The organism is Bifidobacterium pseudolongum subsp. pseudolongum DSM 20099, from assembly GCF_000771225.1.
Taxonomy (GTDB): Bacteria; Actinomycetota; Actinomycetes; order Actinomycetales; family Bifidobacteriaceae; genus Bifidobacterium; species Bifidobacterium pseudolongum.
This window is the reverse complement of sequence record NZ_JDTZ01000004.1, coordinates 1-57,671: the sequence shown is the minus strand read 5'-3', so window position 1 is coordinate 57,671 and position 57,671 is coordinate 1. Positions and strand designations below refer to the sequence as shown.

At 65.1% G+C, this 57,671-nt stretch carries 48 protein-coding genes, 2 tRNA genes and 2 pseudogenes (1 of these 52 running past the window's edge); 25 read left to right on the top strand and 27 right to left on the bottom strand.

Translation table 11 applies throughout. The annotated features are described in order from the left end of the window. The 5 genes from OU02_RS04540 to OU02_RS04520 all read right to left on the bottom strand — a co-directional run. On the bottom strand, positions 1 to 317 hold the beginning of the coding sequence (locus OU02_RS04540) for a mechanosensitive ion channel family protein (protein WP_051918376.1). 511 nt of this gene lie to the left of the window's left edge; only the first 317 of its 828 coding nucleotides appear in the window; the start codon lies at positions 315 to 317; its stop codon lies beyond the left edge, outside the window. Between the two features lie 97 nt (positions 318 to 414). Next, positions 415 to 1,095, bottom strand: coding sequence for a TetR/AcrR family transcriptional regulator (locus tag OU02_RS04535; protein ID WP_051918360.1), 681 nt, complete (start codon positions 1,093 to 1,095; stop codon positions 415 to 417). Between the two features lie 140 nt (positions 1,096 to 1,235). Next, positions 1,236 to 2,456, bottom strand: a complete 1,221-nt coding sequence (locus tag OU02_RS04530; protein WP_238552136.1) for a DUF2974 domain-containing protein — start codon at positions 2,454 to 2,456, stop codon at positions 1,236 to 1,238. Between the two features lie 87 nt (positions 2,457 to 2,543). Beyond that, on the bottom strand, positions 2,544 to 3,734 hold the full coding sequence (locus OU02_RS04525) for a pyridoxal phosphate-dependent aminotransferase (RefSeq protein WP_033489028.1): 1,191 nt from the start codon (positions 3,732 to 3,734) through the stop codon (positions 2,544 to 2,546). Positions 3,735 to 3,810: 76 nt separating this feature from the next. Next, complete coding sequence (locus tag OU02_RS04520) at positions 3,811 to 4,644, bottom strand: putative ABC transporter permease (RefSeq protein ID WP_033489026.1); 834 nt, start codon at positions 4,642 to 4,644, stop codon at positions 3,811 to 3,813. A gap of 775 nt (positions 4,645 to 5,419) precedes the next feature. On the opposite strand from OU02_RS04520, the gene OU02_RS04510 reads away from it, so the two are divergent. Then, on the top strand, positions 5,420 to 7,354 hold the full coding sequence (locus OU02_RS04510) for a tetratricopeptide repeat protein (RefSeq protein ID WP_152593140.1): 1,935 nt from the start codon (positions 5,420 to 5,422) through the stop codon (positions 7,352 to 7,354). On the opposite strand, the gene OU02_RS04505 is transcribed toward OU02_RS04510, so the two are convergent. Continuing rightward, a complete protein-coding gene (locus OU02_RS04505; RefSeq protein ID WP_033489022.1) occupies positions 7,355 to 8,407 on the bottom strand; it encodes a PfkB family carbohydrate kinase in 1,053 nt (350 codons plus the stop codon). A gap of 297 nt (positions 8,408 to 8,704) precedes the next feature. On the opposite strand from OU02_RS04505, the gene rpmB reads away from it, so the two are divergent. The 3 genes from rpmB (at position 8,705) to OU02_RS09170 (ending at position 13,363) form a co-directional block, all read left to right on the top strand. Beyond that, the gene (rpmB, locus tag OU02_RS04500; RefSeq protein WP_022858854.1) at positions 8,705 to 8,902 is read left to right on the top strand and encodes a 50S ribosomal protein L28; all 198 of its coding nucleotides are present in this window, start codon (positions 8,705 to 8,707) and stop codon (positions 8,900 to 8,902) included. Between the two features lie 56 nt (positions 8,903 to 8,958). Beyond that, positions 8,959 to 11,361, top strand: coding sequence for an ATP-dependent DNA helicase RecG (locus tag OU02_RS04495; RefSeq protein ID WP_033489021.1), 2,403 nt, complete (start codon positions 8,959 to 8,961; stop codon positions 11,359 to 11,361). A gap of 379 nt (positions 11,362 to 11,740) precedes the next feature. Then, positions 11,741 to 13,363, top strand: a complete 1,623-nt coding sequence (locus tag OU02_RS09170; protein WP_051918362.1) for a vWA domain-containing protein — start codon at positions 11,741 to 11,743, stop codon at positions 13,361 to 13,363. A 16-nt stretch (positions 13,364 to 13,379) separates the two neighbouring features. Here OU02_RS09170 and OU02_RS08530 read toward each other — a convergent pair. Next, positions 13,380 to 14,226: pseudogene (locus OU02_RS08530) on the bottom strand (IS30 family transposase). Between the two features lie 309 nt (positions 14,227 to 14,535). Here OU02_RS08530 and rsmD point away from each other — a divergent pair. Beyond that, positions 14,536 to 15,147, top strand: coding sequence for a 16S rRNA (guanine(966)-N(2))-methyltransferase RsmD (gene rsmD / locus OU02_RS04475; protein WP_033489020.1), 612 nt, complete (start codon positions 14,536 to 14,538; stop codon positions 15,145 to 15,147). A gap of 5 nt (positions 15,148 to 15,152) precedes the next feature. On the opposite strand, the gene trmD is transcribed toward rsmD, so the two are convergent. From trmD to rpsP, 4 genes are all read right to left on the bottom strand, one after another. Then, positions 15,153 to 15,971 carry a tRNA (guanosine(37)-N1)-methyltransferase TrmD gene (gene trmD / locus OU02_RS04470; RefSeq protein WP_033489018.1) on the bottom strand — a complete coding sequence of 273 codons (819 nt, stop codon included), beginning with the start codon at positions 15,969 to 15,971 and terminating at the stop codon, positions 15,153 to 15,155. A 133-nt stretch (positions 15,972 to 16,104) separates the two neighbouring features. After that, positions 16,105 to 16,650, bottom strand: coding sequence for a ribosome maturation factor RimM (rimM, locus tag OU02_RS04465; protein ID WP_033489016.1), 546 nt, complete (start codon positions 16,648 to 16,650; stop codon positions 16,105 to 16,107). Next, positions 16,647 to 16,880: an RNA-binding protein gene (locus OU02_RS04460; protein WP_022858313.1), complete on the bottom strand. Its 234-nt coding sequence runs from the start codon at positions 16,878 to 16,880 to the stop codon at positions 16,647 to 16,649. Before OU02_RS04460 ends, rimM begins: the two co-directional genes overlap by 4 nt. Before the next feature lie 7 nt (positions 16,881 to 16,887). After that, a complete protein-coding gene (rpsP, locus tag OU02_RS04455; RefSeq protein ID WP_033489014.1) occupies positions 16,888 to 17,367 on the bottom strand; it encodes a 30S ribosomal protein S16 in 480 nt (159 codons plus the stop codon). A gap of 206 nt (positions 17,368 to 17,573) precedes the next feature. Here rpsP and OU02_RS04450 point away from each other — a divergent pair, with 206 nt between their 5' ends. After that, the gene (locus OU02_RS04450) at positions 17,574 to 20,999 is read left to right on the top strand and encodes a glycoside hydrolase family 2 TIM barrel-domain containing protein (RefSeq protein ID WP_422574473.1); all 3,426 of its coding nucleotides are present in this window, start codon (positions 17,574 to 17,576) and stop codon (positions 20,997 to 20,999) included. A gap of 6 nt (positions 21,000 to 21,005) precedes the next feature. Here OU02_RS04450 and OU02_RS04445 read toward each other — a convergent pair whose 3' ends face one another. Beyond that, positions 21,006 to 22,166 carry an endonuclease/exonuclease/phosphatase family protein gene (locus OU02_RS04445; protein ID WP_033489012.1) on the bottom strand — a complete coding sequence of 387 codons (1,161 nt, stop codon included), beginning with the start codon at positions 22,164 to 22,166 and terminating at the stop codon, positions 21,006 to 21,008. Positions 22,167 to 22,405: 239 nt separating this feature from the next. Then, complete coding sequence (gene ffh / locus OU02_RS04440; protein WP_033489011.1) at positions 22,406 to 24,034, bottom strand: signal recognition particle protein; 1,629 nt, start codon at positions 24,032 to 24,034, stop codon at positions 22,406 to 22,408. A 136-nt stretch (positions 24,035 to 24,170) separates the two neighbouring features. On the opposite strand from ffh, the gene OU02_RS04435 reads away from it, so the two are divergent. Next, positions 24,171 to 25,076, top strand: a complete 906-nt coding sequence (locus OU02_RS04435) for a cation transporter (protein ID WP_033489010.1) — start codon at positions 24,171 to 24,173, stop codon at positions 25,074 to 25,076. A gap of 37 nt (positions 25,077 to 25,113) precedes the next feature. Beyond that, positions 25,114 to 25,746: a hypothetical protein gene (locus OU02_RS04430; RefSeq protein ID WP_051918363.1), complete on the top strand. Its 633-nt coding sequence runs from the start codon at positions 25,114 to 25,116 to the stop codon at positions 25,744 to 25,746. A 5-nt stretch (positions 25,747 to 25,751) separates the two neighbouring features. Here the strand turns inward: OU02_RS04430 and cysS are convergent, their stop codons facing one another. The 10 genes from cysS to coaD all read right to left on the bottom strand — a co-directional run bounded on the left by cysS (position 25,752) and on the right by coaD (position 36,413). Then, positions 25,752 to 27,332, bottom strand: coding sequence for a cysteine--tRNA ligase (cysS, locus tag OU02_RS04425; protein WP_051918378.1), 1,581 nt, complete (start codon positions 27,330 to 27,332; stop codon positions 25,752 to 25,754). 135 nt (positions 27,333 to 27,467) lie between these two features. Next, positions 27,468 to 29,633, bottom strand: coding sequence for an ABC-F family ATP-binding cassette domain-containing protein (locus OU02_RS04420; RefSeq protein ID WP_033489008.1), 2,166 nt, complete (start codon positions 29,631 to 29,633; stop codon positions 27,468 to 27,470). A gap of 64 nt (positions 29,634 to 29,697) precedes the next feature. Further along, positions 29,698 to 30,426: a type 1 glutamine amidotransferase gene (locus OU02_RS04415; RefSeq protein ID WP_033489007.1), complete on the bottom strand. Its 729-nt coding sequence runs from the start codon at positions 30,424 to 30,426 to the stop codon at positions 29,698 to 29,700. A 267-nt stretch (positions 30,427 to 30,693) separates the two neighbouring features. Further along, entirely contained in the window at positions 30,694 to 31,248 is a 555-nt protein-coding gene (gene ilvN / locus OU02_RS04410; RefSeq protein ID WP_033489006.1) for an acetolactate synthase small subunit, read from the bottom strand. Between the two features lie 14 nt (positions 31,249 to 31,262). Next, positions 31,263 to 33,158 carry an acetolactate synthase large subunit gene (locus OU02_RS04405; RefSeq protein WP_225531675.1) on the bottom strand — a complete coding sequence of 632 codons (1,896 nt, stop codon included), beginning with the start codon at positions 33,156 to 33,158 and terminating at the stop codon, positions 31,263 to 31,265. Between the two features lie 115 nt (positions 33,159 to 33,273). Continuing rightward, complete coding sequence (gene rnc, locus OU02_RS04400) at positions 33,274 to 34,029, bottom strand: ribonuclease III (protein ID WP_033489005.1); 756 nt, start codon at positions 34,027 to 34,029, stop codon at positions 33,274 to 33,276. 111 nt (positions 34,030 to 34,140) lie between these two features. After that, a complete protein-coding gene (rpmF, locus tag OU02_RS04395; protein ID WP_022858328.1) occupies positions 34,141 to 34,335 on the bottom strand; it encodes a 50S ribosomal protein L32 in 195 nt (64 codons plus the stop codon). A gap of 72 nt (positions 34,336 to 34,407) precedes the next feature. Further along, positions 34,408 to 35,025 carry a YceD family protein gene (locus OU02_RS04390; protein WP_033489004.1) on the bottom strand — a complete coding sequence of 206 codons (618 nt, stop codon included), beginning with the start codon at positions 35,023 to 35,025 and terminating at the stop codon, positions 34,408 to 34,410. A 131-nt stretch (positions 35,026 to 35,156) separates the two neighbouring features. Then, positions 35,157 to 35,852, bottom strand: a complete 696-nt coding sequence (locus tag OU02_RS04385) for an ATP synthase subunit B family protein (RefSeq protein ID WP_033489070.1) — start codon at positions 35,850 to 35,852, stop codon at positions 35,157 to 35,159. A gap of 51 nt (positions 35,853 to 35,903) precedes the next feature. Beyond that, positions 35,904 to 36,413, bottom strand: a complete 510-nt coding sequence (coaD, locus tag OU02_RS04380) for a pantetheine-phosphate adenylyltransferase (RefSeq protein ID WP_033489003.1) — start codon at positions 36,411 to 36,413, stop codon at positions 35,904 to 35,906. Between the two features lie 185 nt (positions 36,414 to 36,598). Here coaD and OU02_RS04375 point away from each other — a divergent pair, with 185 nt between their 5' ends. Beyond that, entirely contained in the window at positions 36,599 to 36,904 is a 306-nt protein-coding gene (locus tag OU02_RS04375; protein ID WP_033489002.1) for a DUF3039 domain-containing protein, read from the top strand. A gap of 80 nt (positions 36,905 to 36,984) precedes the next feature. On the opposite strand, the gene OU02_RS04370 is transcribed toward OU02_RS04375, so the two are convergent. Together OU02_RS04370 and OU02_RS04365 are read right to left on the bottom strand one after the other, a co-directional pair. Next, on the bottom strand, positions 36,985 to 37,995 hold the full coding sequence (locus OU02_RS04370) for an aldo/keto reductase (protein WP_033489001.1): 1,011 nt from the start codon (positions 37,993 to 37,995) through the stop codon (positions 36,985 to 36,987). A 134-nt stretch (positions 37,996 to 38,129) separates the two neighbouring features. Further along, the gene (locus tag OU02_RS04365; protein ID WP_051918365.1) at positions 38,130 to 39,503 is read right to left on the bottom strand and encodes a nicotinate phosphoribosyltransferase; all 1,374 of its coding nucleotides are present in this window, start codon (positions 39,501 to 39,503) and stop codon (positions 38,130 to 38,132) included. A 182-nt stretch (positions 39,504 to 39,685) separates the two neighbouring features. On the opposite strand from OU02_RS04365, the gene OU02_RS04360 reads away from it, so the two are divergent. The 5 genes from OU02_RS04360 (at position 39,686) to OU02_RS04340 (ending at position 44,612) form a co-directional block, all read left to right on the top strand. Next, positions 39,686 to 40,312 (top strand): Pr6Pr family membrane protein, encoded by a 627-nt coding sequence (locus OU02_RS04360; RefSeq protein ID WP_033489000.1) that lies wholly within the window; start codon positions 39,686 to 39,688, stop codon positions 40,310 to 40,312. A gap of 106 nt (positions 40,313 to 40,418) precedes the next feature. Further along, the gene (rph, locus tag OU02_RS04355; protein ID WP_033489066.1) at positions 40,419 to 41,174 is read left to right on the top strand and encodes a ribonuclease PH; all 756 of its coding nucleotides are present in this window, start codon (positions 40,419 to 40,421) and stop codon (positions 41,172 to 41,174) included. A gap of 54 nt (positions 41,175 to 41,228) precedes the next feature. Continuing rightward, a complete protein-coding gene (locus tag OU02_RS04350; protein ID WP_033488999.1) occupies positions 41,229 to 41,894 on the top strand; it encodes a non-canonical purine NTP pyrophosphatase in 666 nt (221 codons plus the stop codon). A gap of 59 nt (positions 41,895 to 41,953) precedes the next feature. Continuing rightward, a complete protein-coding gene (locus tag OU02_RS04345) occupies positions 41,954 to 43,225 on the top strand; it encodes an aminoacyltransferase (RefSeq protein ID WP_033488998.1) in 1,272 nt (423 codons plus the stop codon). Between the two features lie 106 nt (positions 43,226 to 43,331). Next, the gene (locus tag OU02_RS04340; protein WP_033488997.1) at positions 43,332 to 44,612 is read left to right on the top strand and encodes an aminoacyltransferase; all 1,281 of its coding nucleotides are present in this window, start codon (positions 43,332 to 43,334) and stop codon (positions 44,610 to 44,612) included. Positions 44,613 to 44,630: 18 nt separating this feature from the next. Here OU02_RS04340 and OU02_RS04335 read toward each other — a convergent pair whose 3' ends face one another. Next, positions 44,631 to 45,641 carry an AEC family transporter gene (locus OU02_RS04335; RefSeq protein ID WP_033488996.1) on the bottom strand — a complete coding sequence of 337 codons (1,011 nt, stop codon included), beginning with the start codon at positions 45,639 to 45,641 and terminating at the stop codon, positions 44,631 to 44,633. A 229-nt stretch (positions 45,642 to 45,870) separates the two neighbouring features. Between OU02_RS04335 and OU02_RS04330 the strand changes: the two genes are divergently transcribed. The 9 genes from OU02_RS04330 (at position 45,871) to OU02_RS04290 (ending at position 54,605) form a co-directional block, all read left to right on the top strand. Next, positions 45,871 to 45,946 (top strand) — tRNA-Thr (locus tag OU02_RS04330). A gap of 44 nt (positions 45,947 to 45,990) precedes the next feature. Next, a tRNA-Leu gene (locus tag OU02_RS04325) sits at positions 45,991 to 46,072 on the top strand. 196 nt (positions 46,073 to 46,268) lie between these two features. Continuing rightward, positions 46,269 to 47,480: a mannose-1-phosphate guanylyltransferase gene (locus OU02_RS04320; RefSeq protein WP_033488995.1), complete on the top strand. Its 1,212-nt coding sequence runs from the start codon at positions 46,269 to 46,271 to the stop codon at positions 47,478 to 47,480. Between the two features lie 212 nt (positions 47,481 to 47,692). After that, positions 47,693 to 49,390, top strand: coding sequence for a glucose-6-phosphate isomerase (gene pgi / locus OU02_RS04315; protein ID WP_033488994.1), 1,698 nt, complete (start codon positions 47,693 to 47,695; stop codon positions 49,388 to 49,390). Positions 49,391 to 49,907: 517 nt separating this feature from the next. Next, positions 49,908 to 50,273 (top strand): 50S ribosomal protein L19, encoded by a 366-nt coding sequence (gene rplS / locus OU02_RS04310; RefSeq protein ID WP_022858343.1) that lies wholly within the window; start codon positions 49,908 to 49,910, stop codon positions 50,271 to 50,273. A gap of 186 nt (positions 50,274 to 50,459) precedes the next feature. Further along, on the top strand, positions 50,460 to 51,275 hold the full coding sequence (gene lepB, locus OU02_RS04305) for a signal peptidase I (protein WP_080720564.1): 816 nt from the start codon (positions 50,460 to 50,462) through the stop codon (positions 51,273 to 51,275). 74 nt (positions 51,276 to 51,349) lie between these two features. After that, positions 51,350 to 52,174 (top strand): ribonuclease HII, encoded by an 825-nt coding sequence (locus OU02_RS04300; protein ID WP_033488993.1) that lies wholly within the window; start codon positions 51,350 to 51,352, stop codon positions 52,172 to 52,174. Positions 52,175 to 52,329: 155 nt separating this feature from the next. Continuing rightward, positions 52,330 to 53,139, top strand: coding sequence for an ABC transporter ATP-binding protein (locus tag OU02_RS04295; protein WP_080720565.1), 810 nt, complete (start codon positions 52,330 to 52,332; stop codon positions 53,137 to 53,139). Continuing rightward, the gene (locus OU02_RS04290) at positions 53,136 to 54,605 is read left to right on the top strand and encodes an FtsX-like permease family protein (RefSeq protein ID WP_033488992.1); all 1,470 of its coding nucleotides are present in this window, start codon (positions 53,136 to 53,138) and stop codon (positions 54,603 to 54,605) included. Before OU02_RS04295 ends, OU02_RS04290 begins: the two co-directional genes overlap by 4 nt. Here the strand turns inward: OU02_RS04290 and OU02_RS04285 are convergent. Further along, a complete protein-coding gene (locus tag OU02_RS04285) occupies positions 54,602 to 55,546 on the bottom strand; it encodes an AEC family transporter (protein WP_033488991.1) in 945 nt (314 codons plus the stop codon). The genes OU02_RS04290 and OU02_RS04285 overlap by 4 nt on opposite strands. 192 nt (positions 55,547 to 55,738) lie before the next feature. On the opposite strand from OU02_RS04285, the gene dapE reads away from it, so the two are divergent. Both dapE and OU02_RS04275 read left to right on the top strand, forming a co-directional pair. Further along, complete coding sequence (dapE, locus tag OU02_RS04280) at positions 55,739 to 56,896, top strand: succinyl-diaminopimelate desuccinylase (protein WP_051918380.1); 1,158 nt, start codon at positions 55,739 to 55,741, stop codon at positions 56,894 to 56,896. A gap of 315 nt (positions 56,897 to 57,211) precedes the next feature. Further along, positions 57,212 to 57,671: pseudogene (locus OU02_RS04275) on the top strand (hypothetical protein); the annotation flags it as partial.

Sequence of the window (57,671 nt, the reverse complement as noted above, 5' to 3'; positions counted from 1 at the left end):
TGGAACCCGCCAATCGTGTTGGCGATCGAATCCTTGAGGCCGAGCGAGACGGCGAAACCGCCGATGCCGAGCGCCGTGAACAGCGTCATCGGGTTGACGCCGAACACCGGTTTGAGCACAATCGTGACGGCGATGACCCAGATCAGCACGCGCGCCAGATTGACGAAGATCGAAGCGTCGGGAATCTGCGATTTCTCGAGCGCCTTGCGCAGCGCGCGAGAGACGAGGCGGGCCGTCACATATGCGGCCACACAGACGATGGCCAGAAAGATGATGCGAGACGAATGGACCTTGAGCCAGTCCACGACCTGTTCCATGTTCGGCTGTTCCATGCCACTCCTGATGATGTGTGCGGGGGCCGCGGGGCGCGGCAGCTCCATCATAGGGGGTGTGGGGAACCGGGCAGGGCGTGGGCTAGATGCGGTATGCCTCGAGGCCGGCGGTGGTGGACTCCTTGCCGCCGTAGCGCGTGGAGTCGAGGTACAGACGCTCCCAGAAGCCGTTGGTGTCTTGGCGGGACATGGAGACATACAGGCCCATGGCCAGCACGGCCACGTCACGGTTCTGCACTTCGCGCAGCGTCACCGTGTGGCGCGTCTCCGGCCAATGCGCCAGGAGCGAGAGGATGCCGCCGACGGCGAAGTCGAGCAGCACGCGCTTCGTGTTGGTGATCGAGTTCGGCGTCTCGTCCAGCAGGCTCAACAGCGTTAGACGCAGGAAGTCACGCAGCGAGTCCACGAGTTCGCGTGTGCTGTGTTCGCTCGTCAGCAACGCCAAGTGGTCGATGTGCCGGATGTTCTCGGGCGTGGAGACCATCGACGAGCAGAACGTGTGCCATATCATGAGCGGGTCGTCGTGGGAATCGGGCACCGGCGGCACCGGCAGCCGGTTGAGCTCATACATGATCGCGGAGTCGGCGAGTTCGGGCAGGCCGGAGAAATGGTAGTAGAACGAGTTGCGGTTCACGCGCGCCTCGTGCACCACGTCGGTCACGGTGATTTTTTTGAAGGGACGATCGGCGAGGAGCGTCCAGAAGGCGTTCTCCAATCGCTCCTTGGCGGGGAGAATCTCTGAATCGCGACGTGGCCTCGGCATAACGTACTCCTTCGCGAAGGTACGGTGGTGTGACCGCCCTTCTTATGCTGACACAATGTGTCCGTGTACGTAAGTTTATAGTCGTCGGGCCGGTTCTTGTGCAACCATGGCTGCGGGCGAAATGCCGCACAATTTCACCGTTAATGATGCAATGTGGCACCGGCGAGCATCCACAGTGCCTGGTTGATGTATTTGCGTTCCTCGCCACTCAGACCCACATAGCTGCCGAGCATGTCGGGGATGATGCGCGGGCCGGCCGTCATCAGCTCGGTGATTGTGCCATGGCCGGAGGACGCCAGCACGCGGAACAGCGCCTCCACGCCGTGTTCGCGCTGGCGTTGCGTCATGCCGCCGAGCCACGAGTTCATCGCCTCGGCGAAGGACCGCGAGGTGGATGTCACGTCAGGCTCCTGCACAAATTGGTCGCCGTGCATGAGCCACGTGTAGCACGAATGCTGCATGAGCCCGTCAGCGCTCGATTTGACGACGATGCGGTGCGCGTGCGGCGAATGCGTGAGCAGCATGCCGATGATCGACCCATCGGGGATCACACGCGTGATGCGGTGCACCACGGTGCTGTATTCGTAGCTGTGGATCACCTCGGGGCTGAACCCGGGCCCATCGAGCGTGTAGATGCGCGTGATGCGGTCCTTGATGGCGTCGGGCGCGTTCATGGCCGCGTAGATCGCCAGATTGCCGCCCTTGGAATGCCCGGTGAGCACAATGTCGCCACTCCACAGCGCGCCCACATGCTCCAGGTAATCCGCGGCCTGCTTCTGGGCGGGCACCGGGTAGGTGAACGCCATGTTGAAGTCCTCTTTCCACCCGACGAGCGAGTCGTCGGTGCCGCGGAACGCCACTACAAGCGTGCCGGTGGGCAGCAGGAACGTCATGGCCGCGAACTGCGTCTGCTGGTCCAAGTCGAAGCGTTCGTCGGCGGCGTTGACACGCGTGACGGCGAAGCGCGGGTTGTGCGCGATCGAACGGTAGAACCGGCGCGGTGTGCCCGCCGGCACGAACCCGGCGTGCTCCTCGAGGTACGGGTGGTGCTCTTCGTACAGCGTCAGCTCCTGCTCCACCTGCCGCATCGTAGGGCCGTCGAACGGCACGCGCACAAGCGCCTGCGCCGAAGCCACCGGGTGCCGCCAGTCAAAGGACCGCACGCGCCGCGACAGTGAGCCATAGCGTGCCACAAGTGACTTGAGGCGCGGCACCGACTGCGGGATCCGGTCGTAGCTGAGCAGCGCGAACACGAGCGCGTCGGCCGTCTGGAACGGGTACTCGGTGAAGTCCCGTGTCTGCGTGCGCGCGTAATCGAGAATCGTGCCTGTGCGTTGCTCCTCCACATATGCTCCCGTCACTCAAGCGGACGCCGGATGGCGCGCCGCGCCCGTCTCAATTCTAGGGGACCGCGGACGTGCGCGCAGGCTTTCAGCTGCAGGGCGTGCTCAGCGGCCGTGGCGTTCGTGCATGAACTGTTCGAGCCGCTCGATCGCGCGCTCGAGATGGTCCGTCTCCATGCAGTACGACAAGCGCAGGTGCCCCGGCACGCCGAACGAATCGGACGGCACCATGAACAGGTCGTATTCCATCGCCTGCTCGCAGAACTCCATTGCGTCGGGGATGGGCGACTGCGGGAAGATGTAGAACGTGCCGCCCGGCTTTTCCACCGTGAACCCGAGCCGCACAAGCGCGCTGTACAGCAGCTCCATGTTGCGTTCGTACACACCCAGGTCGCTCGTCTCGTCGATCACGCGCGCCACGGCGAGCTGCATGCTCGACGACGGGCAGTTGTGCCCGATCGTGCGGCTGATCTGCGCGAACATCGGCACGAGCAGCTCGGCCTGTTCGGCGCGCGGATTGACCGCGATGTACCCGATGCGCTCGCCGGGCAGCGAAAGCGCCTTCGAGAACGAATAGCAGGTGAGCGTGTTGTCGTAGAAGCGCGCGGGGTAAGGCTGCTCGGCGCCCCCGAACACGATCTCGCGGTACGGTTCGTCGCTGATCAGGAAGATGCTGTGCCCCCATGCGCGCTCGCGGTCCTCGAGGATCTGCGCAAGGCGGCGCAGGGTCTGCTCGGAATAGACGGCGCCCGAAGGGTTGTTCGGCGTGTTGATCAGCACGGCCGCCACGCGCGGGTTGAGCGCGCGTTCAAACGCGTCGAAATCAATCTGGAAATGCGCGGTGTCGGCGGGCACCACGGTCAGCGTGGCGCCCGTACCTCCCACATACGGCTGGTATTCGGGGAAATACGGGGCGAATGTGACGATCTCGCTGCCCGGCTCCGTGACCGCGCGGAACGCGTGCGCAAGCGCTGCGGTGGCACCGGCGGTGGGGAAGATGTGCGCGGGCGTGTACCCCATGCCGAAGCGTCGGTTGAGCGAGTCGGCGATCGCGCCGCGCACCGACTCGATCCCGACGGACGGGCTGTACCCGTGCAGCGCGTACGGCGCCTGCGTCTCGTAGAGGTCGATCATGGCGCGCGTGAACTCCGGCGCGCACGGCACGCTCGGATTACCGAGCGAGAAGTCGAAGACCTCGCTCGCGCCGATCTGCGCGCGGCGTGCGCTCGCGCGTTCGCCGATCATGCGGATCACGGATTTTGCGTTGAGCATGGACTGGTATGTTTCGTTGATCATGGGTCTTCTCCTGTTCGCCCGGGACTGCGCCACTGCCACTACCGTAGCGCATGCGCGCGCCGGTGTGGCGCGGCGTTCACTTGGTGTTGGTGTGCGAATTGCGCGCGCGGTCGAATTGCTCGCGCACTTCGGCAAGCAGGCCTTCGCCGTGCTCGGTGCGCATGGCGGGGTAGGCGCGGATCAGACGGCGCTGCTGCCAATCGAACAGGTGCGCCACATGCGCGGCGAGCGCCTCGCCGTCCGTGTGCGCGCGCTCGGTGAGCTGCGCGCACACGGTGGTGATGCGCGTTTCGGTCGACTCGATGCGCTTGTCGGCGGCGGTGATGCCGACGTCGATGTGCGCGATGCCGCGCGCTTTGAGCGCCTTGATGTCTTGTTCGGCGTGCCCGAGGCAACTGTTGAGGCTCGTCAGGCCGGCGAGCGTGACAGCGGCGTCGGCGAGCAGCGCCACGAGCAGCGCCACGGCGAGGACCGTGATCGTGCGCGGGTCGATTGCGTCGAGCAGGTCCATGACGTGCGGCTGCACCCACAGTTTGACCACGGTGCAGCCGGCGGCGAAGAAGAGGAAGCCGTTGAGGTAGACGCGCCCGTTGATGTTGAACGGTTTGCCCGAATAGTCCCACAGCCGCATGTGGAAGAGCTTTTCGATGGCCCACGACGTGAAGTATTCGAGCGTGCAGCACAGCACGCCGCTGCTGAGGAAGATTGCGACGACCGAATGCTCGCCGGGCAGCGCGTAGATCGCCAGCAGCGCACCGAAGCCGTAGATGGGGCAGATGGGTCCGTTGAGGATGCCGCGGTCCACGAACCGCTTTTTCATGACGATGTTGAGTACGGTCTCCCACAGCCAGCCCACAAAGCTGTACAGCAGGAACCACAGGAAGGTCTGTTCGAGTGCGAGCCAAGTCATGCCGCCAACGCTACAGCACGCCCATGGCGAGGCGGGGTGTGCATGATTGTTGCAATCGTGGTCATTGGGGTGACTGCACGGTGGAACGGGGCTCGACGGCACCGCATGACGCGTGTTACAGTGCAACAACATGCCGCTTTGCCGAGTGGGAGCCCACCCGTGCAGCGCGCCGTGCAATGAGGAACGGTGGAAGTGTGCTTGCACACGCTTGCGGCCGGATGGAATGGAACGGACCCAGGAGAGAGATTTATGGAACAGAACATCTACAGGTTGCCGCTGCTCTCGCATGCCACGGCGCTCGGCACGCTGCCGGGCCAGCCGGTCGACGCCACATACAGCCTTGTCAAGGACCTGGACCAGCCCAAAGGCGGACTCGGGTATGTGGCGCAGGTCGTGGGGCGCCGCAAGGTGCGGGTGCTGGCATGGATCAGCGAAGACATGAAGGTGTTCCCCGCAACCCAGACGCTCGACCAGACGCCGGGAGAGCCTGGCGAGCTGCATTTCGACCCGTGGACCGACACCCCGAACTCGGGCGCCGTGCGCGTGCAGAGCTCAGACGGCTTCGACCGCACCGTCACGATCGGCGAATACGCGGTGGACGGCGGCACGGCGTGGCTCACCGCCTGCACGGAGGACCTCGGCGCGTACCGCGAAGGCAAGCACCCGCTCGCCGTGCTGCTCGCCGTGCTGCTGGATCGGCGCATGCCTTGTGCCGCGCCTTGCGGGAAAGACGGTGGGCTCGGGCTCGGGGCGCATCAGCGAACTGTTCCGCAACATGATGAACAAGCCGCTGCCCGACGGGCTCGACGAGATCATCTGGCGCGGCACCACGAACAACGGCCATGCCTCGGTCTTCGAACGCTTCGCCGCCCGCCAGCTTGTGGAGGCGGGCGCCGGGCAGATCCGCCAGATCGAAGGCGAGCACCCGCTCAACGTGATTCGGTTGGAATCGACCGACATGTTCTGGATGCGCTTCGATGACGATGAGATCGAAGGCCTGCAGCGCGACTTGGTGCTCGGTGTGGAAGCCGCGCTCAATCGCCTGTCGTTCGTGGACATCGAGGCCCGAGGCCACGACAACGGTATGGGACTTGTCTCCACGCTCACCGAGGAGGAGTGCTTCCGCGCAGCCACGCGCTCGATGCACATGTGGGCCGCACACGCGAGGTTCGTGCAGCAGGAGGCCACGGTGGAGAACCCGGAGCAGACCGTGCGCGGCGCCAAGGCGGCCCGCGGCGGCGCGTGGGATGTGATGACGCGATTCATCGCGATCTGCGAGCGCCTCAAGCTGCCGTTCCGCCTCGAGTACCTGTGCGACGTGGATCCGAAGAGCGGGCAGATGGCGGTCACGTTCAGCGTGCCCACCGCACTGATGATGCCGGGGTCCGATTTTGTGGGCGGCCAGTGGATCGATGCGCGCGCCGAACGCGCGGGCCGTGCCGCGTCGTACGCGCTGCGCCTCGCGGGCCTGCTCGCACAGGCCGCGTTCACGACCGGCGTGCGCGTCACGTCGGTCGACGTCACCGGGCGCCTCGGCTCGCTGCGCGGTCAGCCGGTGCTGTCGCTCGGCTTTGACCGCAGCCCGTTCCAGATGGGCGTGCAGCCGGCGTATGTGAGCGGCCGGTTCGACGACACCGCGCAAGACAACGACCCGGCGGCGATCGTGCAGATGCTCCAGCCGGCGCGCCACGCGCTGAGCTTCGGCGCGGACCGCGGCCTGATGCCGGTCGAGCCGCTGCCGCTGCCGAAGGCGCTCGTGCGCCAGCATGTGCCGCTGTGGAAAGACAAGCGAGAACTGCCCGACGACATCAAGACGCTTGTGCGCGCCGACTTCGCGTACGAACTCGACGTGATGCACGACGACTGCGTGGTCAAGGGCCCGGAGATCTGGGACATTGTGAACCAGAACGAGGATTCGCCGGTGACCGCCATGTTCGAGGTGGAATCCGCGCTCATGCAGATCGAAAGCGCCGAAAAGGACCATGGCGACCGCAAACCGTTGTATTGCGAACACCCGCTCATGCGCCTGCTCATGGTGAACGTGGAAGGCAAGGCGACCGACCGCTACTGGAAGCTGCCCGACGCCGTGTACAACGCGCATGGCGCGCTCAGCCGCCTGAACCGCGAACTGGGCGAGCGAGACAAGGCGGTGGCCCATTCCGAGGAGATGATGCGTCTGGCGCCGACGACCGCGCGCGGCGCCATCGAGCTTTCGCTTGACTACACGGATGTGGGTGAGGACTACGCGGGGTCGGCGGATGCGCTGATCCGCGGACTCAAGACCGCGCTGATGCCGATTGACGTGGGCTTCATGTATTACCGCCTGGCCTTCGCGTTGTGGAGGACCAACAACCACAAGGCCGCCCTGGCGTGCTACGCGATGGTGCTTTCGATGCCCGAAGGGCCGTTCCACGACAAGAGCCGTGACGAGTCGAACCAGCTGCGCGCCAAGATGGGCGAAGAGGAGCTGCCGGACCGCGACCGCGCCGAGCAGACCCTGCGCGCGGCCGGCATTCCGGTGGCGCCGCCGCTCACGTTGCTCGAACAGCTCGCCAAAGTGGCGATCATGCTCGTGGACGCAGGCTTCCCGCTCGCAGCCGACGAGGCGGTGTGGATGCTCGGCATCATGCAGCCGGCCGACGTGCTGCCGGCGCTGCGCCGCTGCCTGCGGTGGGGAGCCGCCGGCATCACCCCGGACAGCGACGAGTGATCAGTCCTTCTTCGGTGTGGTGAGGGTGTCCGACACCAGTTTGGCGGCCTCATCGTACGTGGGGCAGAACGGGATGCCCGCGTGGTTGTGTGTGATCGCGAGCGATGCGGCGGCGTTCGCGATCTGCACCGCGCTCTCCAGATCCCACCCTTCGGCGAGCAGCGCGCACAACGCACCGGTGTGCGCGGGGCCGGCGGAACGGATGTGCGTGGCCTTCGTGGGGAAGCCGTCGATGTGCTCCACGCCCTTGCCGTGCTGGCGCACCCAGGCGCCGCGTGCGCCGGCGCGCAGCACGACCGGCGCACGCAGTGTCTCGCCGAGCGCCTCACACAGCGCGTGCATCGACTCGTCGAAGCCGCCGTTCACGCGCATCGTGGCGCTTTCGTCGAAGGTCACGCCCAGACGATAGGCGAGTGTGTGCGCCTCCTGCCGGTTCATCGACCAGATGGGGCGCGTGAGCACGAGATTCTCGAGCAGCTGGTCGTTGACGAGCCGCAGTGTGTTCGTGGGGTTGATCACCATACGGAATTCGCGCTCCTGCGGGCGGCATTGCGGCTGTTGGATGAACGCGTTGACGGCGAGCGGCGACTCGTTCATCAGTGCATTGCCGCTGATGTGTACTACGTCGCCGCGCTGCGGGCGCATATGCGCGAACGCGTGGGGTTCGCCATGCGCCTCGGCGCCATGGTGCGCCACATACGACTTCTGCATGCCGTCGGTGAGCACAATGCGGAACCCGTTGTCTTGGTTCGGCCTGGTGGGGCCGGTGTGCAGGATGTGCGAGCGGCGCAGCGAATTGCGCAACATCGTGGCCCACGGTCCGGTGCCCATGATGCTCGCTAGTTCGGTGCGCGCGCCCATGCGGCTCGCCGCCTGCAGCACATGGAAACTGCCGCCCGCCGATTTGGTCACCGAAGGGGCGTTGGTGAACTCGCCCGGCTGCGGCATCTCCTGTACATGCATGGTGATGTCGACCCAGATCTGGCCTATCGAGATGACCGTCGGTTCGTGGTCGCGCTGTGCGCGGATCTTGTGCAGGATGTCGCTGAGCATGGGCCTTGGGTTCCTTCCCTGAAAATTCCCGAACGAATCCGTGATGCATCGACGCTGACGGGTGTGGCGCATCACGGTTAGCACGATTGTATCCGTGTTTGCGGGGAATTGCCTGAAAACGCTGCCAAACCGCGCCCATTCATACACGGAACGTGTACTGGCGAGGGTGGGTGTTGCGTTGTCCGCGGTCCGGTTGTACTATTGGGAAGTTGTGTGTATTGGTGCATGCCCTTTTTCGGGCGCGTGCGCGGGTGCACAGACTTGCAAGTCTATAGAAGTAATTGTAGGGAGTCCATTATGGCAGCTCGTTGTGCAGTGTGCGGCAAGGGACCGCAGACCGGTTACACCGTTTCGCACTCGCATATTCGTACCAAGCGCCGCTTCCTGCCGAACCTGCAGCCGGTGCGCACCACTGTGGACGGCCAGAACGTCCGCGTGCGTGTGTGCGCGAAATGCCTCAAGGCAGGCAAGGTTCAGCGTGTGAGCGCTGTCTGATATGCGCAGACGACCACAGCCCCGGTGAGCGACGCTCCCGGGGTTGTTTTTGTACAATGGACCGCATGACCGACACCACCGTGGACACGCCCCTGGCTGCGCTGCTGACGAACAAGCGCCGCGTCAGCGCCCTCAAGGCGCTCGGCGTGGTCACTGTGGCCGACGCACTCACGTATTATCCCTTCCGCGTAACCGACCCCGTGCCCGTGCGCGCGCTCGCCGAGGCGCGGTTCGGCGAGAAGATGGCGTGCGCCGTGGATGTGCGCGCACTGCGCGTGACGCCGATGAACGCGCGCCGCGGCTACCGGCTCGAAGTGCTCGTCGACGATGCGCCGACCGCGTCCGCGCGCGCCGTGGCCCCGCGCACCGCGTCCCTCGTCTTCTTTTCGCACCGCAAATCATATGTCGATTGGATGGCCTCGCGCCTGCGCGCGGGCCTGCAGCTCGTCATTTCGGGCGAGCCGAGCACATTCAATGACCGCCTGCAGTTCACCCACCCCGACATCCTGACCGTGGTGCCCGCCGAGCCGCCGGCGGCCGAACCGCAGCTCGCGTTCGGCGAACCGGCCGTGCAACCGCAACCCGCACCGCGTTTGCGGTACGACGTGGATTCGGTGGCGCAGGGGCTGGCACGCGCCACACGCCCGCGCCCCGTCTACCATGCGAATGCGCGCATTTCGAGTGAGCACATCCACGAGACGATCGACCAGGTGCTGCGCATGCTCGCCGGCGAGGACCCGCTCGCCGCCGCTGCGCCCGGCACCGCCGACAGCGCGCAGTTCGGCGAGCAGTTCACGCTCGGCGAGCACGCCCGCGCGCGGCTCGCCGAACGGATTCCCGATGTGCTGCCCGAGCCGGTGCGCGAAGCGAAGCAGCTCATGCACCGTGCGCAGGCGTTCTGCGCGATCCACGAGCCACAATCGGTGGCCGACTTCAAGCGCGCGATCGGGACGATGCGCTATGAGGAGGCGTTCGTCTGCCAGTGCGCGCTGCTGATGGCGCGCAACCGCGCCGCCACAAGCAACGCCTACCCGTGCGCGGATGTGCAGTTGCGCGACGGGTACATTGAGCGGTTGCCTTTTGCGCTGACGAACGGGCAGCGCGAGGTGATCGATGCGATCGGCATCGACATGGGCCGTGCGCACCCGATGCAACGCCTGCTGCAGGGCGAGGTCGGCTCGGGCAAGACGGTAGTGGCCGTGGCCGCGATGCTGCAGGCCGTGGGATCGGGGCACCAGGCCGTGCTCGTCGCGCCAACACAGGTGCTTGCGGAACAGCATTTCCAATCGATCAGCGCCTCGGTGGGCGATCTCGTGCCTGTGCACCTGCTCACCGGCGGCATGAAGCTCGCGGCGCGGCGCAAGGTGCTTGCGGCGGCGGCGAGCGGCGAGCCGTGCATCGTGGTGGCCACGCACGCCGCGTTCTCGAAATCGTTCCAAGCGCCGAACCTGGCGCTCGCCGTGATCGACGAGCAGCACCGCTTCGGCGTGGAACAGCGTGAAACACTGCGTGCGAAATCGGAGCGTGACCCGCACCTGCTCGTCATGACGGCCACGCCGATCCCGCGCACGGCGGCGATGACATGGTTCGGCGACCTCGACATCTCGTGGCTCACCGAACTGCCCGGCGGCCGGAAGCCGATCCGCACGTTCGTGATTCCCGAAGGCGATGCGCGCGTGATGTCCGACATGTTCTGGCACATCCGCCGCCGCATCGACGCCGGCGAGCGCGCGTACATCATCTGCCCGCGCATCGAACCGAGTGACACCGAAGACGGGGGTGGCGAGGCCGACGCGCCCGAACTGCTCAGCGACGCCGCACTGGGCGACACAGGTGAACCGCGGCCTCCGCTGCACGCCGTGGTGGAGATCGCGCAGCGGCTGCGGTCGCTGCCGCAGTTCAACGGCGTGCGGCTGTGCACGCTGACCGGGCGGGACGACGACGCGACGAAAGCGCAGGTCATGGCGGATTTCGAATCGGGCGAGACGCCGGTCATGGTGGCCACGACCGTGGTCGAAGTCGGTGTGGATGTGCCGCAAGCCAGCTGCATCACGATCTTCGATGCCGACCGATACGGCCTGTCGCAGCTGCACCAGTTGCGCGGGCGTGTGGGCCGCGGCGGCACCGACAGCTGGGCGTTCCTTGTCTCGCGCGCTGAGCCGGGCACAATCGCGCAGGAGCGGCTCGAAGTGATCGCCGGCTCGCTCGACGGCGCCGAGATCGCGAGCCGCGACCTCGAGTTGCGCGGAGCCGGCGACGTGCTCGGCGACGCGCAGTCGGGCGGAAAATCGAGCCTCAAACTGCTGCGCGTCGTGCAGGACGCGCGCATGATCGCCGATGCGCGCGCACGGGCGCAGGAGCTGCTCGCGCACGACCCCGGCCTTGAGGGGCATGTGCAGCTCGCGGGCGCCGTGCTCGATTTCACGCGCGGCAACGAGCAATATCTGACGAGCAACTGAGCTAGACATATTGGACGTAAACGACCAAGATTCGGACGTTTTGTCCGAAATGTGGATTTGGTTGTGAAATGTTGGTATGGATTTGCGGAGGTGCGTGTCGGTGGCGGTGGTGGGTGCGGAGGGCAGTGTTGGAGCCAATTGGAGGGGAGGCTAGAGGGGATGGGGAGGGGAAGGGATGATGTGTAATGATGTGTGCTAGCTTTTAGGCTCCATAGGATGATCTGTTAAACTGATGGGGTAATCGCGGCACCTCGCTCATGTGGGATTCAGATGGTTACGAACGAGGTATGGGGGCAGGCCGCGCCAATAACCCCTCGCGTGGAGGGGTGGACGATTTTGGAGCCACAACTTCCAGCGCAGGCAGGCAGAAGGAAAAGCTATGTTCACGCAGCATAGGCGTACGTGGACGCAAACAGCCATACGCGCAGTGCAAGCCCATGGGCGCAAGGCCCTGGCCGCATTGACGGCGCTCGCAACGGTTGCGGCGCCGGTACTGGTTGCTGCCCCGGCGCACGCAGAAGAAACACGAATCGCGGACCCCACCACGTTCACACAGTGGGAGCAGGGCATGGGCGACCCGACCGATCCACGCTCCACCGGGCGCGTATGGACCGACAAGTCGGTGTCGACCAAGCCGGTGACGCTGAAGACCTATAAAGGCGATACAGTGACCGTCACGCCAGCGGAGGGTTCATTCCTCGTGGGGCTTTCGGCGATGTCGAGCGCGCAGAAGCTCGTCGGCGTCTCGAACGTGACAAAACCGTTGGATATCGTGCTCGTGCTCGACACCTCGGGGTCGATGGATAAGAACATGTACAGTCCGGTATACGACAGCCAGCTCGATAAGGACAAATCGTATTACATCCCCAATGGCGGCAGCTACCGTGAGGTGAGCTGGAGTGACAGCGAAAACTCATGGGGGTATGGCCGGAGGAATTGGACATCGGTCACGCCGAAGACCGCCGCGGACGACACGGCCGCGGGCCATGTGCAATTCTATGCCCGATCCACGGATTCGCGTATGGATGCGCTCAAGCAGGCGGTCAATGGCTTCATCGACCAGACGATTGCGGCGAACGCCAAGGTGAGCGATCCGAACAAGAAGAACCGCATCGGTTTGGTGACCTATGCGAGCTCGGCGACCACGCGCAGTGGCTTGACCGATAGCTTGGAAGCATTGAAGGGCACGGTGAACGACCTTTCAGCCACTGGCGCCACGCGCGCAGATTCTGGTTTGGAGAACGCCAATAAGGTGCTCAACAATGCGCGCGCTGATGCCTCGAAGATTGTCATCTTCTTCACCGATGGCCAGCCGACGAGCGGCAATACTTTTGAAGCGGCGGTCGCGAATGGTGCCATCGCGAACGCGAAGACGATGAAGGAAAGCGGCGCTTCCGTCTATTCGGTCGGTATCTTCGAAGGCGCCGACCCGGCAGCCAACGTGTCCAATGTGACAAGCAACAGCAACACGACACTCAGGTCGAACGCGTTCATGCAGGGTGTGTCAAGCAATTACCCGGATGCCACGGCGTACACGAAGCTGGGCACGAAGGCCGCGGACGCGAACCACTATCTGGCCGCGTCCGACGCCGATGCGCTCAATGCCGTGTTCGACACAATCTGGGGCGAGGTTTCGAGCAACCCGACCTCGCCGATTCAAACTGAATCGCAAGGCGGCACGACCGAAGGCAACGGTGTGGTGACCTTCACCGACCAGCTCGGCGACTACATGCGCGTAACCCGCATGAACAGCATCGTGTTCGCGGGGCAGCAGTACAGCGAGGTCTCGTCGCAGACCTCGGCGGACGGCTCGCAGACCACCTACACGTTCGAAGGCAAGGTCGAGGCGAACGAGATCTACAAGGAAGCCGATCTGAGCACGATGCAGATCGTCGTCACGCACAATGAGGGCAAGACCGGCGATCTCGTCACCGTCAATGTCCCCGCCGAGCTGCTGCCGTTGCGCCTGTACACGGCGAACGTGGAGCCGTTGTCTAAATGAAAGTGCAACACTGTTGTCAGGCTTGTAAGTGTAGCAGTTCGTCAATGAAGGCTTCGGCTGGTGTGCGGTATCCGAGCACGCGCATGGGCCGGTTGTCGGTCTCGTCGACGATCTCTTGCACCTCCCGCGCCATGTCCATCGTGATTGTGCAGCGTTTGGGCAGGTAGCGGCGGATCATGCCGTTGCGGTTCTCGCAGCTCGCCCGCTGCCAGCTGGCGTACGGGTCGGCGAAGTATGTGATCATGCCCGGTTCGTCGCGCAGCCGCGTGTGGCGGGCGAACTCGGCGCCGTTGTCATGCGTGACGCTGATCCTGGCGCCTTCGGGAAGCGCGAAGCGCGATACCTTGCGCCCCAGGCGTTTTCGGCGGCGCCTGTGGCCGCGAGGCAGGCAACGCGCCCAACGCTCGCGCCGTCGCTTGTCGGCGTAGATCCATTGGTAGATGGTCTTTCGGGCACACATGCATGGACCGGTCATCCGGCCACAGGACACGCAGCCTGCCGCTGATAAGCAGCGGAGAGTAGCCGCATCCCAGCCATGCGGCCACCTGCGTCCACAGGCGCCCGTACGACAGGCGATGCGGTTTGCGTGGCTTCATCCTGCGCCGTCCGGCCTTGCGTTGCGCGGGCCCGGCGATGTAGTAGCGCCCGGTCCACGGGCCCGTTTTGAGGCGTTTGGGCCGGTATGGCCGGTACGACCCGTTCTCGTTGGATGGGAACCACGTGTTGCGCTTGATTTCCCTGCTGATGGTGGACGCGCTGCGAGCGAGCATCGTGGCGATCGCCCGTATGCCGGTGCCATTGCCGATCTCGATCTGGATGATCTGGCGTTCCTCTTCCGACAGGTGCGAATACACCGCTCCCATAGGTGCAACATCCTTCCAGACTGGTTTTCTGGACAATTACCAATCTACCGGGTGTTGCACTTTCATTTAGACAACGGCGGGAAGGAGCACGCGGCCCTTTTCTGCTACGGGCAGTGCATCCCTGTTACGGGTAGTGTATTTTTATCGAAAGACGATATATTTTGGCGCCTTTTTCACTACCAGTAACAAAAAGATTCCGGAGTCTACAAAGGGCGGCACTACCCGTAACAGAGGAGGCACTACCCGTAACAGGGAAGCACGGAGGATCCGGTCATGAGATGGTGCAGATCGGCGGCTATGCTCAGATATATGCATGTGATTACCGGCAGATTCAAGGGAATGCCGCTCGCCACGCCGCGCGCGGAGACACGGCCGACGACCGACCGCACCAAGGAGGCGCTGTTCTCACGCCTCGAATCGCATGGGCTGCTGCAGGATGCGCGCGTGCTCGACCTGTTCGGCGGCACCGGCGCGCTCGGCATCGAGGCGCTCAGCCGTGGCGCACATGAACTCGTCGTCGTCGAATCGTCCGCGCAGGCGGCGCAGCTCATCGCGCAGACACTCACCGCGCTGCGACGGTACGCCGGATGGCAGGAAGGGATGGGTGCGCGCGTCGTGCATGCCAAGGCGGAGCGATATGCGGCGAAGGCGAAGCCGGGGGAGCCGTTCGACCTCGTGTTGATTGACCCGCCGTACGCCTTCGCCTCAGCCGATTGCGAGCGCCTGTTGCGCGACCTGACCGCGCGCGGACTCGTCGCACGCTTCGGCGCGATCGTGCTCGAACGCTCCACGCGCACCGCGCCGCCGGCAGCCCCGGAAGGATGGGTGATGATCGACCGGCGTGACTACGGCGAGACGGCCGTCTACACGTTCCGCTCGCAGGAATACGAGCAGATTGTGCGGGAACAGTCAGAGGAATAGGGCAGTCATCCGATGCGGCGCGGGTGGTCGCCGGAGACCTCCCAGCCGAGTTCGATCAGCGTCTTGCGGTCCGCCTTGCTCAGCGCGTGGCAGTCGAGTTGCGCGATGAGGTCGGGGCGGATGCGGTTCGTCTTCTCAAGAGCCTCGTCGCGCCGGAAACGGTCAACCTTGGCATGGTCGCCGGAAAGCAGCACGGCCGGCACGTCCAGGCTGCGCCAACTGGCGGGCTTCGTGTACTGGTTGTGTTCGAGCAGCGCATTGCCGCCGGTGTACGACTCCTCGATAATTGAATCGGGATTGCCCATGAAGCCCGGCAGCAGGCGCGTGATCGCCTCGAGCATCACCGAGACAGCCACTTCGCCGCCGTTGAGCACATAATCTCCGATTGAGTATTCGCGCACGTCCACGCCGCGCTCGCGGTAGTAGACGGGGATGCGCGCGTCGTATCCCTCGTAGCGCCCGCAGCCGAACACGAGATGCTGTGCGTGCGAAAGCTCGGTCGCGTCCTGCTGTGTGAAGAGTGGGGCGGAGGGATTGGGGAAGATGAGGATCGGGCGGTCCGGGAGTGCAGTCTCCTGCGCGGGCGCATCCGCCGGCAGGCCGAGCAGTTCGTCGAGGCATTCCGCCCAGACGGCCGGCTTCATGACCATGCCCGCGCCGCCGCCGACTGGTGTGTCATCCACGGACTGGTGCACGTCGTGCGTCCAGTCGCGCAGATTGTGCGCGTGCACGCTGATGAGCCCCTTGTCTTTCGCCTTGCCGAGCAGGCTCAGGTTGAGCACGTCGAAGTATTCGGGGAAAACCGAAACGATGTCGATGTCCATGGCAGTCCTTTAAGAAAACGCAGTGCGCACTTTTTTCCGGGCTTGGAAAAAGTGGGAGGAGTTTTGGGGTGAAATGGTGATTTGTGCGCGCTGGAGCGCGCACAAATCACCACGCCCCGACAAAAGTGGAAGATCATACCCCGGGAATCAGGCCGCCGGGCGGGTCGACCGTCAGATAGCCCTCGTCGAGGTCCACATCCGGCACAAGATCGACCACGAATGGCACGAGTGCCGTCGTCTCATCGCCCACGGGCTGTGTGAGGCGGATCTTGAGCAGCCATTGCGCGCCTTCGATCATGTCCACGACCTTGCCGAGCACGCGGCCGTCGGCCTTCAGGCGTGCCTCGAGGCCCACGATGTCTTTCGGGTAGAACTCGTCGTCCTCGAGCTCCCATGGTTCGCCGTAGAGCACGGTGCCGTTGAGCTCCTCGGCGGCGTTGCGGTCGTCCACGCCTTCGAGTTTGAGGTACCAGCGGTTTTTGAACGTGCGTGCACGTTCCACAATGTAGGTCACGGAGCCGTCGCGGTTGAACAGCTCGGCGCCGGGGGCGAACCGCTCTTCGGGTTCGTCCGTGAAGATGCGCACGGTCACTTCGCCCTTGAGCCCCTGCGCGCGGCCAATACGACAGACCCTCAACAACTCGGGCTGTTGAGGGTCTGCAGGAAGTTCACCACTCACCTACGCACATCCATGATGTCGACGCGCACCTTGTGGTCGGCCATGGCCTGCACCACTGTGCGGATCGCGTTGGCGGTGCGGCCGTTGCGGCCAATCACTCGGCCAATGTCTTCAGGATTCACGCGTACGCGAATGAGTTCCCCGCGCGCATTCTCATGGGACTTGACCGAAACGTCGTCGGGAAAATCGACGATGTTCTTAATCAGATGTTCCACGGCTTGAGCAAGCATGATCGGATCACACTGCTTCCGGTGCGGACTCTTCGGCGTCTGCGAACTCGACCTTTTCGTCGGCCTTCTGCTCGGCGGCAGCGTCGGCGTCGGTCGCGTTCTCGTTCGCCTTGATCTCGGCTTCGGCCTTGGCGGCCTTGAGCTTCTGGGCCTTGGTGTCGGCCTCTTCGACCAGCGTGGCGGCGTCCTTCTTCGGGGCAACGGTCTTCAGGGTGCCTTCGGCGCCCTTGAGGCCCTTGAACTTCTGCCAATCGCCGGTGATCTTGAGCAGGTTGAGCACCTGCTCGGTCGGCTGGGCACCAACGCCGAGCCAGTACTGGGCGCGCTCGGAGTTGATTTCGATGGTCGAAGGCTGGGTGTTCGGGTTGTACAGGCCGATCTCCTCAATGGCCCTGCCATCGCGCTTGGTACGCGAATCCATGATGACCACGCGGTAGACCGCGTAGAACTTCTTACCCATGCGCTTGAGACGAATCTTGGTTGCCAAAATGGCTCTCCTTGGTAACTAGGGGTGTGCGCCATCCCGTGCCGTGTGGGGCACAGCCCGGCCGGTGCACGTGTTCCTTGGCCACACGGTAGTAGAGGGCCCCGCATGGTCAAATAACCCACACAGTATACAATCCGCCATGGAAAAACGGCTTACCATTGCCCCCCGATGAGCGGGCCGCACTGGCCGCTATAATCGCAAACGGCATGAATACCGTACAAGGCAAGGGAGTCTGCATGTTCATTCCGCGGTATTATGAGGATCTCAACACGTTGCATGTGGGCTGCGAGCCGAACCGCTCGTACTTCATCCCCGCGTCGCGCCCCACCGACACGACGCTCGACAACCGCCTCGACTCCGACCGCCTGCAGCTGCTCAGCGGCGACTGGCAGTTCCGCTACTACGGCAGCATCCACAATCTGGACGCGGAGGTCGCCGCCGCGGACGCCGCCTACGCCCCGCGCTTCTTCGACATGGACTTCGACGCCGGCGCCGACTACGCCACACTGCCCGTGCCGAGCGTGTGGCAGATGCACGGCTACGACCACAACCAATACACGAACACGCGCTACCCGTTCCCGCTCGACCCGCCGTACGTGCCCGCGGACAACCCCTGCGCCGTCTACCGCCGCACATTCGACTACACACCAAGCGAATCCGCCCCGCGCGCCTATCTCAACTTCGAGGGCGTGGACAGCTGTTTCTATGTGTGGCTCAACGGCGAGTTCATCGGCTATTCGCAGGTCTCGCACTCCACGAGCGAATTCGACGTGACCGAGCACATCGCGCCCGGCGAAAACACGCTCGTGGTGCTCGTGCTCAAATGGTGCGACGGCAGCTATCTCGAAGACCAGGACAAACTGCGCATGAGCGGCATCTTCCGCGATGTCTATCTGCTCACGCGTCCCGAGCGGATGATCCGCGACTATTTTGTGCACACGAACGTCGAATACGGCCCTGATGACGAGCCCATCCGCGCGCGGATCTCCATCGATTTCGCGCGCGGCGGGTCCGGTTTGCCCGGGCGCATCGACGTAACCGTGCTCAGCGCCGAGGGTGAGCCGGTGGCGCACGCGCGCGCGGTGCCGGCGGCGCGCATGCTCGACGAGCGCGCGGACGACGGCTCGTTCTCCGCGCACGCACAAGCGCGGCTCACGGTCGACACGCCGCGGCTGTGGAATCCCGAACGCCCGACGTGCTACCGGCTCGTCATCGAGACGCCGGACGAGGCGATCACGCAGCTGCTCACGATCAGCGACCTGCGCGCAGTGGCGCATGACGGCGTGCAGCGCGTGGTGGAGCTCAACCGCAAACCGATCGTGATCCACGGCATGAACCGGCACGACAGCGACCCGCGCACCGGCTACACAATCAGCGTTGGGCAGTTCATGGAAGACCTGCTCCTGATGAAACAGCACAATGTGAACGGCGTGCGCACAAGCCACTACCCGAACGCGCCGCATTTCTACGACGCGTTCGAACAACTTGGGTTCCTCGTGATCGACGAGGCCGACCTCGAGGCGCACGGCGCGAACGACGCCTACCATCCGACGAGCGGCGTGCCGCAGGAGGACTGGAAACGCGCCGCGCAGCTGTGGAACGAGCGGATCGCCGACAACGAGGACTTCGCGCCGGCGATCATCGACCGCGTGCAGCGGTGCGTGGAGCGCGACAAGAACCACGGGTGCGTGCTGTTCTGGTCGATGGGCAACGAAGGCGCGTTCGGCGTGGGCTTCGAGCGCGCGCTCGCGTGGACCAAGCGGTACGATTCCAGCCGCCTGACGCATTACGAAAGCGCGCGCTATGTGGAGCCGAACGGGCACGATTCGCACGAATACGGCAATCTCGACGTGCACAGCCGCATGTACCCGAGCATCGAGGAGATTGATGCGTACTTCGACGACGGCCCGGCGAGCGCCGCCGCGAACCCCGACGGCGCGCTCGGTGAGAACGGTCTGGCGGCCGGCGGCGAAATCAAGCCGTATGTGATGTGCGAATTCTGCCACGCGATGGGCAACGGCCCGGGCGACCTCGAGGACTACTTCCAGGCGATCCAACGCCACCCCGGGCTCGTCGGCGGCTATGTGTGGGAATGGTGCGACCACGCGGTCGACGTCGGCCGCACGCCGCAGGGCCGGCGCGAATACCTGTATGGCGGTGATTTCGGCGACTACCCGAACGACGGCAATTTCTGCGTCGACGGCATGGTGTCGCCCGACCGCACACCGCATTCCGGCCTCGACGAGTTCAAGAACGTGTTCCGCCCCGCGCGCGTGGAAGATTTCACTCTCACCGGCGGCGACAGTCCGGACGCGTCCGTCACGCTGCGCAATCACCTCGACTTCACGCCGCTTGGCGCCGAGGTCATGCTGATGTGGGAGCTCTATGTGGACGGCGTGATGCAGGCGTACCGCCTGTGCGACGACGAGCCCACGCAGCAGGCGCTGATGATCGCGCCGCATGACGCCGGCCGTGTGCCGCTCATCGGCCTGCCGCCGCTCGTGCGCGACGGTAAGGCCACGCTCGTGCTGCGGTATGTGACGCGCGAGGCGCGCTGGGGCATGGACCCGCTGTTCGAACTCGGGTTCGACGAAGTCGCCGTGCCCGTGGCCGGCGACGCGCACAACCAGTGGGTGCGCCAACAGCATGAGGAGATGCTCGCCGGTGATGAGCGAGGCGACACAATCCGCGTGCAGCGCATTGGTGCGTCGATCGTGCTCACGGGCGTGGATTGGCGGTATGTGCTCGACACGCGCACCGGATTGTTCCGTGAGCTGAGCTACCGCAACCACCAGCTGCTCACCGAGCCGATGGGCCTGAGCGTCTGGCGTGCGCCGACTGACAACGACCGGTATGTGCGCGAGGAGTGGGAGCGCGCGCAATACCACCATGCGTCGGCGCGCGCGTACAGTGTTTCGGCGCGCGCGGTCGCGTCGAGCGGCATCGCGCAGGCGGCCGAAGCGGGCACTGTGCCGCGTGAATCCGACGGGCAGGGCGCCAACATGTCGATCAACGCCGTCGAACTGCGCTGTGCGATGGCCGTTGTGGCGCCGGTCGTGCAGCCGATTGCGCGCATGCGGACTACATGGACCGTGCATGCGGACGGGTCGATCGCCCTGCAGATGGACGTGGAGCGCGACACCGAGTTCCCGTTCCTGCCGCGTTTCGGCATCCGCATGATGCTGCCGCGCGCCATGCGCAACGTGGTGTATTGCGGCTATGGGCCGGGCGAAAGCTATGTGGACAAGCACCGCGCCTGCTGGCATGGCATGTTCGAAGGCACGCCGCCCACGCTGGGCGAGCATGAGATCCGCCCGCAGGAGAACGGCAACCGGCACGACTGTGATTGGGCGAGCGTGGCGGGCGACGGCGTGGCGCTGATGGTGCTGCGCGGCGATGGCGTGCAGCCCGCGCACGCGTTCGACTTCCAGGCGATTGACTACACGGCCGGGGAGATGACCCGCGCCTCGCACGATTTCGATCTCGAACCGGCCGATGCGACCATCGTCAGCGTGGACTACATGCAGTCGGGCATCGGGTCGAACAGCTGCGGCCCGGAGCTGCTGCCGCAATACCGGCTCGACGCACCCGAGTTCCGCTTCGCCGTCACCCTGCGTCCGCAGAGCGCATGACGGCGGTCAGCGCGCCTTCTCTTTCTTGGGCAACGGCGGCAATGATTCGGGCCAGGTTTCGCGGGCGGCCGCATTCACTGGCTCGCGTGCGTCCTGCAAGGTGAGCGTGGCGGCGAGCGCCATATGGTCGGAGCCGTCGATGCGCACGGCCTGCACGTCGCTCGCGTGCAGATGGTCGGTGAAGATCACATGGTCGATTACAATGCGCGGCCACGGCAGCCACGTGGGGAACGTGGGGTGCAGGCCCTTCGCCTCGTCGAGCGCGGCGTCGTGGAATCCGCTCGCGAGCAGTTTGCGGAAGCTCGGGTGCGGGATGCTCGCGTTGAGGTCGCCCAGGATCACCGTGATCGTCTCGTGCGCCGGGGTGTCCGGAGCGGCCAGATTCTGCTGCGGGCGGGCGAGTGCGCCCAAGCCGATTATCCCTTCGGACCATTCGCGGCAGCTGCGCTGGGGTGATTTCGTGTGCGCGGAGGCGAATGTGATATCGCGCATCGGCGAGACCTGCAGTGTGACGGCGGGCACGTCGGCGGCGGGGATCGCCACGCCGGTGGGCGTGCTTTGCGCCGGTTCGACGCGCAGCCACACGCCGTTGAAGCCGCCATTGTCGCTCGCCTGCGGGTCGCCGAGCTGGCGGTAGGGCAGGAGCGTGGCGAGGCCGGCTTCATCGAGCTGGTGCACGAGGTCTTCGGTCAGTTCCTGCAACGCGAGCACGGCCACGTCTTCGCTCCGCACCGCGCGCACGATTTCGGCGGCGTTGGCATGGCCGAAGCGGCAGTTGAGCGTGAGCACGCGGAATCGGCCGTCATGCGCGTTGTCGAGGCGGTCGTCGGATGGTGTGGGCGTGTGCCGCGCCTGCGCTTCGCGGGCTTTGCGTTCGGCGATTTTGCGGGCGATCGCCTCGCCGGTGTTCGGCGACTTCAGGTTGTTGAGCCAGTATGCGGTTTTGCGCATGAGCGAGGCGATGAGGCCAGCGGCGCAACAAGCAGCGAACCCCCATTCGCGCATGCATAGGCCAGCGATGCCGAGCGCGGCGAACGCGATCCACAGCATGGGGGTGAGCGCGATGAGGTACGGCAGCGGGTTGTGGCCGTCCCAGCCGGCTGGCAGTTCGGTGAGCGCGAGCCATAGCAGGCAGACAATCAGGATAATCCACAGTGCGATGAGCATGGAGGTCCTTTCGACTGATGGATGGGGTGGGTAGGTCTCTAGGTGCCTAGGCTTTTCGCCGTTTTGGTCACTTTTCTTCTGTTTTTATGACGTAAACGGCGAAAACAGTGACGATTACGGCGAAAATGATAGTCAATCACACGCTGGATAGGGTAGTGGCGGCGGGTTGCAGGGCTACTGGCCGGCAGCAAAGGCTGCGCGGCGCCACCCGACTTGGTTGGTGACGCCGCGCAAAGGGCTCAGCCGAGGAGACCGCTCAGGCCGCCACCCAGGTTTGGTGGGAGCTCGCCGCCGAAGGCATCCTGCAGTCCTTCCGGCAGCTGCGGGGTGCCTTGCTTCTTCGCGAACGCCGAACCCCCCGAGCTCGGCTTGCCCGAAAGGCGTGCGCGCAATGCCTTCTCTTCGGCCTCGCGCTTCATCGGATTGCCCGACTTGGAGCCGCCCTTCTTGCCTTTCTTCCCCTTTTTGCCTTTCTTGCCGCCGCCGGGGCCACCCATGCCGGGGAATCCACCCATGCCGGCTTTGTTGCTCATGCGCTTCATCATCTTCGCGGCCTGCTCGAAGCGCTGCAGCAGCGCATTGACGGCGGAGACGGTGACGCCCGAACCATACGCGATGCGAGCTCGGCGCGAACCGTCGATGATTTTCGGGTCGCGGCGCTCTTCGGGGGTCATCGAGCGGATGATCGCCTCGGTGCGGTCGATCTCGCGCTCATCGAACTGTTCGAGTTCCTTGCGGTGCTGCGCCATGCCCGGAATCATGCCGAGCAGCGACTTCATCGAACCGAGCTTGCGCACCTGCTGCAGCTGGGCCAGGAAGTCGTCGAGGCCGAAGCTGCCCTCCGCCATCTTCGCGGCGGCCTCGCGCGTCTGCTCCTCGTCGAATTCGCGCTGCGCCTGCTCGATGAGCGTGAGGATGTCGCCCATGTCGAGGATGCGCGAAGCCATGCGATCCGGGTGGAACACCTCGAAGTCCTTGAGACCTTCGCCGTTCGACGCGAATAGGATCGGCTTGCCGGTCACCGACGCGACCGAAAGCGCCGCGCCACCGCGCGCATCGCCATCGAGTTTGGAGAGCACCACGCCGGTGAAATCGACGCCCTCATCGAAGGCTTGGGCGGTGCGCACCGCGTCCTGGCCGATCATCGCGTCGATCACGAACAGGATCTCGTTCGGCTGCACGGCGTCGCGGATGTCTCGCGCCTGCTGCATCAGCGTCTCGTCCACGCCGAGTCGGCCGGCGGTGTCGATGATCACCGTGTCGTACAGCTTCTGCCGCGCGTATTCGATCGAGTCGCGCGCCACCTTCACCGGGTCGCCGGTCGTCTCGCCCGGGGCGGAAACCGCGTCGCCGCCCGCGGACTGCACGCCCTTCTCCGGCGCGTAGACGGGCACGCCGGCGCGCTCGCCGACGACCTCGAGCTGCGTCACTGCGTTCGGGCGCTGCAGATCGGCCGCCACGAGCAGCGGCGTATGGCCCGAATCCTTGAGCCAGTAGCCGAGCTTGCCCGCGAGCGTCGTCTTGCCGGCGCCCTGCAGACCCGCGAGCATGATGATCGTGGGCGGGTTCTTCGCGAAGTTGAGCGGGCGATCGACGCCCTGGCCCAGGATGTCGGTGAGCTCGTCATTGACGATCTTCACCACCTGCTGTGCCGGGTTGAGCGCTTCGGAGACCTCGGCGCCGAGCGCGCGCTCGCGTACGCGCGCGGTGAACGAGCGCACCACGTCGAGCGAGACGTCCGCATCGAGCAACGCGCGGCGGATCTCGCGGATCGTGCCGTCGATGTCCGCTTCGGAGAGCTTGCCTTTGCTCTTGAGATGCTTGAACGCGTTCGAGAGCCTGTCTGTAAGAGAACTAAATGCTGCCATAATGAGCCGATTCTAGCCGTTGCGTGGGAAAAGGGCGGGATTGTGTGGACGTTGTGCGACATGTCGTTTTGGTCTGCGCATAACCGTGTGGAATGTTAAGCTGGAGAGGTTGAGCGTGGCGCGAAGGAGTGGCTGCATGAAGCAGAAGAAAATCGAACAGCAGGCGTTGACGGTGGGCATCGTCGTCAATGTGGTCATGGTGCTCGCCGGATTCTTCGTGTTCTTCCTCACCGGCCTCAAATCCATGTTCCTCGACGCCTCGTTCACGGTGATCTCGGTCATCTCCGGCGGCGTGGCGTCGTATCTCTCCCGGAAGACGGTGCGCGTGAGCGACCGGTTCCCCAACGGCATGTTCGCGCTCGAGCCGATCTACGCGATCTGCAAATCGATCTTCACGATCTGCCTGCTGCTGTTTTCGTTCCTCGACGTGCTGCGCGTGGCGATCGACTATTTCGCGTACGGCGAGGGCGAGCGGCTCAGTTTCGGCCCGGTGATCATCTACCAGATCGCGGCCGTGGCGGTGTGCCTCATGCTCGTGGGGTATTACCGCGCGCGCAACCGGGCGATCGGCAACGCGAGCCTCATGCTCAAAGCGGAGGCGAACGGCACATGGATCGACGGTATGATCTCGCTCGGCATTGGCATTGTGGCGGTGCTGCTGTACTTCCTGCCCAATGGCACACCATTTGATTTTCTGCACTACACCGGCGATTTCTTCATTACGACGATCATTGTGCTGCTCACGATCAAGGAGCCGGTCATCGTGTTGCGTGACGCGTTTGTGGAGCTCGTCGGCGGCACGCATGACGACGAGGAGATCTCCGATGTTGTGACGCGCGAAGTCGAGACGCATCTGCCCGCGGGGATCGAGATGGAGAAGATCCACGTGTTCAAGACCGGCATGAACTTCGATGTGGACATCTTCATCGGCAGCACCAAGGGTACCGTGCAGATGGAGGAGCTCGTGGGGGCGCGCCAGACGATCGAAAAAGCGTTGGAGCCGAAGCTGTACATCGTCAACGTGGACTTCGTGTTCGAGTAGGTGGTGTGCGGCCGCGCGACGCATTCGCCTGCCGCGTATGGCGCACGCGGCCGCGCCCGCCGCGCGCCCGTCGTTCTTCGGCGACTTTGTGAGCGGATGGTCGTGGTCTCTGCGCAAACCGCTGCTCGTGACGGTCATGGTAGCGGCCGCACTGCTGAACTTCGGTGTGAACGGTGTCGAATATGCGATTCAATTGCATCTGATGCAGTTCAACACGGACGCGACGCTCATTGGCGCGATCGGCAGCGGCATCGCCGCGATGATGCTCGTCGGCGCGTTCGCCGCCGCGCGGTTGAGCGACCGCGTACCGGTCGGCGTCTGCATCTGCGTCAGTTTCGTGTTTCTGTGCGCGTGCGTGGCGCCGATGCTGTTCGCGTATGGGCCTGGAGTATCGGATGGCGCGTCGTATGCGCTTGTGTTTGTCGCGAATTCGGTGATGGGCCTGCCGTTCCCGATCATCGACGCGCTGCTGCTCGGCTTCGTGTATGCGAAGGCGCCGACGTTGATGCAGGGCAGGATCGCCGTCTCGCTCATCGTGCCTGTGCTCGGATTCCGCGGCACCATCGCGGTGTTCCTTGCGGCACTTGCGCTCTCCACGGTGATCGTGTTGTGCAGTGCGCGCATCCGCCGCATCCCGCGCGCCGACGGCTGGGATACGGCGGAACTGTAGCTAGGTCAGTCGAGGGACCAAGTCGAGCCGTTGGGGCCGTCTTCGATTGTGATGCCGAGGGCCGCAAGGTCGTCACGGATCTTGTCCGCGGCCGCGAAATCCTTGGCCTTGCGGGCAGCGGCGCGCGCTTCGAGCTGCGCGTCGATGAGGCGCCCGAGCGCGTCCTGCGCCGCCGACTCGCCGCCAGCTTCGTCGCCGCCGCTGATCCACGGTTCGGCGAGCGGGTCAAGGCCGAGCGTGTCGAGCATCGCGCGCACATTGACAAGCGTGGCGCGCAGGGCCGCGCGCTTGCTGGTTTCGGCGTCGTCCACGAGTTCGGTGAGCTGCGTGTTGCCCGCGCGCACCTGCGTGAAGATCGCGGCTGTTGCACGTGAAACATTGACATCGTCGTTCATCGCGGCCACGAAGTCCACCGGCAGATCGTCGGCGGAGACGCCCGCGATCTCCTCGCGCGACGGCTGCTCGCCGAGCGCTTCGCCCGCGTGTTCGATGAAGTTCATGATGCGGTCGTAGGCGGCTTGCGCCTCGGTGAGCGTCTGGTCGGACCACTCGAGCATCGACCGGTACTGCACCGAGCCGAGCGCATAGCGCACGACCCACGCGGAGTGCTCCTTGAGCACGACGGGCACCGAGAGCCCGTTGCCGAGCGATTTGCTCATCTTCTCGCCCTTCGCGGTGACCCACGCCGAATGCATCCAGCGGTTCGCCGTGCGGTAGCCGGCCGCGCGCGTCTGTGCCATCTCGTTCTCGTGGTGCGGGAAGCGCAGGTCGAGGCCGCCGCCATGGATGTCGAACATGCCGTCGAGGTAGCGGTAGCTCATCGCGGAGCATTCGATGTGCCAGCCCGGGCGGCCGGTGCCGAACGGCGTCTTCCAGCGCGCGTCGGCCGGGTCGGTGGGCTTCGGGCGCTTCCACAGCGCGAAATCACGCGGGTCGCGCTTGTCTTCGGAAAGGTCGGCCGGGTCAGCCGGATTGTATTTGTCTTCGCCGGTGGCGTCCACCGACGGCCCCATGCGGTCGGCCACGGTCGCCGCCTCGTCGACCTCGGTGGTCTGCTTCTGGTGGGTGAGTTCGCCGTAATGCGGCCACGACGCCACATCGAAGTAGACATCGCCCGTGAGTTCGCCGTTTTCGTCACGCACCACATAGGCGTGGCCGTTGTCGATGATGCGCTCGATCAGGTGGACCATATCCATGATGTGCCCGGTCGCGCGCGGCTCATAGGTTGGCGGCAGCACGCCCAGCTGCTCGTAGGCCTCGGTGAATTCGCGCTCATAGTGGTAGGCGCGCGCCCACCAGCGCTGCCCGGCCGCCGCGGCTTTGTCGAGGATCTTGTCGTCGATATCGGTCACGTTGCGGATGAACGTGACGTCATACCCCAAGCGCAGGAACCAACGGCGGATGATGTCGAACGCCACGCCGGCGCGGATGTGCCCGATGTGCGGCGAGCTCTGCACCGTGGCGCCACACACGTACATGCCCACCTTGCCCGGCTGGATCGGCTCGAAGCGCGAGACCTCATGCGACGCCGTGTCGTAGAGCTTCAAGGCGACGGCCGCGTTCGCGACGCCGCCGTCGCCGGCCATCTGCGTTTCGGTGAACTGCGGGTCCTTGAAAGTGTTGGCATTGCTTGCGTTGTGGGAATGCTCGGTCATGGTTCGAGCGTATTGCGTTTTGTAGACAAATAGAATGCGAGGCTCAAGCGTTTGCGATGCTGCTGTTCACTGGCCCATTTGCTCGGAAAGGTCGAGCCATTCGGCCTCGAGGTCCTCCGATTCCGTCGTGAGCGCCTGCAATTGCCCGTTGAGCTCGTTGAGTCCGACGTAGTCGCTTGGGTCGTGCGCCGCCATCTGCTCCTCGAGCCGCTCTTTCTGTGTTTCCAGCTTCTCGAGTTTGCGTTCGATCGCCGAAACGCGCCGCGAGGCGTCGGCATAGGCCTTGCCGCTGAGCTTCAGGGTTTCCGACGCAGCGGAGGCGGCGCCATCGGAGGCGCCGCCAGCAACATTCTCGCCAGCCGCGCCAGCCGCAGCACCTTCCAGCCCCAGCGGGTCCTCGCCGCGTTTGAGCTGTTCCACCATGTCGAGGTAGTCCTGCACGCCGCCCGGCAGGTGGCGCACCTTGCCGCCGATCAGTGCGAACTGCTCGTCGGTCACGCGTTCGAGCAAGTAACGGTCGTGGCTCACCACGATCAGCGTGCCCGGCCACGTGTCGAGCAGATCCTCCATCACGGCCAGCATGTCGGTGTCCAGATCGTTGCCCGGCTCGTCCATGATCAGCACGTTCGGTTCGTCAAGCAGAATCAGCAGCAGCTGCATACGGCGCTTCTGGCCGCCCGAAAGGTCGCGGATCGGCGTCATCAGTTGCGCTGCCTCGAATCCGAGCCGCTCCATGAGCTGGCCCGGTGTCACTTCCTTGCCGTCCACGATGTAGCTCGGCTTGTACCGGCTGAGCACTTCCTTGACCTTGTATTTGCCGAGCTTCTCCAGCTCGTCGAGCCGCTGTGAAAGTACGGCGAAGCGCACGGTCTTGCCGATGTTCACCCGTCCGGCGGTGGGCGTGAGCGTGCCGTCGAGGATCTTGAGCAGCGTCGATTTGCCCGCGCCGTTCGCGCCGACGATGCCGAAGCGATCGCCCGGCCCGATGAGCCACGTCACATCGTCGAGGATCTTACGGCCGCTCACCGTGATCTCCACGGCCGCGCTCGTCTCATCCGGAGCGGTTTCCGCCTCGCCGCGCGTGCCGCGCAACGCGTTGATCTCGCCCTCCGGCTCGTGGTGCGTCAGACCGTGCTCGGCGGCGACTTCGCCCGCGCGCGCCCCGAACGCCGAGGTGAGCCGCGGGTCATCCGCATCGTCGACGGCGATTGTGACGCTGCCGAACACTTGTGGTTCCCGCACCATCGGCTCCACCACGTCCACGGTGCTCGCCGACCGCGTGTTCGCCGCGAGCGCCGCCGCATCGGGGTCGATGTCCGCATACGAACCCTGCTCGCGGTCGTAGATCTGCGTCACGTCCACCAGATCCACGACCTGCTTGCCCAAGCGCGAGGTGGCCATCTGCTTGAGTTCCACCGTGTTGCGGATCGGCGGCACGTCGGCGATGAGCTCGGTGGCCGCCTTGACGTGGAATTTCTGCTTCGTGGACCGTGCGCGCGCCCCGCGCGAGAGCCACGCGAGCTCTTTGCGTGCCAGGTTGCGGCGCTTGGTTTCGCGCACGTCGGCCTGCCGGTCGCGCTCCACGCGCTGCAGCATGTAGGCGCTGTAACCGCCTTCGAACGGTTCGATCCGCCCGTCGTGCACCTCCCACATCGATTCGCACACTTCGTCGAGGAACCAGCGGTCGTGCGTCACGAGCAGGAGCGCGCCCGTGCCGCGGTTCCACCGGTTCTTGAGATGTTCGGCGAGCCAGTGGATCGTGATCACATCGAGGTGGTTGGTGGGCTCGTCGAGCGCGAGGATGTCCCATTCCTTGAGCAGCAGGCGCGCCAGGTCGGCGCGGCGCCGCTGCCCGCCGGAAAGCGAGCCGACTTTCGCATCGAGGTTCATGCCGCCCAGCAGTGCCTCCACGATCTCGCGCGACTGTTGCTGTGACGCCCATTCGTAGTCTTCACGCCCCTCGAGCGCGGCTTCGCGCAGTGTCGCGTTGTCGTCGAGCGTATCGCGCTGCGTGAGCATGCCGAAGGTCAGGCCGTTGCGGCGCGTCACGCGCCCGGAGTCGGGCTCCTGCGTGCCGGCGAGCAGTTTGAGCAGCGTGGATTTGCCGTCGCCGTTGCGGCCGACGATGCCAATGCGGTCGCCTTCGAACACGCCCTGCGTGACGTCGGTGAACACGGTTTTTGTGGCGAATGCGAGCGATACATGCTCAAGTCCCAGGTCATAAGTCGGCATAGTGTTCCACTGTAATGAGACCGCGGTAAATCACCGTGCCGGAGCCGTGCAGGCCGTGCGTCGGCTAGTTCATGAGCGAGCGCGCGTAGGTGTTGCAGCGCGCGGCGAACCCAGAGAACACCTGTTCGGCGAGCGGCTGCAGCTGGCCGTAGACCGTGGCGTAGGCGTCGCGCAGTTGGGATTTGGATCCGCCCGCCGCTTTGAGCTGTTTGACCATGGTGGGTTCGTCGAGCCACTCTTCGAGCAGTTGTGGTGTGACTTCGAGGTGGAATTGCATGCCGAGGGCCGATCCGAAGCGGAACGCCTGCACTTTGGTTTCGGCGGACCGTGCGAGCAGCTGCGCGCCTTCGGGCAGTGTGACGGCGTCGGTGTGCCAGTGCAGCACGTCGAGCTGTTTGCTCCACATGGAGAAGTAGTCGTGGCGTTCCATGCGTTTGATCGGTAGCACGCCGATTTCGGGCGTGCAGTTGCGTTTGAGTTTGGCGCCGAGCGCCGTGGCGATGATTTGGTGGCCCAGGCATACGCCGAGCACGGGTTTGCCCACGCTCACGGCGGCGCGCACGAGTTTGGCTTCGGCTTTGAGTCCGGGGTAGTCGTCCACGTCGGTCGCACCCATGGGGCCGCCCATCAGCACCACGCCGGCCACTTCGTCGAAGTCCGGCATGTCCGGTTTTTTGTGTGTGGTGATGTTCAGCGTCTGCGTGGGCAGCTCGATTTCTTCGAGGTCGGTGAGGATGCGCCCGGGTTTTTCCCACGCCGCATGCTGAAGAATCAGAACTTCCGGTTTGCTCATAGCCACTATTGTGCCATCTGCCCGGACGAGGCGGTGGAGTCCGCCTACTACCCGGCTGCATTTCGCTGTTTACGTCACTGTTTTCGCTGTTATCGTCATTAATCCGGCTAAAAAGTGACGATAACGGCGAAAACAGTGACACAAACGGCGAATCCACAAAGATGTAGCGGTGCGCAGGCCACGGTGAACGGGGCACCCGATATAGGAACGCCGCGCACCGCGCATGGGGGCGGATGCCCCGCGCACGGTGCACGGCGTTCGCTGGTTTCAGCGGCCGGTGATTTCCGAGCCGACCACTTTTTCGCTCAGCGCGTGTGGGCCGCGGGTCATCGCGACCGCGCCCGACCGCACAAGCTCGGTGACGCCGTAATGCTCGAGCAGTCCGAGCAGCGCGTCAATCTTGCCGCCCGCGCCGGTCGCTTCGATCGTGAGCGATTCGGGGTTCACATCCACCACGCGCACGCGGAACAGGCGCACGATCTCGAGCACGTCGGAGCGGTTCGATTCGTCGGCCGCCACTTTGATGAGCACGAGCTCGCGTTCCACTGTCGTGGCGGGGTCGAGGTCGACGATCTTGAGCACATGGAGCAGTTTGTTGAGCTGCTTGATAATCTGCTCGAGCGGCACATCCTCCACGTCGGCGGTCACGGTGACGCGTGAGATATCGGGGCGTTCGGTCGGTGAGACCGAAAGCGAATTGATGTTGAACGCGCGGCGTGCGAACAGCCCGGCGATGCGCGCGAGCACGCCCGGTCGGTTTTCCACGAGCACCGACAGCGTGTGACGCTGGGAACCCGGCTTGGATGCAGGATAGGATGTCATCTGCGGCGCCCCTTTCAGTTGTTTTCCTCGGTGGTTTCCGGCTCGTCTTGCAGGCTCACGTTACCCTGCGGGTTGAGCAGCGGCTTGATGCCCGGCATGTAGGTCACGTTGTCGTTGGCGTCACCGGCGGCGACCATCGGCCACACCATCGCGTCTTTCCACACGTGGAAGTCGATCAGTACCGGCCGGTCGTTGATTTCGTTCGCCTTGCGGATGCACTCGATGGCCTCTTCCTTCGTGCGTGCGCGCAGCCCCACGCAGCCGTAGGCTTCGGCGAGCTTGACGAAGTCCGGTACGCCCACGAGCCCGGTCTTCTCCTCCTCATGGAGGATCGTGGCCGAATAGTGCTTCTCGTAGAAGAGCGTCTGCCATTGGCGCACCATGCCGTACACGGAGTTGTTGAGCAGCGCGATCTTGATCGGCGTGCCTTCCATGAACGCGGTGGCGAGTTCTTCGCTCGTCATCTGGAACGAACCGTCGCCGTCGATGAGCCACACCGGCTTCTTGCCGTCGAAATACTGCTGCGAGCCGATTTCGGCGCCAATCGCGGCAGGCAGACCGAAGCCCATCGTGCCCAGGCCGCCCGACGAGATCCACTGGTGCGGGTGGTGGAACTCGATGAGCTGCGTGGCCCACATCTGGTGCTGGCCCACGCCCGAGACCCAGATCGTGTTCGGGTCCGCCTCGGCCGAAAGCTGCTGCACGACCCACTGCGGGGCAAGCGTGCCGTCCGTCGGCTCCTCGTACGCCACCGGATACTGCTCCACCCACTTGTCGAGCAACTTCCACCATGTCGTCAGATCCGGCTTGCCGTACTCCTTGTGCAGCTGCTCGATCTGCGGGATCAATGCCTGCAGCACGGTTTTCACATCGCCCACAATCGGCACGTCCGCCACGCGGTTCTTGCCGATCTCCGCCGGGTCGATGTCGATGTGGATCACGCGCGCGCCCGGGGCGAAGGCCTCGAGCTTACCGGTCACGCGGTCGTCGAAGCGCGCGCCGATCGCCACGAGCAGGTCGGAGCGCTGCACGGCGCCGGTCGCCGCGATCGTGCCGTGCATGCCGAGCATGCCGAGCACCGCCGGGTCGTCGTCGGGCACGATGCCGCGCGCGGGCAGCGTTGTCACAATCGGCGCGCCGGTCAGGTCGCTCAGCGCCTTGATCTCATTGCCGGCGTCGGAACGCACGGCGCCGCCGCCCACATACAGCACGGGGCGGAACGAGCGCTGGAACATGCGCGCGGCGTCGGCGAGCACGTGGCCGTGCGCTTCGGTCACCGGGTTATAGCCGGGCAGGATCATGCGCTGCGGCCACGAATAATACATCTCGCCGTTCTGCGCGGTCTTCGTCAGATCGACGACGACGGGGCCGGGGCGGCCGGAGCGCGCGATGTAATGCGCTTCGGCGAGCACGCGCGGCACGTCCTGCGCATTGGTGACGAGGTACGAATGCTTGGACAACGGGTAGGTGGCGCCCACGATGTCGGCCTCCTGGAACGCGTCGGTGCCGATCGAGTCGACGCCCACCTGGCCGGTGATCACCACCATCGGGATCGAATCCATGTTCGCGTCGGCGATCGCCGTGATGATGTTCGTGGCGCCGGGGCCGGACGTGACGATGCACACGCCCACCTCACCCGTGGCCACAGCGTAGCCTTCGGCGGCGTGCCCCGCGGCCTGCTCATGGCGCGCGAGGATGAACCGGAACCCGGTCTGGTCGTTGATCGCGTGGTATACGGGCAGGATCGCGCCTCCCGGGACGCCGAACACGTCTTTGACTCCCAGGTCCTCCAGCGAGCGTACCAGCGCTTGCGCGCCGGTCATCTTCTCTCCGTCGGCGATGGTGCGCTTGTGCTGATCTGCGGCGGATTTGTTCACGCCGCGGAACGCCTGCAGGGGTGTAGGTGACACTGCTTTCCCTCTCGTTGATAGTACGGCTGGGGCGGGCCCCACGGTTGCAGCCATACTACTGGAAGCAAGCAGGGCGTGGACAGTGATGACCGAATGCTGAATCGGGGTATGGGCACTACCGCTTCTTGCGCGCGCGTTGTTCCTTGCCGCGCGCGTCGAGCGTCTTCCAGCCCTCTTCGGCGGCGGCGAGCTGCGCCTTGCGTTTGCTCGTGCCGGTGCCGGTGCCGATGATCTCGACCGAATCGCCGAGCATGGCACGCGCCGTGAACACCGGCGCATACTCGGGGCCGGCCACCGACATCTGGTACCGCGGCTCGCCGAGGCCCATTTGATGCGCCTTCACGGTGAGCGACGTCTTCCAGTCAAGCGCCGGGCCTTCGCTCGCGACTTCGGCGAGCGTGTTGTCGATCAGGTGGTGCACGACCTTGCGCGCCTCGTCGATACCGTGCTCCACGAACGTGGCGCCGATGAGCGACTCCACGATGTCGCACAGGATCGAGCTTTTCTCCGCGCCGCCCTGTTCGCGCTCGCCGTGGCCGAGCAGGATGTAGGGGCTCACATGCAGTTTGTCGCGCGCGATGGCGCTCAGCTCCTCTTCGGAGACGGCTTTGGCGCGGATCTTGGCGAGCTGGCCTTCGGTCATGTCGGGGTGGCGCGCGAACAGCGTTTCGGTGGCGACGAGCTCGAGCACGGCGTCACCGAGGAACTCGAGCCGCTCGTAGTTCTTGACGCCGGGGTGCTCGTGCGAGAACGAGCGGTGCGTGAGCGCCTCCACGAGCAGGTCCGGCTGCAACGTGGTGCCGAGCGCGGCGAGCAGCTCGCTGGAAGGTGAGGGGATGTCTGTGCTTACCCGAACGGAATGTGAAGTCATAGTTGGCATACTACTCGGTGCCGTAACGGGCACCGGGCGCGCCGATGCATAGAAAAAACGCCCTGCCACCCGTCGATGGCAGAGCGTTGAGCGTCAGTGAACCGCCTGGATTCAGCGCGAATGCGTGGCGCGGATGGCCTCGCGGTAGACGCGGCCGCGGTAGGAACCGCAGGTCGGGCAGGCCATGTGGGCCAGGGTCGGAGCGCCGCAGTTCGGGCAGCTGATCGTCTGGGCGGCCTTGGCCTTCCAGGTGGAGCGACGCGTGCGCGTGTTGGCGCGCGACATCTTATACTTTGGCAGTGCCATAGTCGTATCCTCTGTTTCGTTCGAACAATATGAGCTTAAGCGTTCAGCATGTTAACACGCCTGCGGTACAACTCAGGCGTCGCCCTGCTCTTCCGCCTCGAGCTGTTCCTTGAGCGCAGCCAGACCGGCGAACCGCATGTCGGCCACTTTGTGCTCGTGCTCGGGGTGCTCGTTGAGATCGACGCCGCACTGCGGGCACAGGCCCTTGCAATCCGGGCGGCACAACGGCTGCAGCGGAAGCGCATCGACGAAGGTGTCGCGGATCAACGCTTCGATGTCGGCGAATGCGCCGCGGTCGATCAGCGGGTACACGTCCTCCGCCTCGTCCTCACCTGCGAAGATCTCCACTTCGTCGTCGGACTTGGCGGCCGTCTTCTCGCCATCCGCAGGCTGTTCCTCGAAGGGGAAGAACGCGGTTGCCTGCGCCGTCCAGTCGCGGTCGAGCGGCGTGTCGCAGCGCGTGCACACGGCGTGCACCGGCGCGGTGAAGCTGCCGGTGAAGATCAGCCCGTCCACAATCGAGTCGAACCGCCCGCGCACCTGCACGTCGCTGCCTTCGGTGATGCCGACAATCGTGTCGCCGATGCCGCCCGGCGCGGGGAACGCCTTGTCGATCTCCATCGACTGCCCCGCGCGCGAACCGATCTGCGCCACGGGAATCGTCCAATCCGTATACGTGACTCGTGCCATATCTCCACGCTCTCCATTTCCTCGTGCCGGGCCGTGCGTGCGGGCCCGGTCTGCTGCTTGTGCGCTGTCTGTTTGGTTCAATTTGGTTCAATCGCCTGCGCGCGCGTGGTATTCCACGCCGCCGCGCCGGCCTAGTCGTCCGGGTAGTCGCCCTCGTCGAGCCGCGGCAATTGCTCGGCGGCTTTCTGCTGGCGGTCCTCGAGCACCTTGAGTCCCGCTTGCACGTCGCGTTCCAGCTTGTGCAGTTGTTCTTCGAGGTCGTTCATCACGCCGATGCAGTAGCGGTCGGCGCCCTGCGTCAGGTGGTCCGATTTGCTCTGCGCCTTGTCGAGCATCGACCGCGCCTTTTCGCGCGCCAGCTGCGTCACGTTCTCCTGGCTCGCCATGAAGCGCACCTGTTCGTTCGCGTCGCGCACCATGTCGGCGGCGCGGCTCTGCGCGGATGTGATGATCACGTTTGCCTGGCTTTGCGCGTCGGCGAGCCGGCGCTCGGCCTCGCGCATCAGCGCCGACGCGCGCTCGAGCTGCACGGGGAGCATCGATTTGAGCGACTGCAGCTGTTCGAGGAAGTCGTCGCGGTCGATCTTGACGGCCGTGGGTGAGAAGATCGAGCCTTTCGCCTCGTTGAGCATGCGTTCCATCGCGTCGATCGCGTCGTACACGGTGGTGAACTCGGCCTGCTCATGCGCCGGCGTGACACCGCCGTCGCTGTCGTGGGTTTCGCGCAGGTCGGGCAGGTCGTCCATCGAGAATCGGTGACGCTGTGTGGGGGTCGAAGCCTCGGTGCCGGTGGGGTCGGTTTCCGGTTCGGGGTGTGGTTCCGTCATGTCCGTCATGGGTGTGCTCCTTCTGGCCTCTCGTTACGCCTGGTTGCCGGTTCAGTGCTGTGCCGTCGCGGCCGGCCGCTCGGCGTGCAGCGCGGTGTACAGCATGGGGATCACGTAGTCGGGCACCATGCCGGTCACGTCGCCGCCGTGGCGCGCCACGTCTTTGACGACCGAGCTCGAGATGTGTTCGAGGGCCGGCGCGGCGGGCAGGAACATCGTTTCGATGCCGGCGAGTTTGCGGTTCACGAGCGCCATGCCCAGCTCGGCTTCGTAATCGCCGTTCTGGCGCAGGCCTTTGACGATCACCGGCGCGCCCACCTTGGTGCAGTAGTCGGTGATCAGGCCGTCGGTGGAGCTGACGACCACGTTGTGGCAGTGCATATCGGCGAGCGCATGGCGAATGATGTCCACGCGTTCATCCTCGGTGAACAGCGGCGTCTTCGCCGCATTGACCGCCACAACTACATGCACTTCGGTGAACAGGCGCGCGCATCGTTGGATCACGTCGAGATGACCGCTCGTCACGGGGTCATAGGATCCGGGGCATACTGCAATAGTCATATGCACTAGAGTACTGTGCGGCGCGCCTGCATCATGGTGTTTCGCCCGTTTTTTCGCTCTTGGTGCCGCCTGTGCGCACAGATGCCGGGCATGCGTGCCACAATGGAGGGCACAAGGCAGGCTTTTGCGTGGGGCGTCGCGTGTTGGCGCGCGCCGTGCGCACACATACAGAAACGGAGAGATCGATGAGTGCATGGATGGATGGCCTCGATGACGCCGATCCGCTGTTCGCGCCCGATTCGGGTGGCGGCACCGCGGTGCTCGAACGTCCGGTCGAAGAGGAGCAAGAACAGCGCAGCAACGATGGCGAAGGCGACCGCTTCGCCCATTACGTTTCGCGCGAGCGCATCGCCGAATCGCGCCTGACCGGCCGCCCGGTAGTGGCGCTGTGCGGCAAGGTGTGGGTGCCGAAACACGACCCGAAGAACTACCCGGTGTGCCCGGAGTGCAAGCGCATCTTCGAGGAGTACGGCGCCGGCGGCGGGTTCTGACCCCTCCGTGTCCGCGTACGCACACTGCCCGTAGCATCCTGTTCCGCTACGGGCAGTGCCGTCTCTGCTACGGGCACGGGTTATGCGCCGGCGATCTCGTCGATGCGGCGCAGTTCCTCATCGGTGAAGTCGGTGTTGTTCATCGCGGCGATGTCGTCGAGCACCTGCTGCGGTTTGGAGGCGCCGACGAGCACGGAGGTGACCGCGTCGTCGTGCAGCAGCCACGCGAGCGCCATCTCGGCGAGCGTCTGCCCGCGCTGTTGCGCGATGGCGTTGAGTTCGCGGATCTGGCCCATGCGCTCGTCGGTGAGCGCGTCCTCGCCGAGGAACCGGCCGTCGTGCGCGATGCGGCTGTCGGCCGGGATGCCGTTGAGGTAGCGGTCGGTGAGCAATCCCTGTTCGAGCGGCGAGAAGGTGATCAGCCCTTTGCCGAGCTTCTTCGCGGTCTCTTTGAGCCCGTTGCGTTCGATCGTGCGGTCGAAGATGTTGTAGCGGTTCTGGTTGATGACGAACGGCACATGCAGCTCGTCGAGGATCGCGGCGGCCTGTTCGAGCGTCGGCCCGTCGTAGTTCGAGAGCCCCGCGTAGATCGCGCGCCCGCTGTTGACCGCCTGGGCAAGCGCGCCCATCGATTCCTCGACCGGGGTGTCCGGATCCATGCAGTGGTGGTAGAAGATGTCCACATAGTCAAGGCCGAGGCGTTCAAGGCTCTGGTCGAGGCTCGACAGCAGGTATTTGCGGCTACCGCCACGCCCGTAGGGCCCGTCCCACATCTCGTACCCGGCCTTGGTGCTGATGACCATCTCGTCGCGGTGGCAGGGGAAATATTCGCGCATGATGCGCCCGAAGTTCTTCTCCGCGCTGCCCGGTTCGGGGCCGTAGTTGTTCGCCAAGTCGAAGTGCGTGATGCCGTTGTCGAAGGCGGTGAAGACGACCTCTTTCATTTGCGCGTACGGCGTGATGTCGCCGAAATTGTGCCATAGGCCCAGCGAGACTTCCGGAAGCTGCAGGCCGGAATCGCCGCTGTGCACGTAGCGCATCGATTCGTAGCGGGTGGGGTCGGGGGTGTAGACGGCTGTTGGTTCGAACATGGTCACTCCATCGTGTCGTTCTATGTCTGTTGAGTTGTGATTATAATTGTTCGGATTTGTTCCTTTACGTCGTCCCAGTATACCACGGGAGGACCAGCGGCGCCCGCGCACCGGGGGCGCGGGCGCCGCGTGGCTCACTGCGGCAGCACGGTCGTCTCGGTGGGGATCACCGGGTCGCCGCGCATGAGCGACTGCGCGGTGATCGGCAGCTCGCTCAGGGCCTGCGCGTGGTAGTCGCGCGCGTTCATGATCGCGTCATGCCCGCGCCACTGGTTGTCGATCTGCCCGTGGTCCACATAGTCGACGAGCAGGTCCTTCCACCCTTCGCCCGGCGCAAAATCGGCGAGCGCCTGCGCATTGCCCGCGATGACATGCTCACAGCTCGCAAGCGAATATTCGTACGAGCGGAACGCGAGCTTGCGCCCCGGCACCGTGGCCTTGTCTTTCGACTTCTTCGCCACCGGCTCCATTGCGCCGTGCGCGCCCATGCGTTCGGTGAGCTTGTAGACCATCGCGCATGTGGGGGCGCCGGAGCCCGTGACGAGCTGCGTGCCGACGCCGTACGAATCGACCGGCGCTGTCTGCAGCGCGGCGATTGCGTATTCGTCGAGGTCGTTCGTCACCGTGATCTTCGTGTTGACCGCACCGAGCGCGTCGAGCTGGTTGCGCACGCGCTGGGCGAGCGCGGCCAGATCGCCCGAGTCGATGCGCACGCCGCCGAGCTCCGGGCCGGCCACTTCGACCGCCGTGCGCACGGCCTCCTCGATGTTGTACGTGTCGACGAGCAGCGTCGTGTTCCTGCCGAGCGCGGCGATCTGCGATTCGAACGCGGCGCGCTCGCTGTCGTGCACGAGGGTGAAGCAGTGCGCGGCAGTGCCGATCGCGGTCAGGCCGTACAGTTGCGCAGCGAGCAGATTCGCCGTGCCCTTGAAGCCGCCCACGATCGAGGCGCGCGCCGCCGCCACGGCCGCCCACTCGTTGGTGCGCCGGCCGCCCATGTCCATGCACGGGCGGTTCTTCGCGGCCGAAGTCATGCGCGAGGCCGCCGCGGCCACCGCCGAATCGTAGTTGAGGATCGACAGGATCAGCGTTTCGAGCAGCGTGCACTCGCCGAAGGTGCCCTCGACCTGCAGGATCGGCGAATTGGGGAAGTACGCCTCGCCTTCGCGGTAGCCGCGGATCGTGCCGTTGAAATGGTAGTTCTCAAGCCAAGTGATTGTCTCTTTGCTCACAATGTGGCGGTCGGCCAGGAACCGCAGGTCGTCTTCGCTCGGGTGGAACGCCTCGAGTTCGTCGAGCAGGCGGCCGATGCCGGCGACCACGCCGTAGCGGCGCCCTTCGGGAAGGTGGCGTGTGAAGACCTCGAACACGCAGTCGCGGTTGGCGGTGCCGTCTTGCAGCGTGGCGTCGAGCATCGTGTACTCGTACATGTCGGTCATCATCGAAGGGTTGACCGGTCCGCTGATCGAACGGGGGTGTGGCGTTGTCTGGATGGGTTGTGTGGGCATGGATGGCTCCTTTGCTGGGCGGCTGGTGCGTACTTCGCTGTGCCGGCGGCGGGACGTGGTTGTTCCGTCGTGCTGTGTGCAGCGTTGCTCTTAGCGTAGTCGCCGCGAGCGGCAATGCGCTGCGGGCGGGTCGAGGGGTGGCGGCGCGCGGGTGGTGCAGGACCGCACGCTAAACTGGGGCCATGCGTTTTGTTGCGGGAATCTGGCGCCTGGCGATTGTGGCGCTGTGCGTGATGGGCACGTCGGAAGCATGGACCCAGCCGAACCGTTGGGTGTATTTCACGTTCCAGACGGGCGCGCTCGTCGGTTTCGTCATGCTGTGGGCGGGCGCGGCGAGCCTTGTGCGCGGCGTGCAGCCGCCGGCATGGCTCAAAGGCGCCGCCACCACCTACGCGATCGTGGTGGCGCTTGTGGCGTTCACGATGCTGCCGCCTGACGATCCGCGCTATGTACCGCAGATCATGGGCATCATGACCAACACGATGCTGCACCGCATCGTGCCCGCCATGGTGGTGCTCGATTTTCTGCTCTTCGACGAACACCGGCGCCTCAAGGCGTCCTACCCGCTGCTGTGGCTCATCTACCCGCCGCTCTACCTGACGTTCGTGCTTGTGCGCGCGTGGTGGTGGCCGCACGCCGGCCCCGGCGCCGGCGGCAGCCCATACCCCTACGACTTCCTGAACCTGCCGGCCGTGGGTTGGGCGCAGTTCGGCATCGCGTGTCTCAAAGTGCTCGCTGCGTTCCTGGCGAGCGGCGCGGTCGTGTGCCTCGTCGACCGCGCGCTTCCCGAACATCCGCTCGCGAAGTAGCCACGCGCTGAACCGGCGCGCGCGTACTATCCTGCAAAGAGCAACATAAACGGTGCGCTGCCGTGCGCACCCGGAGAGGAACAGCAACACCGTGCAAATCAAAGACATGCTCGACGCCCAGACGATCATCCGCACCGACGGCCGCGCCGTCGACGAACTGCGTCCCGTGAAGATCACCCGCAGCTTCACCGATGTGCCCGAAGGCTCCGTGCTCATCGAATGCGGCAACACGCGCGTCATGTGCACCGCCACATTCACCCCCGGCGTGCCGCGCTGGCGCAAAGACAGCGGCCTGGGCTGGGTGACCGCGGAGTATGCGATGCTCCCGCGCGCCACCGCAGAACGCACCGACCGCGAATCCGTGCGCGGCAAGGTCGGCGGGCGCACGCACGAGATCAGCCGCCTGATCGGCCGCTGCCTGCGCGCGGTCGTGGATATGAAGGCCCTGGGTGAAAACCAGATTCAACTCGACTGCGACGTGCTGCAGGCAGACGGCGGCACGCGCACCGCGTCGATCACCGGCGCGTACGTGGCGCTCGTCGACGCGCTGCACTGGGCGAAGAGCCAGCATAAGATTCGCAGCGTGGAGCGCGTGCTCAAAGACAGCGTCTCCGCCGTCTCGGTCGGCGTGATCAACGGCACGCCCATGCTCGACCTGCCGTACATCGAAGACAGTCAGGCCATGACCGATATGAATGTGGCGATGACCGGCTCGGGTGACTTCGTCGAGATCCAGGGCACCGCAGAGCACCGCCCGTTCTCACGCGACGAACTCAACGTGCTGCTCGACCTGGCCACCAAAGGCAACCGCGAACTGCAGCGCGCGCAGGCCGACGCGCTCGCCGAACTCGCCGAGCGCTGAGACCGCACTCGGCAATCCACCCAGTCCAACCGCAACCGCACCAAGGAGCACACCGTGAAGATCGTCGTCGCCACGCACAACGAAGGCAAACTTGTGGAGATCCGCAACATCCTCAACGAGCAACTCAGCGCCGCCGCGCAGGGCATCGAACTCGTCTCCGCCGGCAGCCTGGGCCTTGCCGACCCGGCCGAAACGGGCGTGACCTTCGAGGAGAACGCGCTGCTCAAGGCGCGCTTCGTGGCGGGCGAGACCGGGCTGCCGGCGATCGCCGACGACTCCGGCCTGATCGTCGATGTGATGGGCAACGCGCCCGGCATCCTCTCCGCGCGCTGGTCGGGCACGCACGGCGACGACGAGGCGAACAACCGCCTGCTGCTTGCGCAGATCGAAGACATCCCCGACGACGACCGCACGGCGCGCTTCCGCTGCGCCGCCGCGCTCGTGGTGCCGGTGGAGAGCGACGGCGACGGACTCGGTGAGTTCCACGAGACCGTCGCGCTTGGCGAGATGCCCGGCACAATCCTGCGCCATCCGCACGGCGCGAACGGCTTCGGCTACGACCCGATCTTCATGCCCGACGACCAGCCGCAGGCCGCGCGAGACAGCGGCGAGCTGCTTACGAGCGCGCAGATGATGCCCGAGCAGAAGAACGCGATCTCGCACCGCGGCAAGGCGTTGCGCGCGCTCGTGCCCGCCGTCAAAGCGCTGCTCGACGACTAGGCGAATCAATATCAATAGAGAATCAACAGAGACAAAGTAAGACTGCATAGTAGGTATTCATGCGTTCTTTGACGTTCACCGAACTTTCCGCGGACGACTTCGAGGCGTTCTCCGAGCGCGCGCCGCGCGGCAACTTCCAACAGACCGTGATGGCGGCCCGCCTGCGCGGCGCCAACGGCGTGGCCACGCGCTTCGTCGGCGTGCGCGAAGGCACCGAGACCGTGGCGGCCGCACTGCTCGAGGTGCACGGGTCCGGCCCCGCCACATTCTGCGCGGTGCACGACGGTCCGCTGTGCGACTACGACGACCGCGAACTGACCACATTCTTTCTGGACCACTTGGCCGCGTACGCCAAGCGCCTGCACGCCGTGCACCTCGACATCACACCCGAACAGCCGTACCGCGTGCTCAACGCGGAAGGCGAGCCGATCGCCGGCGACCCGGCAAGCGACCCGGACAACGCGATGATCGCGAACATCACCGCCGCGCACATGGCCCACGGCGGGTTTACACGCGGGTACACGGCCGTGCCGCGCTGGCGGTTCGTCAAGGACCTCACCGGCATCGCCAGCGCGGAGCAGCTGCTCGCGTCGTTCTCGAAGCGTACCCAGTGGAGCGTCAAACGCGCGCGCAGCATGGGGGTGTGCATCCGGCAGATCGGCATGGACGAGCTGCACCTGTTTGCGTCGATCGAGCAAGCCACCGCCGAGCGCCGGCATTTCGCCTACCGCGGCGAGGAGTATTTCCGCCAGTTCGCGCAGGCGTACGGCGAGCGCGCGCATTTCCTGATCGCCGAAATCGACACGCAGGCCTACTTCAATGCGATGGAGCGGAAGGCCGACGACCTGCAGCGGCTCGTGGATGATTTGGAAGCCAAGATTGCCGTGCATGAGACGACGAAACTGCGCCGGCGCCACAACGAGGAGTCGAACAATCTCGCGGCCGCGCGCAAGCGGCTCGACGAGGCGCGCGTGCTCGTGGCGCGCGGCGAGCGGATCCCGGTCGCGGCGTCGCTGTTTGTAGACATGCCGCAAGAGGTTGTCTATCTGTTCTCGGGTTCGCTTGAGGAATACAAGCCGTTCTACGCGTCCGCGCTGATCCAGTACGAGGCGATGTTGCGGCTGTGCGTGGAGCAGGGCATCGCGCGTTACAACTTCTACGGCATCGACGGCGTGTTCGACGACCCCAATAGCGAGGGCCGCGGCGTGCTCGAGTTCAAGCAGGGATTCAACGGGTACGTGGAGGAGCTGCCGGGCGAGTTCATGCGCGTGCTGCGCCCCGCGCTCTACCGCCTCGAGCGGCTTGTGCACACGGTTTGCTCTCGGCGATAATCATTTCTTATTTTTCTGTGCGATAATTATCTGCTTTGAGCGCAACATCTGTGCGGTATATTTTCATAGCATCCGTACGATCAAACCGCTCACGGAAGGCAGGACGATGGCACAGGCACCCGCACGCGCGCATCACTGGAACGTGCGCCCGCTGCGCGACGACGAATTCGAGCAGCTCTCGCAGCGCATGGCCGAAGGGAGCTTCCAGCAGTCGCTGAGCATGCGCGACATGGCGCAGGCGCACGGCGCAAGCACGTCGCTCGTCGGCGTCGTCGACGAACATGACGAGCCGGTCGCCGGCGCGATGATTGCGTACACGCCCTCGCGCTTCGGCCCGGTCGGGTCGGTGTGGGCGGGGCCGCTGTGCGACCCGGACGCCCCGGACATGGTGAGCGCGGTGAGCGAGGCGATCCTCGAGGATGGCCGGCGCCACCACGCGCTGAGCATCTCGTGCTGGCCCAATGACGTCTACCGCAGGCATCATTCCGACGGCAGCGCGGACGGCGCGGCGGACGGCGCGCTTATGCGCGACTACACGCGTGCGCACTGGCGGCACCAAGGGTTCGGCACCGGCTACGACTCGGTGATGAACCGCTGGGTCTACGTCAAGGACCTCACGGGGATCTCCAGCGAGCGCGCGCTGCTCGAATCGTATTCCAAGCGCACACAGTGGAGCGTCACACGCGCGCGCAGCATGGGCGTGGTGGTGCGCGAAGTGGGTGAAAGCGAGTTCGGCGTGTTCGCGCAGATCGAACAGCAGACCGCCGAACGCCGCCGGTTCGCGTTCCGCGGCGAGCGATACTTCCATGATTTCGCGCATGCGTTCGGTGCGCGCGCGCATTTCATGGTCGCGTATATCGACACCGCGCGCTACCTCGAATCGATGCAGCGCAAGGCGAGTGATCTGCAGGCGCTCGTCGATTCGATTGGCGCGAAGATGCAGGTGCGCGAGACGACCAAACTGCGCCGGCGGTACAACGAGGAGTCGAGCAATCTGGCCGCCGTGAACAAACGGTTGCAGGCGGCGCGCGAACTGGCGGCACGCGGCGACATGCTGCCGGCCGCGTGCTCGCTGTTCGTCGAGCATCCGAACGAGGTCGTCTACCTGTTCTCCGGCTCGCTCGAGGAATTCAAGCCGTTCTATGCCTCCGCGCTCATCCAGCACGAGGCGATGCTGCGGTTGTGCGTAGAGCGCGGCATCGATCGGTACAATTTCTACGGCATCGACGGCGTGTTCGACGACCCGCACAGCGAAGGGCACGGCGTGCTCGAGTTCAAGCAGGGATTCAACGGGTACGTGGAGGAACTGCCCGGCGAGTTCACGCTGCCGGTGAGCCGCGTGCGGTGCGCGGTCAAGCGGATCGCGCAGAAAGTGATCGGCCGCTGAGTGGGCGGTTGGTGAGTCCTACAGGATTCCCGCGGCGATCAGCGCGTGCGCGCCGGTCATCGTCAGCAGGCTGATCACGGCGGTCACGGTGAGCGAGAAGCCGGCGAGTTTCGCATTGCCCAGCACTTCGTCAGTGAACAGCGTGGAGAAGACGGCGATCGGCGCCAGGCAGCACATCAGCGTGGCCTCGCGGATCATCGGGCTGAACGGCAGCAGGAACCAGGCGGCGAGGCCGAACGCGATGCCAAACGGCAACCGCCAGGCGATCACCTGCAGCACGGACAGCATGTCGTGTTTGTTCGCGGGCAGGTCCATGAGCATGCCGACCATGAGCATCGCCACGCACGCGTTCGCGTTGGCGAACGGCGCGAACATGTCGGCGAGCCACGTGGGCACCGACCAGCCGGCCACCGTCAGCGCGATCATGAGCATGTAGACGTCGAACGGCACCGAGCCGACGAAGCCGCGTGCGATCGTCTTCGCGAGCGCGCGGCGGGCCAGGCGTTTGGCGTCGCGGTCGGTGGGTGGTGAGTAGGGGAGCGTCGGCGCGTCGTCCGCGTGCTGTTCGGCGAGCGTGAGGCCGGGTTGGATGTGCAGGAGCGTCTGCGTCATCACATTCGTGCCGGCGGCCACCATCACGCAGTTGCCGATGTCGAACATCGCGGCGGGCACCACGGCCGCGTTGCCGAGGAACGCCTGCACCACAGGGAAGCAGAAACAGCCGATGTTCAGGCCCGTGCCGTTGAACATGAGAAACGCGCGTTGGGCGATCGGGCGGCGCGATGTGGCCAGGTAGATGATGATGACCGGCACGAGCGCCACAATGAAGCCGTATGCGGAAAGCCACAGCAGCGAGATGTCGTGCGGGTTCTTGGCAAAGGAATAGACAATCGCTCCCGGCAGCACCAGGTCGAAGAGCGCCACCTGCACAATGCGGTAGTCGCGCGGGCCGAACAGGTTGTTGCGCTTGAACAGATAGCCCGCCACGATGATGAGCAGGAGCGAGATGGGTTGGAGCATAGCGAGCATGGTGTCGGTTCTTCTGTGTGTGGTGATGTTGTTTTCTATTCTGCTACGGGTAGTGATTGGATTGTGTGATGGTGCTCCAATATGCGCGATTATGGTATGTCACCTGGGTAGATACCGCGTGTCTTATCTCGCGACACGCCGTGCGGGGTTGTCTGCGCCGTTGGGATTGGACAAACCTGCGATTATGTGTAGAATGTTCTTTCTGTGCGCAGATGCAAATTGTGCGCATGCCACTTTAGCTCAGTCGGTAGAGCGGCTCACTCGTAATGAGCAGGTCGACAGTTCGATTCTGTCAAGTGGCTCCATAAGGCCCTAGGTGGTGTTCGCCGCCTAGGGTTTTGTACTATGCGCGCGAGTGGCGTAATTGGTAGCCGCGCAGGATTTAGGTTCCTGTGACTTCGGTCGTGTGGGTTCGAGTCCCATCTCGCGCACCTTTCACTACGGGTAGTGCCTTCTTCGCTACGAGTAGTGTTTTTTCGCGTATGCCTTCCATATAATCCGTTATATTCCAACGATTCTGTGTGATCCTCAGGCGTGGAAGCACTACCCGTAGCAACGGGGAAGGATGCATCCACAGAAAGCCAGACGGGAAAAGTGGCTGCCACCGCCACCGCTAAAATAATCCCCATGACCAACGGATTCGACGATTTCTACGCCATCATTCCCGCCGGCGGCACCGGCACGCGCCTGTGGCCGCTCAGCCGCGAGCGCCGGCCCAAGTTCTTCTACGACCTGCTCGGCCAGGGCCGCACGCTCATCCAATCCACCTATGACCGCCTTTCGCAGATCTGCGGCATGGACCATGTGTGCGTGAGCACCGGCGACTACCACGTGGACACCGTGCGCGAACAGCTGCCCGAAATCGGCGCGGACCAGATCTTCGCCGAGCCGGCGCCACGCGACTCGACGGCGGCGATCGCACTCGCCACCGCCGTGCTGGCGCGGCGCAACGGCGGCAACGTCATCGTCGGTTCGTTCGCCGCCGACCATGTGATCCGCGGCAAGATCGCATTCATCGAAGCGGTGCGGCAGGCGGTGGAGACCGCGCGCGCCGGGTACGTCACCACGATCGGCATCGCCGCCTCGCGCCCGTCGACCGCGTTCGGCTACATCCACGAAGGCGCGTCGCTCGCCGAGCGGATCCCGAACGCGCCGGATGCGTGCATTGTGGAGCGCTTCGTCGAAAAACCGAACGCCGCGACCGCGCAGGCGTATCTCTCCACGGGCGAATACCGCTGGAACGCGGGCATGTTCGTCATGCGCGCAGACGTGCTGCTCGACCATCTGCACGCGCACAAGCCGCAGCTCGCGCGCGCGATCGACGCGATCGCCGACGCGATCATCGAAGACGACCGCGCGTTCGAGCGCGCCTGCGCCGAAGCGCACGAACGCGGCGAGAACCAGCTCGAGACGGTCGCGCGCGCGGATTTCCACGAGCATCGCGACGAGGCGATGCGCACGTACTGGCCGTCGATTGAGAAGATCGCGTTCGATTACGCGGTGGCCGAACCACTTTCGGTGGAGGGCGGCGTGGCGATGATCCCGGGTGACTTCGGCTGGGACGACGTCGGTGATTTCAACTCGGTCGCCGCGCTGCTGCCGAGCGTGAACGAGCGCAACATCAAGGTGCTCGGCAGTGTGGACGACGTGGCGTATCTCGATTCGGCGGGCGACGTGGTGGTGCCGGCGTCGGGGCGAACGGTCGCATTGCTCGGCGTGAACGACATGGTCGTCGTCGATACGCCCGACGCGCTGCTCATCGCGCCACGCGCGCGCAGCCAGGAGGTCAAGGCGATGGTCAAGCATCTCGCCGACTCCGGGCGTGAGGATCTGCTGTAGTCGCCGCAACGAGCGCCGCGGTTTTCCGCCGCGCACGGCACGCGTTGCGCGGACGTGCGGCGTGCGCGGCACTGTCGCATTTCATGAGTAGTGTGGGTGTTCGGTGAAGCGTTGCGAACGTGTGCGGAACATGCGTTGACACAGCCGCCGCCGTGCGGATTCGCCGCGGGCGCAGCCGCGCTTTCCACCTGATGATGATGAAAGGACCAAATATGGCTATCAATCCGCCAGTTGACGCCACTCAGACCGAGGCGTGGGCCAAGCTGCAGCGTCACTACGACGAGATGCAGTCCGAGGGCATCGACCTCAAGAAGTGGTTCGCGGACGACGAGAACCGCGTGGACGACCTCACGTTCGAAGCGGGCACGCTGCACTTCGATCTTTCCAAGAACCTGATCAAGCCGGAGACGCTGGAGCTCTTCGCCGAACTCGCCAACGAGGTCAACCTCGCCGAGCGCACCAAGCAGATGTATACGGGCGTGCACATCAACAACACCGAGGACCGCGCCGTGCTGCACACCGCGCTGCGCCGCCCGGCCGAAGACGAAGGCAAGTACATCGTGGACGGCCAGGACACCGTCAAGGATGTGCGCGAGACCCTCGAGCGCATGTACGCGTTCGCTGAGAAAGTCCGTTCCGGCGAATGGAAGGGCGTGACCGGCAAGGAGATCGAAACCGTCGTCAACATTGGCATCGGTGGTTCCGACCTGGGTCCCGTCATGGCGTACGAGGCGCTCAAGCCGTTCGCCGACGCCGGCATCAAGGCCCGCTACGTCTCCAACATCGACCCCAACGACATCGCCGAGAAGACCCGCGACCTCAACCCGGAGACCACGCTGTTCGTCGTCGTCTCCAAGACCTTCGGCACCCTTGAAACCCTGACCAACGCCCGTGAGGCGCGCGCATGGCTCCTCGAGGAACTCACCGCGAGCAACGCGATCGACGGCACCGAGGTCTCCAAGGCCGAAGCCATCGAAAAGCACTTCGTGGCCGTGTCCACCAACCTCGAGCGCGTCAAGGAATTCGGCATCGACCCGGCCAACGCGTTCGGCTTCTGGGATTGGGTCGGCGGCCGTTACTCCGTCGACTCCGCCGTCGGCCTCACGCTCGCCATCGTCTTCGGACCGGCGCGATTCGAGGAGTTCCTCAACGGCTTCCACCAGATCGACGAGTACTTCGCCAACACCCCGTTCGAGAAGAACGTCGTGGTGCTCATGGGCATGCTCAACGTCTGGTACCGAAACTTCTTCAAGGTCGCCTCGCACGCCGTGCTGCCGTACGACCAGTACCTGCACCGCTTCCCGGCGTACCTGCAGCAGCTCACGATGGAATCGAACGGCAAGTCCGTGCGTTGGGACGGCACGCCCGTCACCACCGAGACCGGCGAGATCTTCTGGGGCGAGCCCGGCACCAACGGCCAGCACGCGTTCTACCAGCTGATCCATCAGGGCACGCAGCTGATCCCGGCCGACTTCATCGCGTTCGCCAACACGCCGAACCCGCTCAAGGACGGCGACCAGGACATGCACGAGCTGCTGCTCGGCAACTACTTCGCGCAGACCAAGGCGCTCGCCTTCGGCAAGACCGCCGACGAAGTGCGCGCCGAAGGCACGCCGGAAGAGATCGTCCCGGCCCGCGTGTTCACCGGCAACCGCCCGACCACGTCGATCTTCGGCGTGCGCCTCGACCCGTTCGCGCTCGGCGAGCTGATCGCGCTCTACGAACACATCACCTTCGTCGAAGGCACCGTGTGGGGCCTCGATTCCTACGACCAGTGGGGCGTCGAGCTCGGCAAGCAGCTCGCGAAGGAGATCACCCCGGCGATCTCCGAAAGCGACGAGGCACTCGCCGCGCAGGATGCCTCCACGCGCAGCCTGATCAACTTCTACCGCAAGGTGCGCGAGTTCTGATTCGCGTGTGCGGTTGACCGATGAGCCGTATTCGGCCGTTGGTCGCTGATCCGAGGGGCGTGCGGTCCGTTATGGACTGCGCGCCCCTTTGCTGTGGCTGCGGTGTGGGTGCAGATGGCTGTTGGCAGCTAGTGGATAGACGCGGACTGCTGCCATGAGGGGGATTGGTGGCAGTCGGTGTCTGGACGGTAGACATTCACAACCATCTCGGCAGGGATTGGCGGCTGCTCGTGTCTGGACGGTAGACACAGACTGCTGTTGCATGGGGCGCGGCGGCTGTTGGCGTCTAGGGTCAGCCATGAAAGGCTGCCACTGTTCATGGCCGCGTGTACAATACCATCCGTTGTGCCGATGCGCGGGGCGCCGCATAGCCCAGTGCGTCACAAGGTCCAGCCGAACCCTGACTTTCGGCGGATTGGCAGCCCGCGGGCTGAAGTGGTCCGTGGCGATTCAGGCGCCGGCCCATGCGCGGGCGCCCCAACCACTGCGCTGATATGCGGCAGCGAGCGAGGGAACAATGGTTAACGCTATTGAAGCATTTGATGCAAAGCATCTGAAGGCCTCCGAGGAAATCCCGGACTTCCGCCCCGGCGACACCGTGGACGTGAACGTGAAGATCCAGGAAGGCAACAACTCCCGTATCCAGACCTTCACCGGCGTGGTCATCGCCCGTCAGGGTGCTGGTGTGCGCGAGACCTTCATCGTGCGCAAGATCAGCTTCGGCACCGGTGTCGAGCGCCGCTTCCCGCTGCACGCCCCCACGATCGACTCCATCAAGGTCGTCCGTCGTGGCAAGGTGCGCCGCGCCAAGCTTTACTACCTGCGCAACCTGCGCGGTAAGGCCGCCCGCATCGCCGAGCGCCGCGACAATTCCGCCAAGTGATTCTTACGCGGTAATTCGTGAAAAGACCCCGGGCCCACCCGGGGTCTTTGCGTTTTCAGACGGTCAGCCTCGGACAGGGCACTACCCGTAGCAGAATTGGGCGTATGCCGCTGTCTGACATACAATGGCGTACGGTTGCTTGCGGGGCCGATCACCGCGCATCGGCCTATATATAAAGGAGTCGGCATGAGCAATCCACAGACGAGGAACCCCCACCGGGCCCCTCATGCCGAAGACCGGCCGTCGCTGCGGCATGAAACCGGTCCACTGTCGCCGGATCCACACCAGATCCGCCCACGCATCGATACCCGTCACAATCCGCATGCGCCACGCCATGCCGCGCCGGCCTCAGCGCCAGACGCGCCCGGCACCGCCGCCGGATCACGCACCCTGTTCACATTGCGCGACATACTGCTGTGGTGCGTGCTGCCCGTGCTCATCGTGCTTGGTTTGCGCCTGTTCGTGTTCGGCCTGTACGTGATCCCGTCCGGCTCGATGGAAAACACGATCATGCCCGGCGACCGCGTGATCACCACACACCTCTCGCCGCGCCCGATCGCCCTGCGCCGTGGCGACATCGTTGTGTTCAAGGATCCCGCCAACTGGCTTGCGAACGAGGGCGCCTCACACAACAGCGACCGCCTGATCAAACGGCTGATCGGCCTTCCCGGCGACACGGTGGAGTGCGCGGGCGGCGGCGCGCCGATTGTGATCAATGGCGTGCCGATCGATGAATCGGCGTATCTCAAACCGGGCGTGGAGCCGAGCCGCAGCGCGTTTTCGGTGACCGTGCCCGCCGGCCGCCTGTTTGTGCTGGGCGACAACCGTGCTAATTCCGCCGATTCGCGCGCGCACACGAACGACGGCGCGCAGGGTCTGGTGCCGGTCGATGATGTGGAGGGCGTGGCATTCGTACGCTACTGGCCGTTCAACCGCATGGGCTGGCTCAGCGCGCATCATGATGTCTTTCGCGATGTGCCCACACGCGCACCCACCGGCTGACCGCACAGCCGCAATCCGCCACCCGCATGCCGCCGGGAAAGCATACGCCGCAACCCCGCCCGAAAAGAGGAACGATGAGCATTTCCGCAGTCCCCACATTCGACCTTGAGGAGTCGCTCGCGCGCGAAGGCTACAGCGTGATCGTCGGTTTCGACGAGGTGGGCCGCGGTAGTCTCGCCGGCCCGGTCATGGTGGGTGCGGCGGCGTTCCTCGCCCAACGCCTGCCACAGGCCGCGCACGACATGCCGCACTATCTGGCCGATTCGAAGATGCTCACCGAACGCCGACGCGAAGCGCTCTACGAACCATTGCAGCAGTGGGCCGACGCGTGGGCGGTCGGTTCCGCCACGAGCGCGGAGATCGACGAATGGGGCATCTCGCACGCGCTCGGCATCGCCGCCCTGCGTGCGCTTGACACGGTGGAGCGCACGCTGTTCGGCGCGTTCGCCGACGCCGCGAGCGCAACCTCCGCCACGCAATCCGGCGGTGTATTCCGCGCGCAGGGAAGCATGCCGGCGGCTGGCGCGCAGGAGCCTACGCTCGCCGCGGACTGGGACGCGCTCGACCCCGCCCGCATGCCGCGCGTCGGTGCGATCCTGGACGGCCCCAACGACTACATCACCAAGGCGCTCGGCACGTTCGAGGCGCCGGCCGTATCCATGCCCGCGCACGTCGTCACACAGGTCAAGGGCGATCAGCACTGCGGTTCCGTGGCGTGCGCGGCCGTGCTCGCGAAGGTCACGCGCGACCGCCTGATGACCCGGCTCGCCGAAACCAACCCCGACTACGCGCGCTATGGCTGGGCACACAACAAGGGTTACGGTTCACAGGAGCACCGGGCCGCGATCGCGCAATACGGCCCTTGCGACGAACACCGCACGAGCTGGAAGCTGCTCTAGCGGCGCGTTTTCCACCCCAGGCGAACACCCCCAGCGTTTTCGGCAGCCAGCATCATGCCGCCTCATTCCCAAGGATGAGAAGGCGCATGCCATGCGCGCCGATTCATTCCCGCGCACGATACCCGCGCCGCCCGCCGGCCCATAGAGTCGGAGGCATGAACAACACAGCACAGCCGATCCTCACCGCCACCGACCTCACGATGGACTACGCCGCGCAGGCCGCCAAACCGCGCGCCGCGCAACCCGCCCCGGGCGGCCCCGGCGCGTTCGCCCCACACCCGCTTGCGCTCAACCGCGTCAATTTCACGCTCTACCCCGGCGAGACCGTGGCCGTGATGGGCCCCTCCGGCTCCGGCAAATCCACGTTGCTGCACGCGCTCGCCGGCATCATCACACCCACCGCTGGCGCCGTGCAATTCCGGGGCACCAATCTGGCGTCGATGCCCGACTCCGCGCGCACGGCCCTGCGCCGCAACGCGTTCGGCTTCGTGTTCCAATCCGGCCAGCTGCTGCCCGAACTGCCCGCGGTGGAGAACATCGCCCTGCCGCTCATGCTCGGCGGCATGCCGTACGCGCAGGCCACATCGCAGGCCGTGCTGTGGCTCGAACGCTTCGGCCTGCGCGCGCTGATGAACCAACGCCCCGGCGAGATGAGCGGCGGCCAGATGCAGCGCGTCGCCATCGCCCGCGCACTGAGCGTGGGCCCGGCAGTCATTTTCGCCGACGAGCCGACCGGCGCGCTCGACCAGACGACCGGCCACGAGGTGATGCGCCTGCTCATGGACGCGGCGCGCGCGAACAACGCCTCCGTCGTGCTCGTGACGCACGACCCGAACGTGGCCGCCTACTGCTCACACACCGTACAGATGCGCGACGGCATGATCACCCCAGCCGCGCCGCGCACCGCCGCACAACCACGCCCACAGACCCGGCCCGCGCCGATGCAGGGAGGAGACGCACGATGAGCACATTCGCACTCTGGCGCCTGTTCCACCGTCCCGCACCGGTCGCCAGCCGCACCGGTACGCGCGCCGCCGACTCCACCACACTGCTCGCCGTGGTGGCGTTCGCCGCAGCCACCACGATTTTCCTGACCGTGCTTGGCGGCCTGCACGGCTTCATCTGGCGCGCCTCGCCTGACCACACGATCCCATGCCTGCTGAGCAAAAGCAACTGCGACGCCGCCGCCCTCGCCGCGCACAACCATGCGATCGCCGCCAGCAAAGCCGCCTCCGACCAAGCCAGCCTCTCATCCACCTACATCATGCTCGCGGTATTCGCCTGCCTGCTGCTGCTCGTGCCCTTCGCCGCGCTCGCCGGTTCGGCTGCGCGCCTGGCCGCCTCACGTCGCGACGCGCGCCTCGCCGCCCTGCGCCTCGCCGGCGCCACAACAAGCCAGGTCGTGCGCCTGACCGCATTCGACTCCGCGCTGCAGGCGCTCGGCGGAGCGCTCATCGGCATCGCCGGCTACTTCGCACTGATGCCGCTGATCATGCTGCTCACGTTCCAAAACCAGCACTTTACGTTCGCGCAACTGTGGGTGGGGCCGATCGCGCTCGTGGCCACCGTGGCCGGCGTCACGTTGCTCGCGCTCGTCTCCGCACTGCTCACGTTGCGCCGTGTGGCAATCACCCCGCTCGGCGTCTCCGCGCGCCAAGGCCAGCCCCTGCCCAGCTCGGTCCGGCTCGTCATCTTCCTGGTGGCGCTCGTCGGCGCGCTCGCCGTGCTGTCGAACATGCAGCTGATCAACGCGGGCACCGGCGTCATGATCGCCATCATCTTCGGCTTGGTCATCGGCTGTTTCGCGCTGATCAACCTCGTCGGCTCGTTCGCGGTCACGCTGCGTGCCCGGTCGCGCGCCCGCCGCCCCAAGAACGCGGCCACGATGATCGCCATGCGGCGCATCCTCGACAACCCGAAGCGCGCATGGCGCAACGTCTCCGGCATCGGCCTGGCCGTGTTCATCGCCGGCATCACCTCGGTGTGCGCGCTGTTCGGTTCGAGCGCCGGCGGTGACGTCGACTCCGCCGCGACGGTCATGATGCAGGACATCGGCACCGGCGGCTTGCTCACGCTCGCGTTCGCCGGCGTGCTCGCGGCGGTCAGCTCGGGCGTCATGCAGTCGGCCAGTGTGATCGACCAGGCCAACGAATACCACATGCTCGTGCTCGAAGGCACAAGCGAGGCCACGCTGCGCCGTGCGCGGTTCGCCGAAGTGCTCACGCCGCTCAACACCGTCGTCGTGCTCGCGGCCGCCTGCTCGGCGCTGCTGCTCGTGCCGCTCGTCGGCAACGCATTCACGCAGCCCGGGCCGCTCATCAGCTTTGTCGGGGGAGTGGCGCTGTGTTACGCGCTCGTGATCGTCGGCGCGGTCGCCGCGAACCGTACGGCAGCGCGCGTGGCCCGCGCCACAACGCGCGCAGACGACTAGCCGAGGGCGAGCGCGATCGTGGCGATGACGAACGGGCTGACGATTGTGCTCACCAAGATGCAGTCGCGCGAAAACGCGACGCCAGCGTTGTAGCTGGCGGCGTAATTGTAGACGTTCTGCCCGGTCGGCAGCGCGGCGAGCACGACGCACGCATACAGCACGGGCCCGCGGAACCCCATGCCCCAGTAGGCCATGGCGAAGGCCACGGCCGGCATCACCAGGTTCTTGAGCGCCACCACGGTCAGTGCGGCCGCGCGGCCCGACCTGCTGCCGAGCGGGCGCGCGCCGCGCAACGACATGCCGAACGCCATGAGGATCATCGGCACGGCCGCTTCGCCGATCATGCCGATTGGGTTGCGCACGAACGCCGGCACCACGTCGAACCCCACGCGCGCATTGATTGCCGAGACGACCACGCCGAGCACACTGCCGATCAGGATCGGCTGTTTGAGCGGCTGTAGCACCATCGCGCGTACGGAGACCGTGCCGCGCGTCGTGGCGTCGAGCGCCGCCAGGCCGGCGGGCATGAAGATGAGCCACTGCATCATCACGATTGGCACCACGAGCGCGGGATTGCCAAGGATGTATGAGGCGACCGGCAGCCCGATGTTGTTCGAGTTGAGGTACAGCGCGCCGAGTGCGCCGATCGCCGCGTCGGGCGCGCGCAGGCGGAACCACAGCCGGTTGCACAGCAGGAACAGCGCGCCCACGGTGAGCGCGGCCACGAACGCCACCACAATCGAGGGGTGCAGGAGCGTGGTGAGCCGCTCGCGTGACAGGATGCTGAAGATCAGGCATGGCGTGGCCACGAAGAAGCTCATGCGGTTGAGCACCATCTGCGCCTGCGAACCGCCCACACGCATGCGCGCGGCCACATACCCCACCGCGATCACGATGCCGATCACGGCGAATCCCTGCATCGCATCCAACAATCCAGCCATACCGCCCCTGTTGCTTTCCCGGCCCTGTGACTACCTGTGACTACCATATTGCGCAGATTCGATACTTCACACGGGAGATATCACATGGTCACGCGAAACACCAAAACCAATCCCAAGAAATACCTGCCTTCCGCACAATCCAGGTCGCTCGACATCGAGCCGCGCGAGATCGTGCTTGACCCGGACGCTTCCATGCAGGACGGCCTTGACTCGTTGCTTGGCCAGATCATGGCCGTCTATTCGGTGAGCGACGCGGAAGGCCCGCTCACCAACCGTGTGGAGCGCTTCCTCAAGCGCTACCAGCACCTGCAGGTGCGCCGCGACGATGCCACAGTGGTGGCGTCCACCAATCTGGGGCGCGCGCACCGCGTGATTCTGGCAGGTCACCTCGACACGGTGCCGGTGCTCGACAACTTCCCGCCGAAGTGGCTCGCCCCTGGCGACCCGCTCATCGACAAGGACGTGGCCGAACTGTACCCGGGCACGCCGGTGATGTGGGGGCGCGGCGCCACCGACATGAAGGCCTCCGACGCGGTGCTGTTGTACCTTGCGGCCACACTGGCCGAGCCGAAGGTGGACCTGACCTTTGTCTTCTACGACCATGAAGAGGTGGCCGCCGAATACAACGGTCTGGGCCGTGTTGTGGAAGACCACCCGGATTGGATCCAAGGTGATTTCGCGATCATCGGCGAACCCACGTCATGCGGCATCGAAGCCGGCTGCAACGGCACGATGCGCTTCGACGTGATCGCGAACGGCGTGGCCGCGCACTCCGCCCGTGCGTGGATGGGCGACAACGCGATCCACAAGGCCGCCGAGATCCTCAACCGCCTTGTCGCACACAAAGACGAGGCGGTGGACGTGGACGGCCTGATCTACCAGGAGGGCCTCAACGCCACACTGATTTCGGGCGGCAACGGCACCAATGTGATCCCGTCCGAATGCCGCGTGCATGTGAACTACCGGTTCGCGCCAGACAAGACACTCGCCGAGGCGAAGGCGCTGATGATCGGCGAAGGTGCCGAATCCGAGCTCGGCAATGGCGAACACCCCGCCACCGGCGGCTTCTTCCACGGCTTCGACATCGAGATGCGCGACGAATCGCCGTCGGCCCGCCCGGGCATGAGCGACCCGCTCGTGCAGTCGCTCGTCAAGCTCGTCGAGGAGCGCACCGGCCGCCAGCCGCTTGCCAAGCTCGGCTGGACCGATGTGGCGCGCTTTTCGATCCTCGGCGTGCCGGCGGTGAATTTGGGCGCCGGCAGTCCGCTGCTCGCCCACAAGAGCAACGAGCAGGTGCCGAACTCCGATCTGGCACTCATGGCCGGAATCCTCATCGACTGGCTGGGCTGACACAGTCCGCGCGGCCGTGCTGCCATGCCCATGAACATGATTTTGCGCGGCGGTACGGCCCCGACCATGAGTTGTGCAATACTAGAGAGGGCGATACCTGCAACATCGCCCTCCATCCGACAGCGTTGATCCCCTCGCGACGAACTGCGTGATCAGTTTCGCGAGCGCCGGTGTCCGTTGCCGCATGATTTGACTTTTGGATTGCTTCCAGCGGGCGCCTGCATGGCGCGGCCATGGTGAGAGTATGGCGTGAGGCCGCATGGGGCCAGGACGAGTGCGCCAAGATTGCAGCACGGCGCCACCAGTAGGAGCATTGTGCCCGAACAGACAGAACAGGGTTTCGAGCCACTCGAAACCGCATCGAATACCGATTTCCCATCAACCAACGAACAGCCGGCCACCACGCGCCGCCGCCGTACGGGCCGCCGCGTGGTGCGCGGGGCCGGTGCCGCCGGCGCCACGGTGGAGCTCAAAGTGGAGGAGCACGGCCCGCTTTTCAAGGAACCTCCCACCGCGCTGCCCGCGTCGAAGCCGGTGCACGCGCTGACCGCGGCGCCCGCCGCCAAGGGTGCCGAGACCCCGGCTGAGGACGAGTCGTCGGCCGACGCCGAGCAGGCCGAGCCCGCGCGCAAGACGACGCGCTCGCGCCGCCGTTCCACTGCCAGCGAAACCACCGAAGCGACTGAGACACCGCGCCGCACGCGTCGCCGCAGCACCAAGGCCGCCACGGCCGATGAGGGCGCCGATGCCGGTGAGCACGCGAGCGAGCCGGCCG

Bases quoted from the DNA above. Each gene is read 5' to 3' on its own strand.
- cysS (WP_051918378.1), bottom strand. From the start codon at position 27,332: ATGGCCGGCGACGGCGGCGTCGCGAACGCGGCCGTCGCCTTGAAGCTC.
- OU02_RS04520 (WP_033489026.1), bottom strand. From the start codon at position 4,644: ATGACTTGGCTCGCACTCGAACAGACCTTCCTGTGGTTCCTGCTGTAC.
- coaD (WP_033489003.1), bottom strand. From the start codon at position 36,413: ATGACTATTGCAGTATGCCCCGGATCCTATGACCCCGTGACGAGCGGT.
- rph (WP_033489066.1), top strand. From the start codon at position 40,419: ATGCTCGACGCCCAGACGATCATCCGCACCGACGGCCGCGCCGTCGAC.
- OU02_RS04435 (WP_033489010.1), top strand. From the start codon at position 24,171: ATGAAGCAGAAGAAAATCGAACAGCAGGCGTTGACGGTGGGCATCGTC.
- lepB (WP_080720564.1), top strand. From the start codon at position 50,460: ATGAGCAATCCACAGACGAGGAACCCCCACCGGGCCCCTCATGCCGAA.
- OU02_RS04460 (WP_022858313.1), bottom strand. From the start codon at position 16,880: ATGCTTGCTCAAGCCGTGGAACATCTGATTAAGAACATCGTCGATTTT.
- OU02_RS04385 (WP_033489070.1), bottom strand. From the start codon at position 35,852: ATGACGGAACCACACCCCGAACCGGAAACCGACCCCACCGGCACCGAG.
- OU02_RS04535 (WP_051918360.1), bottom strand. From the start codon at position 1,095: ATGCCGAGGCCACGTCGCGATTCAGAGATTCTCCCCGCCAAGGAGCGA.
- OU02_RS04510 (WP_152593140.1), top strand. From the start codon at position 5,420: ATGATGAACAAGCCGCTGCCCGACGGGCTCGACGAGATCATCTGGCGC.
- OU02_RS04525 (WP_033489028.1), bottom strand. From the start codon at position 3,734: ATGATCAACGAAACATACCAGTCCATGCTCAACGCAAAATCCGTGATC.
- OU02_RS04420 (WP_033489008.1), bottom strand. From the start codon at position 29,633: ATGCCGACTTATGACCTGGGACTTGAGCATGTATCGCTCGCATTCGCC.
- OU02_RS04430 (WP_051918363.1), top strand. From the start codon at position 25,114: ATGGCGCACGCGGCCGCGCCCGCCGCGCGCCCGTCGTTCTTCGGCGAC.
- OU02_RS04285 (WP_033488991.1), bottom strand. From the start codon at position 55,546: ATGGCTGGATTGTTGGATGCGATGCAGGGATTCGCCGTGATCGGCATC.
- rnc (WP_033489005.1), bottom strand. From the start codon at position 34,029: ATGACTTCACATTCCGTTCGGGTAAGCACAGACATCCCCTCACCTTCC.
- trmD (WP_033489018.1), bottom strand. From the start codon at position 15,971: ATGGACATCGACATCGTTTCGGTTTTCCCCGAATACTTCGACGTGCTC.
- OU02_RS04450 (WP_422574473.1), top strand. From the start codon at position 17,574: ATGAATACCGTACAAGGCAAGGGAGTCTGCATGTTCATTCCGCGGTAT.
- rplS (WP_022858343.1), top strand. From the start codon at position 49,908: ATGGTTAACGCTATTGAAGCATTTGATGCAAAGCATCTGAAGGCCTCC.
- OU02_RS04295 (WP_080720565.1), top strand. From the start codon at position 52,330: ATGAACAACACAGCACAGCCGATCCTCACCGCCACCGACCTCACGATG.
- OU02_RS04390 (WP_033489004.1), bottom strand. From the start codon at position 35,025: ATGGCACGAGTCACGTATACGGATTGGACGATTCCCGTGGCGCAGATC.
- OU02_RS04365 (WP_051918365.1), bottom strand. From the start codon at position 39,503: ATGCCCACACAACCCATCCAGACAACGCCACACCCCCGTTCGATCAGC.
- OU02_RS04335 (WP_033488996.1), bottom strand. From the start codon at position 45,641: ATGCTCGCTATGCTCCAACCCATCTCGCTCCTGCTCATCATCGTGGCG.
- OU02_RS04505 (WP_033489022.1), bottom strand. From the start codon at position 8,407: ATGCTCAGCGACATCCTGCACAAGATCCGCGCACAGCGCGACCACGAA.
- OU02_RS04290 (WP_033488992.1), top strand. From the start codon at position 53,136: ATGAGCACATTCGCACTCTGGCGCCTGTTCCACCGTCCCGCACCGGTC.
- OU02_RS09170 (WP_051918362.1), top strand. From the start codon at position 11,741: ATGTTCACGCAGCATAGGCGTACGTGGACGCAAACAGCCATACGCGCA.
- OU02_RS04370 (WP_033489001.1), bottom strand. From the start codon at position 37,995: ATGTTCGAACCAACAGCCGTCTACACCCCCGACCCCACCCGCTACGAA.
- OU02_RS04320 (WP_033488995.1), top strand. From the start codon at position 46,269: ATGACCAACGGATTCGACGATTTCTACGCCATCATTCCCGCCGGCGGC.
- OU02_RS04300 (WP_033488993.1), top strand. From the start codon at position 51,350: ATGAGCATTTCCGCAGTCCCCACATTCGACCTTGAGGAGTCGCTCGCG.
- rsmD (WP_033489020.1), top strand. From the start codon at position 14,536: ATGCATGTGATTACCGGCAGATTCAAGGGAATGCCGCTCGCCACGCCG.
- OU02_RS04340 (WP_033488997.1), top strand. From the start codon at position 43,332: ATGGCACAGGCACCCGCACGCGCGCATCACTGGAACGTGCGCCCGCTG.
- rpmB (WP_022858854.1), top strand. From the start codon at position 8,705: ATGGCAGCTCGTTGTGCAGTGTGCGGCAAGGGACCGCAGACCGGTTAC.
- OU02_RS04360 (WP_033489000.1), top strand. From the start codon at position 39,686: ATGCGTTTTGTTGCGGGAATCTGGCGCCTGGCGATTGTGGCGCTGTGC.
- ilvN (WP_033489006.1), bottom strand. From the start codon at position 31,248: ATGACATCCTATCCTGCATCCAAGCCGGGTTCCCAGCGTCACACGCTG.
- OU02_RS04415 (WP_033489007.1), bottom strand. From the start codon at position 30,426: ATGAGCAAACCGGAAGTTCTGATTCTTCAGCATGCGGCGTGGGAAAAA.
- OU02_RS04375 (WP_033489002.1), top strand. From the start codon at position 36,599: ATGAGTGCATGGATGGATGGCCTCGATGACGCCGATCCGCTGTTCGCG.
- OU02_RS04495 (WP_033489021.1), top strand. From the start codon at position 8,959: ATGGACCGCATGACCGACACCACCGTGGACACGCCCCTGGCTGCGCTG.
- rpmF (WP_022858328.1), bottom strand. From the start codon at position 34,335: ATGGCACTGCCAAAGTATAAGATGTCGCGCGCCAACACGCGCACGCGT.
- dapE (WP_051918380.1), top strand. From the start codon at position 55,739: ATGCAGGACGGCCTTGACTCGTTGCTTGGCCAGATCATGGCCGTCTAT.
- pgi (WP_033488994.1), top strand. From the start codon at position 47,693: ATGGCTATCAATCCGCCAGTTGACGCCACTCAGACCGAGGCGTGGGCC.
- OU02_RS04345 (WP_033488998.1), top strand. From the start codon at position 41,954: ATGCGTTCTTTGACGTTCACCGAACTTTCCGCGGACGACTTCGAGGCG.
- ffh (WP_033489011.1), bottom strand. From the start codon at position 24,034: ATGGCAGCATTTAGTTCTCTTACAGACAGGCTCTCGAACGCGTTCAAG.
- OU02_RS04445 (WP_033489012.1), bottom strand. From the start codon at position 22,166: ATGCTCATCGCACTGTGGATTATCCTGATTGTCTGCCTGCTATGGCTC.